This window comes from Streptomyces ferrugineus (assembly GCF_015160855.1).
GTDB lineage: Bacteria > Actinomycetota > Actinomycetes > Streptomycetales > Streptomycetaceae > Streptomyces > Streptomyces ferrugineus.
Window position 1 is genome coordinate 5,302,995 of record NZ_CP063373.1, and the last position, 57,671, is coordinate 5,360,665.

48 protein-coding genes and 1 pseudogene (3 of these 49 running past the window's edge) are annotated in these 57,671 nt (G+C 69.1%); 24 read left to right on the forward strand and 25 right to left on the reverse strand.

Translation table 11 applies throughout. The features are described from left to right. Window positions 1-2: pseudogene (locus IM697_RS24020) on the reverse strand (transposase); its annotated part reaches 466 nt to the left of the window's first position; the annotation flags it as partial. After that, window positions 1-466, reverse strand: partial view of a hypothetical protein gene (locus IM697_RS24025; protein WP_228044137.1) — the 5' portion only. The gene continues 2 nt to the left of window position 1, outside the view; 466 of the gene's 468 nt are visible here — the first part of the coding sequence; its start codon is at window positions 464-466; only part of the stop codon is in view: it crosses the left edge, with 1 base visible at window position 1. The gene IM697_RS24025 and the pseudogene IM697_RS24020, both read right to left, overlap by 4 nt. A 419-nt stretch (window positions 467-885) precedes the next feature. Between IM697_RS24025 and IM697_RS24030 the strand changes: the two genes are divergently transcribed. From IM697_RS24030 to IM697_RS24040, 3 genes are all read left to right on the forward strand, one after another. Continuing rightward, window positions 886-1,326, forward strand: a complete 441-nt coding sequence (locus IM697_RS24030; protein WP_194038145.1) for a VOC family protein — start codon at window positions 886-888, stop codon at window positions 1,324-1,326. 52 nt (window positions 1,327-1,378) lie between these two features. Continuing rightward, window positions 1,379-1,537 carry a hypothetical protein gene (locus IM697_RS24035; RefSeq protein WP_194038147.1) on the forward strand — a complete coding sequence of 53 codons (159 nt, stop codon included), beginning with the start codon at window positions 1,379-1,381 and terminating at the stop codon, window positions 1,535-1,537. A 244-nt stretch (window positions 1,538-1,781) separates the two neighbouring features. Beyond that, window positions 1,782-2,150 carry a hypothetical protein gene (locus IM697_RS24040; protein ID WP_194038149.1) on the forward strand — a complete coding sequence of 123 codons (369 nt, stop codon included), beginning with the start codon at window positions 1,782-1,784 and terminating at the stop codon, window positions 2,148-2,150. A gap of 541 nt (window positions 2,151-2,691) precedes the next feature. On the opposite strand, the gene IM697_RS24045 is transcribed toward IM697_RS24040, so the two are convergent. After that, window positions 2,692-3,147: a hypothetical protein gene (locus IM697_RS24045; RefSeq protein WP_194038151.1), complete on the reverse strand. Its 456-nt coding sequence runs from the start codon at window positions 3,145-3,147 to the stop codon at window positions 2,692-2,694. 111 nt (window positions 3,148-3,258) lie between these two features. Continuing rightward, entirely contained in the window at window positions 3,259-5,412 is a 2,154-nt protein-coding gene (locus IM697_RS24050; RefSeq protein ID WP_194038153.1) for a hypothetical protein, read from the reverse strand. Between the two features lie 102 nt (window positions 5,413-5,514). Between IM697_RS24050 and IM697_RS24055 the strand changes: the two genes are divergently transcribed. The 6 genes from IM697_RS24055 to IM697_RS24080 all read left to right on the forward strand — a co-directional run bounded on the left by IM697_RS24055 (window position 5,515) and on the right by IM697_RS24080 (window position 21,673). Then, the gene (locus tag IM697_RS24055; RefSeq protein WP_194038156.1) at window positions 5,515-6,963 is read left to right on the forward strand and encodes a hypothetical protein; all 1,449 of its coding nucleotides are present in this window, start codon (window positions 5,515-5,517) and stop codon (window positions 6,961-6,963) included. Between the two features lie 171 nt (window positions 6,964-7,134). Further along, window positions 7,135-8,217 (forward strand): hypothetical protein, encoded by a 1,083-nt coding sequence (locus IM697_RS24060; protein ID WP_194038158.1) that lies wholly within the window; start codon window positions 7,135-7,137, stop codon window positions 8,215-8,217. Window positions 8,218-9,551: 1,334 nt separating this feature from the next. Further along, window positions 9,552-11,066, forward strand: coding sequence for a 30S ribosomal protein S1 (rpsA, locus tag IM697_RS24065; RefSeq protein WP_407699659.1), 1,515 nt, complete (start codon window positions 9,552-9,554; stop codon window positions 11,064-11,066). A 1,548-nt stretch (window positions 11,067-12,614) separates the two neighbouring features. Then, window positions 12,615-19,628, forward strand: coding sequence for an NHL domain-containing protein (locus tag IM697_RS24070; RefSeq protein ID WP_194038160.1), 7,014 nt, complete (start codon window positions 12,615-12,617; stop codon window positions 19,626-19,628). A 186-nt stretch (window positions 19,629-19,814) separates the two neighbouring features. Next, entirely contained in the window at window positions 19,815-20,747 is a 933-nt protein-coding gene (locus IM697_RS24075) for an ADP-ribosylglycohydrolase family protein (RefSeq protein ID WP_194038163.1), read from the forward strand. Window positions 20,748-20,923: 176 nt separating this feature from the next. Continuing rightward, window positions 20,924-21,673, forward strand: a complete 750-nt coding sequence (locus IM697_RS24080) for a transposase family protein (RefSeq protein WP_194038166.1) — start codon at window positions 20,924-20,926, stop codon at window positions 21,671-21,673. Here IM697_RS24080 and IM697_RS24085 read toward each other — a convergent pair. Then, window positions 21,651-22,157, reverse strand: a complete 507-nt coding sequence (locus tag IM697_RS24085) for a hypothetical protein (RefSeq protein ID WP_194038169.1) — start codon at window positions 22,155-22,157, stop codon at window positions 21,651-21,653. The genes IM697_RS24080 and IM697_RS24085 overlap by 23 nt on opposite strands. A gap of 402 nt (window positions 22,158-22,559) precedes the next feature. Further along, the gene (locus IM697_RS24090; RefSeq protein ID WP_194049841.1) at window positions 22,560-23,132 is read right to left on the reverse strand and encodes a GNAT family N-acetyltransferase; all 573 of its coding nucleotides are present in this window, start codon (window positions 23,130-23,132) and stop codon (window positions 22,560-22,562) included. A 186-nt stretch (window positions 23,133-23,318) separates the two neighbouring features. On the opposite strand from IM697_RS24090, the gene IM697_RS45500 reads away from it, so the two are divergent. Continuing rightward, window positions 23,319-23,450 (forward strand): hypothetical protein, encoded by a 132-nt coding sequence (locus IM697_RS45500; protein ID WP_265582665.1) that lies wholly within the window; start codon window positions 23,319-23,321, stop codon window positions 23,448-23,450. Between the two features lie 405 nt (window positions 23,451-23,855). After that, entirely contained in the window at window positions 23,856-23,981 is a 126-nt protein-coding gene (locus IM697_RS45980) for a helix-turn-helix domain-containing protein (protein WP_407699548.1), read from the forward strand. 412 nt (window positions 23,982-24,393) lie between these two features. Here IM697_RS45980 and IM697_RS24100 read toward each other — a convergent pair whose 3' ends face one another. Together IM697_RS24100 and IM697_RS24105 are read right to left on the reverse strand one after the other, a co-directional pair. Continuing rightward, on the reverse strand, window positions 24,394-25,461 hold the full coding sequence (locus tag IM697_RS24100; RefSeq protein WP_228044138.1) for a pentapeptide repeat-containing protein: 1,068 nt from the start codon (window positions 25,459-25,461) through the stop codon (window positions 24,394-24,396). A gap of 165 nt (window positions 25,462-25,626) precedes the next feature. Then, complete coding sequence (locus tag IM697_RS24105) at window positions 25,627-26,709, reverse strand: ArsR/SmtB family transcription factor (RefSeq protein ID WP_322734529.1); 1,083 nt, start codon at window positions 26,707-26,709, stop codon at window positions 25,627-25,629. 180 nt (window positions 26,710-26,889) lie between these two features. Between IM697_RS24105 and IM697_RS44905 the strand changes: the two genes are divergently transcribed. After that, window positions 26,890-28,743 (forward strand): helix-turn-helix domain-containing protein, encoded by a 1,854-nt coding sequence (locus IM697_RS44905; protein WP_228044139.1) that lies wholly within the window; start codon window positions 26,890-26,892, stop codon window positions 28,741-28,743. Window positions 28,744-28,809: 66 nt separating this feature from the next. On the opposite strand, the gene IM697_RS24115 is transcribed toward IM697_RS44905, so the two are convergent. The 3 genes from IM697_RS24115 to IM697_RS24125 all read right to left on the reverse strand — a co-directional run bounded on the left by IM697_RS24115 (window position 28,810) and on the right by IM697_RS24125 (window position 30,514). Continuing rightward, complete coding sequence (locus tag IM697_RS24115) at window positions 28,810-29,334, reverse strand: NUDIX hydrolase (protein ID WP_194038174.1); 525 nt, start codon at window positions 29,332-29,334, stop codon at window positions 28,810-28,812. 455 nt (window positions 29,335-29,789) lie between these two features. Further along, window positions 29,790-30,347: a hypothetical protein gene (locus IM697_RS24120; RefSeq protein WP_228044140.1), complete on the reverse strand. Its 558-nt coding sequence runs from the start codon at window positions 30,345-30,347 to the stop codon at window positions 29,790-29,792. A 5-nt stretch (window positions 30,348-30,352) separates the two neighbouring features. Next, window positions 30,353-30,514 carry a hypothetical protein gene (locus tag IM697_RS24125; protein WP_194038179.1) on the reverse strand — a complete coding sequence of 54 codons (162 nt, stop codon included), beginning with the start codon at window positions 30,512-30,514 and terminating at the stop codon, window positions 30,353-30,355. 104 nt (window positions 30,515-30,618) lie between these two features. On the opposite strand from IM697_RS24125, the gene IM697_RS24130 reads away from it, so the two are divergent. Then, on the forward strand, window positions 30,619-31,194 hold the full coding sequence (locus IM697_RS24130) for a TetR/AcrR family transcriptional regulator (RefSeq protein ID WP_194038181.1): 576 nt from the start codon (window positions 30,619-30,621) through the stop codon (window positions 31,192-31,194). 470 nt (window positions 31,195-31,664) lie between these two features. Beyond that, window positions 31,665-32,555: a hypothetical protein gene (locus tag IM697_RS24135; protein WP_228044141.1), complete on the forward strand. Its 891-nt coding sequence runs from the start codon at window positions 31,665-31,667 to the stop codon at window positions 32,553-32,555. Between the two features lie 67 nt (window positions 32,556-32,622). On the opposite strand, the gene IM697_RS24140 is transcribed toward IM697_RS24135, so the two are convergent. After that, window positions 32,623-33,249, reverse strand: a complete 627-nt coding sequence (locus IM697_RS24140) for a GyrI-like domain-containing protein (RefSeq protein ID WP_194038184.1) — start codon at window positions 33,247-33,249, stop codon at window positions 32,623-32,625. Window positions 33,250-33,615: 366 nt separating this feature from the next. On the opposite strand from IM697_RS24140, the gene IM697_RS24145 reads away from it, so the two are divergent. Further along, entirely contained in the window at window positions 33,616-35,112 is a 1,497-nt protein-coding gene (locus IM697_RS24145; protein ID WP_228044142.1) for a vanadium-dependent haloperoxidase, read from the forward strand. A gap of 135 nt (window positions 35,113-35,247) precedes the next feature. Here the strand turns inward: IM697_RS24145 and IM697_RS24150 are convergent, their stop codons facing one another. From IM697_RS24150 to IM697_RS24160, 3 genes are all read right to left on the reverse strand, one after another. After that, complete coding sequence (locus IM697_RS24150) at window positions 35,248-35,811, reverse strand: dihydrofolate reductase family protein (RefSeq protein ID WP_194038187.1); 564 nt, start codon at window positions 35,809-35,811, stop codon at window positions 35,248-35,250. A 57-nt stretch (window positions 35,812-35,868) separates the two neighbouring features. Then, window positions 35,869-36,807 (reverse strand): sigma-70 family RNA polymerase sigma factor, encoded by a 939-nt coding sequence (locus tag IM697_RS24155; protein WP_265582666.1) that lies wholly within the window; start codon window positions 36,805-36,807, stop codon window positions 35,869-35,871. A 160-nt stretch (window positions 36,808-36,967) separates the two neighbouring features. Further along, window positions 36,968-37,720 (reverse strand): SDR family NAD(P)-dependent oxidoreductase, encoded by a 753-nt coding sequence (locus IM697_RS24160; protein ID WP_194038192.1) that lies wholly within the window; start codon window positions 37,718-37,720, stop codon window positions 36,968-36,970. Window positions 37,721-37,952: 232 nt separating this feature from the next. On the opposite strand from IM697_RS24160, the gene IM697_RS24165 reads away from it, so the two are divergent. The 3 genes from IM697_RS24165 (at window position 37,953) to IM697_RS24175 (ending at window position 40,596) form a co-directional block, all read left to right on the forward strand. After that, window positions 37,953-39,143, forward strand: coding sequence for an IS110 family RNA-guided transposase (locus tag IM697_RS24165; protein ID WP_456115000.1), 1,191 nt, complete (start codon window positions 37,953-37,955; stop codon window positions 39,141-39,143). 128 nt (window positions 39,144-39,271) lie between these two features. After that, window positions 39,272-39,862, forward strand: a complete 591-nt coding sequence (locus IM697_RS24170; RefSeq protein WP_194038194.1) for a TetR/AcrR family transcriptional regulator — start codon at window positions 39,272-39,274, stop codon at window positions 39,860-39,862. A gap of 305 nt (window positions 39,863-40,167) precedes the next feature. Continuing rightward, the gene (locus IM697_RS24175; RefSeq protein WP_194038196.1) at window positions 40,168-40,596 is read left to right on the forward strand and encodes a VOC family protein; all 429 of its coding nucleotides are present in this window, start codon (window positions 40,168-40,170) and stop codon (window positions 40,594-40,596) included. 130 nt (window positions 40,597-40,726) lie between these two features. Here IM697_RS24175 and IM697_RS24180 read toward each other — a convergent pair whose 3' ends face one another. Both IM697_RS24180 and IM697_RS24185 read right to left on the reverse strand, forming a co-directional pair. Next, the gene (locus IM697_RS24180; RefSeq protein WP_194038197.1) at window positions 40,727-41,638 is read right to left on the reverse strand and encodes a hypothetical protein; all 912 of its coding nucleotides are present in this window, start codon (window positions 41,636-41,638) and stop codon (window positions 40,727-40,729) included. A gap of 5 nt (window positions 41,639-41,643) precedes the next feature. Continuing rightward, a complete protein-coding gene (locus IM697_RS24185) occupies window positions 41,644-41,988 on the reverse strand; it encodes a hypothetical protein (RefSeq protein ID WP_228044143.1) in 345 nt (114 codons plus the stop codon). 41 nt (window positions 41,989-42,029) lie between these two features. Between IM697_RS24185 and IM697_RS24190 the strand changes: the two genes are divergently transcribed. After that, window positions 42,030-45,746: a CHAT domain-containing tetratricopeptide repeat protein gene (locus tag IM697_RS24190; protein ID WP_194038199.1), complete on the forward strand. Its 3,717-nt coding sequence runs from the start codon at window positions 42,030-42,032 to the stop codon at window positions 45,744-45,746. A 145-nt stretch (window positions 45,747-45,891) separates the two neighbouring features. Here the strand turns inward: IM697_RS24190 and IM697_RS24195 are convergent, their stop codons facing one another. Continuing rightward, complete coding sequence (locus tag IM697_RS24195) at window positions 45,892-47,436, reverse strand: fused MFS/spermidine synthase (RefSeq protein WP_194038201.1); 1,545 nt, start codon at window positions 47,434-47,436, stop codon at window positions 45,892-45,894. 141 nt (window positions 47,437-47,577) lie between these two features. Between IM697_RS24195 and IM697_RS24200 the strand changes: the two genes are divergently transcribed. After that, window positions 47,578-48,861 carry a cytochrome P450 gene (locus tag IM697_RS24200; protein ID WP_194038203.1) on the forward strand — a complete coding sequence of 428 codons (1,284 nt, stop codon included), beginning with the start codon at window positions 47,578-47,580 and terminating at the stop codon, window positions 48,859-48,861. A 219-nt stretch (window positions 48,862-49,080) separates the two neighbouring features. Beyond that, window positions 49,081-50,286 (forward strand): MFS transporter, encoded by a 1,206-nt coding sequence (locus IM697_RS24205; RefSeq protein WP_194038205.1) that lies wholly within the window; start codon window positions 49,081-49,083, stop codon window positions 50,284-50,286. Here IM697_RS24205 and IM697_RS24210 read toward each other — a convergent pair. From IM697_RS24210 to IM697_RS24240, 7 genes are all read right to left on the reverse strand, one after another. After that, window positions 50,213-50,938 carry a response regulator gene (locus IM697_RS24210; protein WP_194038207.1) on the reverse strand — a complete coding sequence of 242 codons (726 nt, stop codon included), beginning with the start codon at window positions 50,936-50,938 and terminating at the stop codon, window positions 50,213-50,215. The genes IM697_RS24205 and IM697_RS24210 overlap by 74 nt on opposite strands. Before the next feature lie 247 nt (window positions 50,939-51,185). Beyond that, window positions 51,186-51,950 (reverse strand): DUF899 family protein, encoded by a 765-nt coding sequence (locus tag IM697_RS24215; RefSeq protein ID WP_194038209.1) that lies wholly within the window; start codon window positions 51,948-51,950, stop codon window positions 51,186-51,188. Between the two features lie 87 nt (window positions 51,951-52,037). After that, the gene (locus tag IM697_RS24220) at window positions 52,038-52,334 is read right to left on the reverse strand and encodes a thioredoxin domain-containing protein (RefSeq protein ID WP_194038210.1); all 297 of its coding nucleotides are present in this window, start codon (window positions 52,332-52,334) and stop codon (window positions 52,038-52,040) included. Window positions 52,335-52,363: 29 nt separating this feature from the next. Continuing rightward, window positions 52,364-53,086: a Crp/Fnr family transcriptional regulator gene (locus IM697_RS24225; protein WP_228044145.1), complete on the reverse strand. Its 723-nt coding sequence runs from the start codon at window positions 53,084-53,086 to the stop codon at window positions 52,364-52,366. Between the two features lie 188 nt (window positions 53,087-53,274). Beyond that, on the reverse strand, window positions 53,275-53,760 hold the full coding sequence (locus tag IM697_RS24230) for a hypothetical protein (protein WP_194038212.1): 486 nt from the start codon (window positions 53,758-53,760) through the stop codon (window positions 53,275-53,277). A gap of 293 nt (window positions 53,761-54,053) precedes the next feature. Continuing rightward, window positions 54,054-54,497, reverse strand: coding sequence for an SRPBCC family protein (locus tag IM697_RS24235; RefSeq protein ID WP_228044146.1), 444 nt, complete (start codon window positions 54,495-54,497; stop codon window positions 54,054-54,056). Next, window positions 54,494-54,799 carry a DUF427 domain-containing protein gene (locus IM697_RS24240; RefSeq protein ID WP_194038213.1) on the reverse strand — a complete coding sequence of 102 codons (306 nt, stop codon included), beginning with the start codon at window positions 54,797-54,799 and terminating at the stop codon, window positions 54,494-54,496. Before IM697_RS24240 ends, IM697_RS24235 begins: the two co-directional genes overlap by 4 nt. A 286-nt stretch (window positions 54,800-55,085) precedes the next feature. Between IM697_RS24240 and IM697_RS24245 the strand changes: the two genes are divergently transcribed. The 3 genes from IM697_RS24245 to IM697_RS24255 all read left to right on the forward strand — a co-directional run. Continuing rightward, complete coding sequence (locus tag IM697_RS24245; protein ID WP_194038214.1) at window positions 55,086-56,138, forward strand: ABC transporter substrate-binding protein; 1,053 nt, start codon at window positions 55,086-55,088, stop codon at window positions 56,136-56,138. 103 nt (window positions 56,139-56,241) lie between these two features. Then, the gene (locus IM697_RS24250; protein WP_194038215.1) at window positions 56,242-56,871 is read left to right on the forward strand and encodes a hypothetical protein; all 630 of its coding nucleotides are present in this window, start codon (window positions 56,242-56,244) and stop codon (window positions 56,869-56,871) included. 11 nt (window positions 56,872-56,882) lie between these two features. Further along, a protein-coding gene (locus IM697_RS24255; RefSeq protein WP_194038216.1) for an SDR family oxidoreductase crosses the window boundary here: on the forward strand, window positions 56,883-57,671 show its 5' portion. It continues 135 nt past the right edge of the window; the window shows 789 of its 924 coding nt (coding positions 1-789); the start codon lies at window positions 56,883-56,885; its stop codon lies off the right edge, out of view.

Consider the following 57,671-nt stretch of genomic DNA (forward strand, 5'->3'; position numbering starts at 1 on the left):
AGGGCGCGGGCCGCCTTGTCGCGGCGGCGGAGCAGTTGCCCGAGGCGGGCGACAGGTCGAGCAGGGCGGCGCGAGCGGCGGTGCCGTCCAGAGGGTGCCGGGCAAGGCGTGGCGGACGCTCGCGGAGGCGGGCAGGGCGCGGGAGACGACGGGGCATGGGTCGATACCGCGGGCCCAATCGGCGGACGGCGCGCCCGGCCAGCAGTCGCTGCACGGTGGCGGGTGGAATGGCGGCGAGCACGCCGACGCACGTGATGCCGCAGTCGGTGAGCAGTGCGGCCTGGCGGGGGCGGATGCCCTGCGGGGCGTGGACCGGCAGCGGCCCACGCCATGGGCTGGCCTCGCCGGGTTCGACGGCCAGGACGCCGCCGGGCGGCGGGACTTGAGCGGAGACGGTGGCCACGCCCCTGATCGAGGAGCCCGATGCCGACACGGACGTCGGCCCCAGGCGGGGAAGGGTGCGCACGCGCAGGATCTCGCCCAGGTGGCGGGTGTTGGTGCCGTGGCAGCGCAGCGTGCCTTCAGCTCCACCAAGGCCGCCGTGGGCGGCAATGCCTGTACGACGGGCGAGAGGCCGGCCAGCAGTTCCGGGCCTGCCGGTAGGTCTCCTCCGGCAGACCGCCCGGGCAGCACACATGCATCACCGTCGGCACGTGACCTGCCGCGCCATCCGCGGCCATGACTCCCATCTCCCACACCACACGCTATCGAACATTAAATCGAACCATCCTGCGCCCCAAACCTTGAGCGTGTGCCAGCGAAATTTGAGCGGTGCAGGCCGCTCGCCGAGATTCGTGGCGGAGGATGTCGAGAACGTGCCATCGCCTCCGTCCCAGGGACAGCAGCGGCTACCACCGGCCGTACGAAGAAGAAGGAGAAACCAGCATGGCGATTCAGCGGATGGACAACGTCGGCATCGTCGTCGAGGACATGGATGCCGCCATCGCGTTCTTCGTGGAACTCGGTATGGAGCTGGAGGGCAGGGCGGAGGTCGAGGGCCCCGTGGCCGACCAGTGCACCGGTCTCGACGGCGTGCGCTGTGACATCGCGATGGTCCGGACCCCGGATGGTCACAGCCGGCTCGAGCTGGCGAAGTACCGCAGCCCCACGGCGATCAGCGCCGGGCCGCGCAACCGGCCGCACAACATTCTGGGCACACACCGCGTCATGTTCGCCGTCGACGACATCGAGGACACCATTGCCCGCCTGCGCGCCCACGGCGCCGAACTCGTCGGCGAGCTGGCACAGTACGAGGACAGCTACCGGCTCTGCTACGTCCGCGGCCCCGAGGGCATCATCGTCGGACTGGCCGAACAGCTCAGCTGAAGGCTGGCGAGGGGGCCGACCAGCACCTTTGGCATGGCGGGAGTCCGGCCTCGTGGCTGCGACGGACATCGCTGAGTTGCAGACCACGATCGAACCTCTCCAGCAGCGCAATGCGGAGCTGACACAGCACCTGATGGAGCGGCAGGCCGAACTCGATGCCGCGCGGGTCGCGAACCGCGATCTGAACCCAGCCCTGAACCAGCGTGGCTGACGAGTGACTCCGTCGAGCTCGACTGCTGCCGCGCTCCTGCAACCACGTCACCGCCGGTCCGCCTGTGCCGACTCCAACCCCAACTGCCGCGAACTGCACAAGCGCCGGATCCTGCCGGTCATCTCATGCAAGGCTCTTCTACGGGCACGACGACGCGTACATCGGCTGTCCCGGCAAGCGTGTCACCGTCACGTTTCTGCGGGAGGGTCCGGGGCCTGGTGGTTTGGGCGGCCATGGAGAAGACGTGTCGTCGCGGGCAGCGGTGGCACGGCGGCGGCCACGACCGCGACCTCTTCAAGCACTGGAAACGGGCGCGGACCCCAACGACGGCTGCGGTACCCGCGAAGAGCTGTTGATCGCCGAGGCGGCGAAGGTGCCCGAACAGGGCAGCGACTGCCGTCTGTCGGGCGGGCGACGGCTGTCGTACTACGACGAGATCACGGTCACCGACCTGCCCGAGTTGGACGTCGACCACATGGTGCCGCTCAAGGAGAGTTGGTCGTCCGGGGCCTGGAAGTGGACGGACGGCCGGCGCGAGGCCGTCACCAACCACCTCCCGCCTACCCTTCCCTGGTCGCGGTCACAGCCCGGACCAACCGGTCCAAGGGGGTGAAGGACCCGGCCGACTGGCTGCCGCCAGCCGAATCCGTGCCGTGCACATACGCGTCGGAATCGGCGGCGACGAAGCTCCGCTGGGCGCCGACCGCCGCCCAGGCTGAGCGACGGCCGGCGGGTGAGTCGACGAGGCGCCGCGCGGCGCGGCTCACCGGATCCATCGAGGCGGGGGTCAGCCTCATGACGGGCTCGTGCCGGGCCGGCGCCGACACACTGCCGGTCTTCGGGGTGCGCCGGTCCAGGGACTGTCCGAAGGCCTCGTCGAAGTCGGGCAGCGAGGAGAGGGGTTGGGTGATGGTCTGCCACCGGGTGGGGTCGTTGCCGCACAGATCCAGCAGAGCGTCGGCGGCCGCCTGGGCGGGCAGCTGGTGCAGCAGCGCGGTGGTGCGGTGACGGGATTCGAGGATCGCATGAGCGTTCCTGGGCCTGTCCCCCGTCTCTGCGAGAGTGTCGGATCAGAGGGAGGCTCACTGCACCGTCCATGTCCGGCTATCGGCGCGGGCCGAGGTCGGGGCACCTTGCACCGGGCTGATACCGCCTCAGGCGGACGCATCGCGGTCGTCCCGGGAGTCGTCCCGGGGAAGCTGGAGGCGGACCTCAGTGCGACGGGTCGTTGCCGAGGGGCGGCTGTGGCCTTCTGAGTGCAGGGCTTGGCAGACGTCTTCCACCAATTCGACTATGTCCTCCGTGCCGTTCTCGACCTGCCCTTTGAGTGTGATGATCTCAGTGCGGATCTGGCGCAGATTGGTGCTGGCCAACTGGTCCCCGGTGACCGCCTTGCGTCCTTCCTGTGCCTCGGCGACAGCTGCCAGCAGATGGTCCAGTTCGCTTCGAGCGGTGCGGCATCTGTGGCGCAAGGGATTGAGGTCAGTGTCAATGGTTGAGGACCTACGGGCCTTGCGCAGCTCTTGCTCCAGTGCTCCGCAGAGTTGATGGAGAATTTGTGCGGCGGCCTGCAGCCTCTGGAGCTGCTCGACGTAGTTGGCCGCCCTCATCGCATTCTGGGAGGCTTGCAGGTGCTTACTCGTCGTTCTCTGCCAGTTCTCCAGGAACGCGGCTAGTGCGACGCTGTCTCTGCTCACAGTGCGGCCGGGGCCGGGAGCTGCTCAGTCGACTTCGTCCGGCCAGAGCTCGTGACCGTAGCCGCGCAATCGTTGTCCGGCCGTTCGCAGCAGCTGGAGGATTTCCGCAGGCGGAGTGGTGGAGTCGAATTGGGACATCAGCTCTCCGCTCTCCGCGAGCTGGTTGCGCAGCAGTGTGGTGTCCAGGCCGGTCAGTGAGTTCGCAAGGCTGGCAGCTCTTTCGCAGAGCCGTTGGCCGAGAAAGGCCAATCGGGGGCCGCTCGCATCTGCGGGCAGGCGATCGATGGCACGCAGAAGTGAGGCCAGTTCGACAGCTGCGCCGCTCGTCCGTGGCGTAACGGGGAAGTGGAGCACTTGGGCTATGGAGGGCTCTCCTCGTTCCGATGGCGATGCGTCGCTGTCCTGGCCGGCATACACGGGCAACTCCTCCTTGGCGTCCCCGACGGGGGTAGCGGCAGGCTCGGTGAGGCTGCGCGGATCATCGCCTTCAGCGGGCGCGGGGGCAACAGCGGTCGGCTGCGTCTGGTGCTGCCCGGCCGCCGAGTCGCGGATGCTTGGCTGCGGCTCTGACTCTGTAGGCGTAGCACCGCGATCGGGAGAATCAAGAAGACCGGTCAATGCGGCGACGAAGGAACTGCGGGCTGTCGTCTTCGCTGCCTGGTCGTCGCTCCGATCGTGAGCTGCTTGCAGGGCTTCGGCGGCTTGGAGCACCTTTGTGCACTGGTGATGGAAGGTGACGGCGGCGTCGGTGCGGTCACTGTGCTGTGCCAGGGTTGCCAGCCTGGCGCACCGATTGACGACGATGCGCAGGTTGTCGGCGAGCATGTTGTCGAAACGCGGGTCGGCGCAGCGTGTGCGCAGGTGCTGCAATCGCCGCCGGTGGCGGGCCAGTTCGGCGCGCAGTGCCGAAGGCAGCTCGTTGACGGCTTCGTCGGGAGCGGCAGGTTGAGCCGTGGTCTGGCCGTCAGGCGGCGCCTGTGCAGGGGGGTGGTCGGTGAGCGGTTCTGCGATGGACTGGAACGCTGCGCAGGCGCGGGCTGCCAGGCGCAGAAACCACAGTTGTTCATCTGCCTCGGCGCGGCGGGTGAGGAACATCAGCGCGCAGGCCTGCAGGGCCAGGAGGTACTGCGGTTGCCAGTCGGGGTGGGCGTAGTCGCGTTCCAGGCGCCAGGGGTCGGTGGCGGAGCGCAGGCGTTGGAGGGTGAAGAGCAGGCCGCTCGACACATAGCTCTCGGTGAGGCTGGTGGTGCCCCCGTCCGAGTCCAATAGGAGGGTCGCCAACTCGTCGCGTGCTTGCTCGCCCAGTCCGGTGAGGTGGTCGCAGACCAGGCACAGCATCAGGTGCACCGGGTCGCGCAGGAGCAGCCCTTTTTCCGTGAAACGTGACAGGTCGATGAGGCGGAAGGAATCGGGCACGAGCTCCGGCTTCTCAGCCACCATGATGTTGCCGGGATGCAGGTCGTAGTGCGCGCGGCCCAGGGCCACCGTGGGTGGTCTCAGACGGGCCAGCGGGGGACGGTCGGCGAAGGGGGTGGGGTTGGGCAGTGGGGTGGGCCATCCGGGCAGTTGCACAGTGGAGTTGCGCACGGCGGAGCCAAGGAGCTGTGTGCTGGTGCGGGCCAGTTGGCTGTCAGGAGCGGCCCGGTGGCCCAGAGCCTCTTCGAGAAAGGCCTGAGCCGGCATCGTGTGGTTGGCACGCTCATCGGGATTCCACTCCTCGAAGATGGAGCGGATCACGGCGGCTGCCACTCGGGCTTTCCCCTCACCGGACGGGACGGCGCTCAGCGGGCTCAGGGGGTGCAGGCCACGCTCGTCGAGAGCAACTCGCAGGAACATCAGCCAGGTGCTGCCGACTCGGAGCGGCGGATAGACCTGACGGATCAGGCGGCGTCGAGGAAAATCAAAAGCGGGCCCGCCCCGGTGGTAGTCCGGGCCCGACAGCCATGCGTTTTCGAGGTCAAGGGGTTCGGTGGCGGCCCCTTCATCGTCGGCGCAGAGCTTGAGCAGCAGCTTGTGCTGCCGGTGATCATCGTCGCCTTGGTGGTAGACGAAAGCGAGGCGGGCTCCGCTGCCACCGCCGGGAAGCTCTTTGGCGAAGGTGATCGTGCGTCGGCTGTTTTGCCACTGCTCCAGCTCAGCGGCAGCCACCTCGCCGAAGCACCTCAAGAACTCGCTCATGTCCACAGTCTGTCCGAATAGAGGCCAAGGCGGCGCCAGTTGTGGTGCGATGCTGCGGAAGGTGAGCACCAGGGGGATGCGGGGATGGCATGGACAGGGGCGATGCGCCGGGTGCAGCGCGCTGCGGCGCGGGGCAGACCCATCAGCGCGCAGGCTCTTCAGCAGGCGGTAGCCGAGCACGATCCGGGCTTGGGACCGTGCCGCATCCAAGGTGCGCGCGTGGTCGGGCCGGTGGAACTATCCCACCGCCAGCTGGAGTTCGGACTGGAGCTTGTTCGATGCCGGTTTCTCGGCCCGGTTGATCTGCGTGGACTGTCCGCGACCTCACTCGATCTGAGCGGCTCAACTGTGCCTGCGCTGCTGGCGGATGGACTCGCCGTGGACGGGGATGTCCGCCTGTCGGGATGTGTCGTCGGCACGAGGCCTGGTGAGCCCATGGCGTTGGGCACCGAGGCGGCTGTCGTACGCGACGCTGCGCAGGGCCCGCACCGGGTGGCAGAGCCGTCCGCCGAGGCGCCACTGCGCCTGGCGGACGCCCGGATTGCGGGCAGTCTTGCGGCAGAGGGACTGCGGCTGCACTCCAGCGGACTGTGGTCCGTGTTCGCTCCCCGCCTGCGGGTCGACGGCGCAGTGCAAGGGCGTGGGCTTGAGGCCACCGGCGCGGTGTATCTGCGCGATGCCCGAATAGCGCACGCGGTGTACTTCAATGCGGCGCAGGTGGGCGGGATCGACGCCACCGGCCTCTCTTGCGGTCGCGGGTTCTATGCCGACTGGGGTTTCCACTCCCGCGGCCAGATCCTGTTGCGAGGAGCAGTGGTCGAATCGGTGGTGACGTTTCACGACGCCACCCTTGCCGGGCCGCGCGGGGAGCTGATCCTGAGCCGACTGATGACGCCGCGGCTGCGTCTTGACCTGCGGGACGCCCCGTCGGGCCGCGTCGTGCTGCGGGACGCGACGGTGGGGGCTCTGGTCGACGACGCCTCCACTTGGCCCGCAGCGGGCCGACTGGACATCGAGGGACTGGTCTACAGGCGTCTGGGCTCCATCGCACCGCTGTCCGTGAAGGACCGGCTGGCCTGGCTCGCCCTGGACCGGGAGGCCGGAGTGAGCGTCTTCGAGCAGCTGGCCGCCTCCTACCAGACCGCGGGTGACGAGCGGGCGGTCAGAACCGTGCGGCATGCCCGCGAGCGGCATCTGCGGCGGGGGGATCGGTTCACCGGCCGGATCTGGGGTGCGGTGCAGGATGTCCTGTTCGGCTATGGGTACGCCCCCCGGCGGGCGTTGCTGTGGTTGCTGGCGCTGGTGGCGGCCGGTTCGGGCTGGTTCTCGGTACATGCGCCGGCGCCGGTGGGCGGGTTGGGGCAGCGGGCTTTCGATCCGGTGCTGTACTGCTTGGATTTGCTGATACCGGTCGTTTCGCTGGGCTATCGCTCGGCCTTTGACCCGGTCGGCTGGGACAAGGCGGTCGCCGTGTTTTTGATCGTGTCGGGATGGGTGTTGGCCACCGCGGTCATCTCGGGGGCCAGCCGAGCGTTGGGGCGCGGGCCATAGTTGGGGCGAGGGCCATAGGGGGCGCGCGTGAATCGGTAGCGCGCCCCGTTGCGCGCCCTTTTCTGCTGCAGTGCGCCCTCTTTTTTTGTCGCCCTGCGGGGCGAAACCGGTCCGGTGCACGGCAGCGTTGTGTGTTCCATACGCAACGCACGGGGCGCCTACGGAAAGCTGGTGGACGAGCAGTTGAGCTTTTCGGGCCGTAGTCGGCACCCGAACCAACCAGAGGTACGGATGAGCGAGAGCGACGACGAGTACTGGGTCGACCTGGTCCAGGACGACGACCTGCTGGGGGGCGCCTTCCTGGTCACCCGCTACTACGCGATGACGCTCACCGACTGTGTCGCCTCGCTCGAGGTGGGCGACCCCGTGGTGCTGCGCATGGTCGACGAAGCCGGCACCGACGTGCGCGGTGAGATCGTCGACCTGCAGCCCGAAGCCGGTCTCGCGCTGATCTCTGTCATCGCCCACCCCGGCCAGTGCCTTCCCACCCCGCGCATGGACCACGCGACCAAGGGCGATGACTGGCGCGCCCCGTACACGCCTCCCCGCGTGCGCCGGCCGCTGCGAGGGACGGTCGACGACGTCGTGCACGACCATCCGCAGGAGGGCCCGTGCCGCATCGCCATTCATCTCGCCACCGATACGCGGGTGCGCAACCATGCCGCCTTCGGCGGCGGACCCGTCGAACGGATCATCGACGAAACGGAGGGGGCTCCCCTGGTCGGCGTGCTGATGTCGCCCGCCTCACCACGGTTCTCGCACAGTCCGCCCCACGGGGTGATCGCCACGTCGATCGACAGTGCGATGGAGGCCTTCCCCGGCCTGTCCGCCCTGGGACTGGCCACCAGCCTGATCGCCGGCGAGTCCCCGTCGTGCCCGCCCGACACGGCGTTGGTCCCGGCACACAGCGCCGCGCTGGCGCAGAAAGAGACGGTGCCCGAGACGGCCGTGCACACCGGGATGCATCTTGAGCCCCCGCCCGAACACCGCGAAGGAGATTCCAACGCCGCCGTGCTGGACATATCACCCACGGCAGAACTCTCCACGTGGTCACCGCAAGAGATCAGAGACCCGGTGCTGAACGCACTGTGCGCCCGAACAGAAGACTATCTGCGTTTTCTCGACCATCTCAGCGACACAGAACTGGTCGAATCACTCGACCTGGATCCATTCCGCGTACGGTCGGTAGGCGACCTCACAGACGCGCTACGCGCCCTCCAACTGCCCGCCGGCGACGAAGGAGGTGAAGCATGATCAATTCATACGAAGACGCCGTGGCACACGCCGAAGAGGCCCTGCGTGAGACCCGCAGCACCGCTGTGCCCGACTCGCTGAAGATGTTCACCGACCGGTGCGCCGCCGGAGACATGCCCGTCTCCGACACCAATCTCACCTTCGTCTTGAGACTGGCATGGCTTCTGTATCAGATGGGACTGCACACCGCCTCGCACTCCCTGGTTCGGCGTCTGGTCACCGATCCCCCGCAGGGCTATCCCCCCGGCGGCGATCCCAACCGCTGCGCGGTGCTGCTCACCTGCCTTGGCCACCCTGACGAGGCACAGCGTCTACTGACCGGCAAGCACGATACGGACACGGCCCGGGACGCCGAGCCGGGCGCGGGCAGCGCTGCCACCCAAGCACACACGTCGCCGGCAGACACACCCCACACCGCTGCGAAGCCCACCGACCCCGGTCAACCGGACTGGGACGCCGTGCGGACCCTGGCCAACCTCGCCGCCATCAGTGCCGGCACGCGGCTGCCGCAGCGAGCGGCACACTGGCTGGCTCGGACCGACCGCCTCCTCGACACAGCCGACACCCTGCCCGTCGACATCCGCCAACTCCTGGCCGGCGTACGTGTCTTCCTGGCCCGCAGCACCCCATCCGGCCCGCCGCGTGACGCGGCCGCGACCGAGTTCAACCGTGCGTCACTGGCCGCCATCGCAGCGCTGGATCCCCGCGACCCGCAGGGTTACCTGCTCGTGGCCCAGCTCGCGCTGGCCGCCATCGAAGACGCCCGCGACAGCCAGGCCAGCGACCGCCTCGAGCACGCAGCGGGCGTACTGGAAGCAGCCAGTCAGCGGCTGTCCGCCATGCTCGGCGCCGACCATCCGCGGGCCCTGGTGGTGCAGGGCAAACTCGCCGCAGTCCACGTCGAATGCGCGCGGGCGGCCCAATCGCCGCTCCGGCTGCGCAAGGCCACCGCCCACCTGGCCTTCATCAGCACACGCCTCAACCGGCACGTGGGCGCGCGCCACCCCCAGGCACTCGCCGCGGCCGGCAACCTCGCCGTCGCCCGGCTCGAATGCGCACGCTCCGGCCACGACCGGACACAGGCCGACAACATCCTGCAGGACCTGTATCTGCAATGGCGCAGCCTGGCGACGCTGGTGGGAGACGACCACCCCGTCGTGCAATTGGCCCAGGCCTCGTACCAGGTCTGCCAGACCCTGACGGAGAAGATCACCGCGGGCCGGGCCGGTCTCGCCCTCTCCTCCCCTGCCGGATACACGCCCACCACCCGCGCAGCACTTCTCGCCCCCTCAGCCACCGCATCCTGGCCCGTCACCACCCCCTCACGCACTGCGCTGACCGCCTCGAGCGCCGCCACCCAGTTGCATCAGACCCCCACCCTGGCACCGCAGGTAGCGGTCAACGACATCGGTAACGAGGAAGCTTTCCTCGCCGCGATCGACGAGACGATCAAGTACTTCAACGACGGCGACATCGTCGACGGCGTCATCGTGAAGGTCGACCGGGACGAGGTCCTGCTCGACATCGGTTACAAGACCGAAGGTGTCATCCCGAGCCGCGAGCTCTCGATCAAGCACGACGTCGACCCGAACGAGGTCGTCGCCGTCGGTGACGAGATCGAGGCCCTGGTCCTCCAGAAGGAGGACAAGGAAGGCCGCCTGATCCTCTCGAAGAAGCGCGCCCAGTACGAGCGTGCCTGGGGCACCATCGAGAAGATCAAGGAAGAGGACGGCATCGTCACCGGTACCGTCATCGAGGTCGTCAAGGGTGGTCTCATCCTCGACATCGGCCTCCGTGGCTTCCTGCCGGCCTCCCTGGTGGAGATGCGCCGCGTCCGCGACCTCCAGCCCTATGTGGGCAAGGAGCTCGAGGCGAAGATCATCGAGCTGGACAAGAACCGCAACAACGTGGTCCTGTCCCGCCGTGCCTGGCTGGAGCAGACCCAGTCCGAGGTCCGCCAGACGTTCCTCACCACCCTGCAGAAGGGTCAGGTCCGCTCCGGCGTGGTCTCCTCGATCGTCAACTTCGGTGCCTTCGTGGACCTGGGTGGCGTCGACGGTCTGGTCCACGTCTCCGAGCTGTCCTGGAAGCACATCGACCACCCCTCCGAGGTGGTCGAGGTGGGCCAGGAGGTCACCGTCGAGGTCCTGGACGTCGACATGGACCGCGAGCGTGTCTCCCTGTCGCTGAAGGCGACCCAGGAAGACCCGTGGCAGCAGTTCGCCCGCACCCACCAGATCGGCCAGGTCGTGCCCGGCAAGGTCACCAAGCTGGTGCCGTTCGGTGCGTTCGTCCGCGTCGACGAGGGCATCGAGGGTCTGGTGCACATCTCCGAGCTGGCCGAGCGCCACGTGGAGATCCCGGAGCAGGTCGTCCAGGTCAACGACGAGATCTTCGTCAAGGTCATCGACATCGACCTCGAGCGCCGTCGTATCAGCCTCTCGCTGAAGCAGGCCAACGAGTCCTTCGGTGCCGACCCGGCCTCGGTCGAGTTCGACCCGACCCTGTACGGCATGGCCGCGTCGTACGACGACCAGGGCAACTACATCTACCCCGAGGGCTTCGACCCCGAGACCAACGACTGGCTCGAGGGCTACGAGAAGCAGCGCGAGGAGTGGGAGCGCCAGTACGCCGAGGCGCAGCAGCGCTTCGAGCAGCACCAGCAGCAGGTCATCAAGTCCCGCGAGGCCGACGCGGCGGCTGCCGCCGAGGGCGGCGACACCGCGGGTGCGGCTCCGGCCGCGGGTGGCGGTTCGTACTCCTCCGAGGGCGCCGACCAGTTCGGCGCGCTGGCCTCGGACGAGGCGCTTGCCGCGCTGCGCGAGAAGCTCGCCGGCGGCCAACGGTGAACTGCCACAACACTGCCCGATCTTGGCGGCTCATCCCAACTGCCGTGCTACGCGACGGAGTTGGAGTTCGGCGCGGTGGCCATGGTTGGGGCGGTCGAGGAGATGGCCGTTCCACCAGGCGTTGAGTCGGATGTGGTTGAGGGCGCCGGCGGTGTGGTCGAGGTGGGTCTTCGCGAGGCCGCGGTAGCGGGCTCGGGGCAGGCCGGTGGTGTGCGTGGCCTGGCGCTTGGTGCCCTCGGCGCCTGCGCGGAGCGCACAGTCGCGCGCTGCCGGGTCCCGTCCTGTCGCCGGGCGCAGGCTGTGCGGATGAGTCCAAGGCGGCGAAGGCGACGACGGTCCTTGGCTACGGCCTCCCGGACGACGTCGTTCCAGGTGGCGCTGATCTTCTCGGCCGGACAGACGACTCGCTCGCGATGCCAGTCGCTTCCGGCAGGAGGCTCCGGCTCCTGCCCCCTTCGGAGACCAGGTCCTGCACGTTGAGGAAGTCGGCCTGGCATTCGCACACTGCTTGCGAGTTCGACTCCGGCATGTCTGGAGCGGGCAGGTGAGTGTCCCGGTTCGGAGAGTGGTCCAGGAAGGCAACAGCAACGGCGGCGCAAGCGAGGCTGGTGATCAGCCTGACGGCGCGGTGCGGATGGTTTCCTCAGTCCGGACCTCCGACACCAGCTTGGCTGTTCAACGTGAGCAGGCGGAGGGGGTGATGCGGTTGCCGCCCCCCACCTCGACGTCCGAGGTCACCTCGCGCAGCCAGTCCGCCGCGCTCAGAGACTCCCCTATCAAACGGCCCCGGATACACCGCACCGGTACGCTCTCCGGCGATCCACAGCCGGTGCAGCCGCGAGGTCCGAGACCGGGCCGACGGTGTCACCAGCGGAACGCCATGACCGGCGAATACATCCCGCACGTCCCCCACCCGGATGCCCCCGGATGCCCCCTGCTCTGCCTGCGCCCACAGCCTCCGCAGACGCTGTCGTGCCCGGGCACTCACCGATCCGATCCGGATCCGCTCACCCCGGGCCGCGTCGGCATACTCCCGCTGCAGGTACTGACGCCGCTTCAACCGACTGCCACCCAGACCAGCTGCCAGTGCTACGACGACCCGTACCCGCTCAACGCAGTAGCCGAAGACCAGCGCCTGGCGGATCACCTCCTCGGCGACCGTCGCCCCGCCGTCATCACAAAGTAGTCGTGCTGCCGTACCCAATGGACTGTTCCCCGGCGCCTGCGAATCGGACGCCGCCGAACCTCGGACTCCTCCGAATCCAAGATCGAGCTCGCCGGCGACAGCAGCGACGCCTCCCCGCTCTCCACCAGGCCCTGATCGACGAGATCAGCCCCATTGACCGGCTCACACGCACCATTGATCAGCAGCAGAATGCGCACCCAACTCCCCTGCCGGCAACAGCACTTGCGCTCGACTGCCTGCTGAAAGGAGCGCGCTTGAGTGAGTGCTCCCGGCTACGTCATTCGGCGTGTTGCGGCCACATACCGCGCGGCGGGAGGCTGCCCCACACGCACGCCACGCAGTGCCTGGCGGAGGGGAGCGCTGTGAGTTACCAACTGAGCGGGCGTATCGAGGCATTACTGGGCCCGGACTGCCGTGAGGCGCCGCCCAGGACCACCGTACGGTTCTTCACGCCCAGACCGGGTGCGACCACGGCCTTCACCGTCCTGTCCAAGGCACAGGCTCAAGCACGTAAGCCCCGCTGGCTGGCCGATGCCGAGATCGACCACGATGGCCGCTTCACCGTCGACCTGCGCGCCGACGGCCGCCCCTACGAGGGAGGTCCGCTCGAGGTGGGCCTCCAGGTGACCGGCACGAAGCAGGGCCGTGGGAAGCCCCGCACGGTCGACTGCGCCCTGCTGGCCGTCACCCCTGACTGGCGCCCCGGCAACGTCGAGGGCGTTCAGGTGTGCGATTGGCAGTACGCTCTCCCGGCCCCTGCCTGGGCTCAGATACGCCAGCATCTCGGCGCCTACGTCCTCGTCGGCCTGCTCAGCACGCGCGACGGCATAGCCCCTCTGACCGGGGTGAGGGTGGCTGCCTTCGACGCCGACCTGGCCCAGGACGACCCCCTCGGCCAAGGGCACACGGATGCTGACGGCTGGTTCCGCATCGACTACCCGGCCGACGCCATGCGCCGTACCCCCCTCCCGGGAGCCTCACGCGAAGACGGCAGTGCAGATGTCTACTTCACCGCCGACCACAACGGCCGCCGCCTCCTGGATGAACCGCGCACCGCGGGCCGCCACCGCGATCGCCGCAACGTCGGTCCCGTTTTCTGCACCCGGCTGCGCAGCGACGCCGCCCCTCTCACGCTCAGCATCGACACCCCGAAGCCCGGCAAGATCACCAACCAGCCGCGCCTGACCGTCACGGGCCACGCCGGCGAACCCTGCCGGCTCACCCTCAACGACGAGCCCGTCACCGTTGACGCCAACAACCAGTTCACCACCCAGGTCTCGCTCACCGAGGGCGACAACGCCTTGGTCCTCACAGGCACGGCCACCGGCACCGGGGCACGGGTCCGCCGCTCGCTCTCGGTCATCCTCGACACCACCGCACCCGCGCCGCCCGACCTCGCCCTCGTCAGCGCCCACCTCGACGATGTGGGCCACGCAAGCCTGCAGGGCACCACTGCGGCAGTGGAGCCCGCCGCGGCCATCGAGGCCACCAACATCCGCACCGGCAACCACGCCGAGGCCGAAGCAGACGCTGAGGGAGCCTTCACTCTCACCATCCCCGCCACAACGGGCGACACCCTCACCCTCACGGCCCGCGACAGCGCAGGCAACACCAGCAACCCTGTACAGCTGACCTTGTCCGGCACCCTCCCGCCCGACCCCGCCCACGTCGCGCCGCCCCTTCCGACCACCACCATCACCCCCTTGGCCGAGGCCACCGCCTTCCTCTACACAGGCCCCAACCCCATCCAGACCGGCACCGGACCGGACACCTTCCAGCCGCACCGCGTCGCCGTCCTCCGCGGCCGCGTCACCACCCCCACCGGCAACGCCCTGCCCGGCGCCACCGTCACCATCCACGACCACCCCGAATACGGGCAGACCCGCACCCGCGCCGACGGCCACTTCGACCTTGCCGTCAACGGCGGCACCCAGCTGACCCTCAACTACACCAAGGACGGCCACCACCGGGCCCAGCGGCCCGTGACCGTTCCCTGGCAGGACTACCTCGCCGTGCCCGACGTCGTCCTCACCCGCGCCGATCCCGCCGTGACCACCATCACCCTGACCGCCACCAGCCCCGCCCAGCTCGTCCGCGCCAGCACCGTCACCGACCACGACGGCACCCGCCGCGCCACCCTGTTCATCCCGGCCGGTACCACGGCCACGATGCGGCTCCCCGACGGCACCAGCCAACCGCTGGAACAGGCCCACATCCGCATCACCGAATACACCGTCGGCGACAGCGGACTGGCCGCCATGCCCGCCGACCTCCCTCCGGCATCCGCCTACACCTACGCCGTCGAATGCACCGCTGACGAAGCCGTCGCGGCCGGAGCCGACACGGTCCGCTTCAGCCGGCCCGTCGTGCTGTACGTCGAGAACTTCCTCGGCTTCCCCGTCGGCGGCACCGTCCCCCTGGGCTCCTACGACCACACGGCCAGCCGCTGGCAGGCGGAGCCCGACGGCCGCGTCCTCGCAGTGCTGTCGATCACCAGCGGCACAGCCGATCTCGACCTCACCGGCGAGGGCCGGCCAGCTGGCCCCGACGCCCTCGCAGCCCTGGGCATCAGCGACGAAGAGCGCGCTCACCTTGCCGCCTACCCGCCAGGTCGACAACTGTGGCGCGTACCCCTCGAGCACTTCTCCCCGGAAGACTGCAACTGGACTGCTCAGCCCGAGGACCCGAAGGCCACCCCTCCCGACCAGAAGGTCCCCGCCAAGACCGCCTCCACACAACCTGCGTGCCACATGTCGGGATCCATCATCGATGTCGACAACCAGATCCTCCAGGAACACCGCCCGCTCGCATGCACCGGCCTGAGCCTCTGTTACTGCAGCGACCGCGCTGAGGGCTTCAGCGAGAACCACCGCCTGCGCATTCCGCTCACCTCCGAGCAGCCGCCCAGCTCGCTACGGCGCATCGAACTCGACATCGCCTGCGAAGGACGCACGCTCCACCACACCTACGCACCCGAGCCGTCCCTCGCCCACACCTTCGTCTGGGACGGCAAAGACGCCGCCGGACGGCGCACACAGGGCGCCCGCCCCGTCACCATCACCATCGGATACGTCTACAGGGCCGTCTACACCACACCCGCCAACTTCGAACGATCCTTCGGCCTCATCGCCGGAGCCAGCAGGCCCGGCGGAGCGAGCAGCCGGCCGCGCCCCCTCACCGACAGCGCACGCCAGGAGATCACCCTGCGCCAGCGCTACACCACCACGATCGGCGCATGGACCACGCCCCGCGAAGCCGGCCTCGGCGGCTGGTCACTCAACCTCCACCACACCTACGACCCCGTCGCCCAGACGCTCTACCTCGGTGACGGCCGCCAACGCCAAGCCGAACCCTTCAGCCCCGTCATCACCACCATCGCCGGCACCGGACAGGCCGGCGACGACGGCGACGCAGGCCCCGCCACCAAAGCCCGCGTCCAGGGCATCATCCGCGGCATGGCCGTCGCTGCCGACGGCACCCTCTACTTCTCCGACACCTGGAACAACCGCGTCCGCAAAATCACCCCGGACGGCACCATCACCACCTTCGCCGGCGCCCCCGGACCACCCCAAGCCCTCGGAGACGGAGGCCCAGCAACCGCCGCACGCGTCGGCCAACCCACCGGCCTCGCCATCGCCCACGACAACACCCTCTACATCGTCTCCGACCGACGCCTGCGAAAAGTCGCCCCCGACGGCACCATCACCACCGTCGCCGTCCTGGAAGGCATCACCAGCCAGCCACTCCACGGCCTCGCCCTGGGCCCCGACGGCAGCCTCTACGTCGCCGAGACCGGCCGCCGCATCTTCCGCGTCACACCCGACGGCGACCTCACCGTCTACGCCGGAGACGGCGACGCCTTCCGCGACAACGTGCCCGCCACCGAGACCAAGCTCGATCCGTTCGACATGGTCATCGCCCCCGACAGCAGCCTCTACGTCGCCGACTACCGGCAAGCCCGCATCCGCCGCATCACCCCTGATGGCACCATCACCACGTTCGCCGGCACCCACCCCGGCATCCACGGCGACGGCGGCCCGGCCACCCAAGCCCAACTCAGCGCAGTCGGCCTCGCCCTCCACCCAGACGGCACCCTCTACATCACCGACCGAGACCACGCCTCCATCCGCGCCATCACCCCGGACGGCACCATCACCACCATCGCCGGTACCGGCCACCGCGGAACCGAAGGAGACGGCCAACGCGCCATCAGCGCCCAGCTCCGCGACCCCGAGCACATCGCCCTCGCCCCCGACGGCACCCTCTACATCAGCGACGCCCTCACCCACCGCATCCGCAAGATCGCCTCCCCCTACCCCGGATTCACGGCCGGTGAAATGGCCATCCCCTCAGAGGACGGCCACGAGATCCACATCCTCGACTCACGCCGGCACCACACCCGCACCATCAACGCGTACACCGGCGCCACCATCACCGCCTTCCATTACGACGACCACGACCGCCTCACCGGCATCACCCACGGCAACCCGGCCGAGGACAACACCGTCACCATCACCCGCAATCCCGACGGCCACCCCACCGCCATCACCGGCCCCGACGGTCAGCGGACCCAACTCACCCTGAATACCGACGGATACCTCGCCCAGATCGCCGACCCCGCCGGTGCCCGAACGGCGTTCAGCTACCACCCCGGTGGACTCCTCGCCACCCTCACCAACCCACTCGGGCACAAGCACAGCTACACCTACGAGACCGACGCGCGGCTGCACAGCGATACCAACCCTTCGGGCACCACCACCCTCGCCGCCAAGCGCACCCTCGACGGCCACACCGTCACAGCACTCACCACCGAAGGAAGAGAGTCCGCCTTCACCGAAGAACGCCTGCCAACCCGAGCCACACGTCGCACGGTTCACTGCTGCGGAGAACACGCCACTGTCACCACCTCCGCAGCTGACGGCAGCCGCACGACCACCACGGCCGACGGCACCGTCCACACAGTGAAGACCGGCTCAGACCCTCGCTGGGGCACGCAAGCACCCCTCATGACCGAGAGTTCCACCACCACACCCGCCGGACTCCGCCGGACCACCACCATCGAGCAGACCGCCGACCTGGCCGACCCGACGAACCCCCTCAGCCTGATACGTCTGACCCGACGCGCCACCACTGACGGTCGCGCCTACACCACGACATACGACGCCGCTACCCGCACCTGGACCTACACCCCGCCCAACGGCCCCGCCACAACGGTCACCACAGACGACACAGGACGGCTGATCCGCGCCCAAACCGGCGCACTCGCCCCTCTCGGCGTGACCTACGACAACCGCGGCCGCCTTGCCACGCTGACCCGGGGTGCCGGAACGACAGCGCGCACCTGGACCTGCCACTACTCGGCGGCAGGCGACCTCGCACAAATCACCAATCCGCTCGGACAGACCACCGAGCTCGCCCGCGATGTCGTCGGCCGTCCGACCACCATCACCGCACCGGACGACAACAGCCTCCGCATCGGACATGACACGGTGGGCAACGTCGTAGCCCTCACTCCCGCTGGACATCCACCGCACACCTTTGCATACGACGGGGCAGGCAACCTGACGGCCTACAAGCCACCACCCATTCCCGCCGGCGCGGAACCGACGCTGTACACCTACGACGCTGACCACCTCCTCACGGGCATCACTCGCCCCGGCAACCGGAATACGGTCCTGCTTTATGACGCAGCAGGCCGCTTGGAACAAATCAGCAACGGCAGCCAAAGCACCAAATGGACCTACATCGACGGAACCCGACGGCCGGCCACTATCACCAGCTCAGGCGGCTCGATTCTCACTCGCACCTTCGATGGCCCCCTCCTCACCGGCGAAGCGTGGCAAGGACCAGTCACCGGAACCGTCCGCTTCACCTACGACAACCGATTCCTTCGCGCCTCACAGCAGATCGGCACCGAAAGTCCGATCCTCCTGACCCGCGACGCCGACGGGCGGATTACCAATGTGGGCGATTTGCAGATCCACACCGACCCCGAGACCGGACTGCGCACGGCAATTTCTCTGGGAACCGTCACCGAAACATGGACGCATAATTCCTTCGGAGAACCAATCGAGCACCGCGTTAAGCACCGCAATACCGAAATCTACGCCGTCACGTACGACCGGGACCAACTCGGCCGGATAACCGAGAAACACGAAACCGTCGACGGAAACACCGAGCACGCCCTCTACACCTACGACGAACGCGGACGCCTGGCATCCACCACTATTGATGGGACCACCACGAGCTATACCTACGACAGCAATGGCAATCGCACCGCTGTCCGCACCAACGGAGCTACGCTTACCGCTACGTACAACGACCAGGATCAGCTTATGACGCTCGGGAGCCAGACACTGAACTATGGTCCGGACGGCGAGTTGGAGAAGAAGACGGATCCGCTCCTGGGCGCAACCAGTTTCCGATACGACAATTTCATGAATCTGATCACCGTCGACCTCCCGAATGGATCCGAGATCCAATATGTTCTAGATGCGGCAGACCGCCCAGTCACCCGCATTGTCGACAGCAACCATAGTCGCACCTACCTGTACGACAATTTTCGGCGCCCCATTGCCGAACTCGGCACCGACGGACAGATCAACACTGAGTTCGTATTCGACACCCTCGACTCCGCACCCGCTTACCTTCGTAAATCAGGACAGATCTACCGCATAGTTACCGACCATCTCGGCAGTCCTCGCCTCGTCATTAACACGGCGACCGGTAAAGTGGCTCAGCGGCTCGACTACGGACCGTGGGGAGATGTCGTCCACGATACCCAGCCAGGTTTTCAGCCTTTTGGCTTTGCGGGCGGGCACTATGATCCCGGAACGGAATTGATTCGGTACGGCGTGCGATACTACGACCCGCCATCCGGCCGCTGGACAACGAAAGACCCCATGGGGATCGTCGGCGAATCCGTCAATCGCTATCTCTATTGCGCAAATAACCCGGTCAATCGAATCGACCCGAACGGAACATTGGACAAGGCAATCGGCATAGAAATAGACTTCTCTGCCGTTGCACCATGGTTTTCTGGAGGCGGTGGAAAGTTTGGAGTAAACCTGCAATGGGTGATAGGTAAGTGGATTGACGTATACTGGGTGACCCCCACGGACAAACCATCCAGCGGATTCTCGATTGGCCTCAGTTGCGAAGTCAATTTCGCCTCGGGGCAGGGAGATTGGAAAGGGATTGCCGAGTCACGTGGCGGTAATGTCGGACCCTTCAGCGGTTCTCAGTTCAACGGCGTCTACAATCCGGCATCATATGAAGTGCCGTGGGCAGGAATAAGCCTTGGCGTAAGCGGAGGGCCAAGCCTGGGTTTCTATGAGACTGAAACCAGCTATAACCCTTGGTTCGGAAATAAATAGCCCACCCGAAGGTGCTGCCCAAGCCGTTCGAGGCCGACGGCGGCAGGCCGCGCCTTCCCTTACCGATGTCTCACACCCCGGAAGTCTCAGGCACCGCTGAGACACGATGCGCTCACCACCGATGGTTCGGGAGCCGACAGAGTAATAGGGCCGCGGCCGTCTGCGCGGCACAGATAACCTGCGCCAATGAAGCGGATTCAGCGGGTCGCCGGCGTGATCGTCGGCTCAGCGGTGGGTGACGCGCTGGGTGCCCCCTTCGAGTTCGGTCCCCAGGGAGCGTTCTCCGCGCGGTTTCCCGCGCCCGGTGCCGGTGATGACGAGATGTGCGGAGGCGGTGGCTGGGACCCCGGCGAGGCAACCGACGACACGCAGATGGCCATCCTGGTCGCGGAGTCGCTGCTGGAGCGGGGCGGACTGGATTTGCCGGACATCTTCGCCCGCTTCCAGCGGTGGGCGGCGTCAGAGCCGAAGGACATCGGCTTGCAGACCGACGACGTCCTGACCAACGGCATGCCCTGGGACCTCGCCGCCGCGATCCATTTCCAGGTCAACCAGCGAGCCGCGGGAAACGGCTCCTTGATGCGGGCATCGACCTCCGCGGTCCACTTCGCTGCCACCGGCCAGGAAGGCACCATGGACGCGGCCCGCCGGATCGCTGCCCTGACCCACGGTGACCGCGCGGCCTGGGAAGGCACCGCGATCTTCCACGAACTCGTCCGCGTCATGTTCGAGAACACCGACCCCCTCGCCGCGCTCCCGGACATCCTGGCTCATGTCCACCCCGACCACCGCGGCCGTTACGCCACCGTCCTCGCGCCTGACTGGCACCCCGATCAGGCGACCGAGTTCAACGGCGCCGTCTGGCCCTGCTTGGGCTCCGCCGTCTGGGCCCTTCGCACCACCGCCAGCTTCGAAGACGCGATACGTGCGGCGATCGACCTCGGCGGTGACACGGACACCGTCGCCGCAGTGACCGGAGGCCTCGCGGGGGCGTACTACGGGCTGGATGCAATCCCCGCGCGCTGGACCCAGCCGCTCCATGTCCCTCTCCCAGGATTCGACGGGCGAGTGCTGCACCTAGCGGATCTGCTCCACCTTGCACACCGCCTCGGAGGCTGAACCGGGCGCTGCTCCGCACTCTCCGCGAACTCCGGCCCTCAGCCGCAGTCACCTGACCAGTGAGCTTCTTCGAGTTGGCCTCCGATCAGGCGACCGCCGACGAAGCGCAACGAGCGAGGCCCCCGAGCTGTTGATCGAGATGTCTGACGTCTCAACCACGCTGCTCGGGGGCCTCGTTGGTCATCTATCCTGCCGCACTCGACCTGCCCCATGCACTCGTGGAGTGGGTGACCATGCTCGTCGTCACCCGTGAGGGCGACCGGCGATGCAAGCTCCGTCCGTCCCAGCGCGCGATGGTGGCACTGGTGTACCTGCGCGAACACACCACCCTGGCAAAGATCGCTGCCGGGTTCGGGATCAGCGAGTCCACCGCCCACGCCTACACCAGCTCGGTCATCCACCTGCTCGCCGAACGCGCACCGGGTCTGCTGAAAGTCCTGCGCGAGACCGATGCGGACTTCGTCCTGCTGGACGGCACGCTCGCCGAGTGCGACCGCGTCGGCGACGGACGAGCTGACTACTCCCACAAGCACCGCCGGCACGGAGTGAACGTGCAGGTGGTCACCGATCCGGGCGGTCGGCTGCTATGGCTCTCACCCGCACTGCCCGGCCGAGCCCACGACCTGACCGCTGCCCGCACCCACCGCATCATCCGCATCTGCGAGCGCCAAGGCGTCCCTGTCCTCGCCGACCTCGCCTACCAGGGCGGCGGCCCCTGGGTGACCACGGGCATCAAGCGCAGGCCACTGCGGGAACTCACTCTCACCGAGAAGACCATCAACCGGGCCCTGGCCGCGGCACGTGCACCGGTCGAACGCGGCGTCGCACGCCTCAAAGCCTGGCGCATCTTCCGCAGATCCCGATGCAGTCCGAACCGCATGACGTCAATCGCCAAAGCCATCCTCACCCTGGAGCGGCAACGCTGAAGAAGCTCAGTGGCTCCGCAAGGAGGACGACTCGATCAGCTTCGACATCGAATCCGAGCACCGGATGACCATGGGCACCCTCCGGACGCATCAGCACCGGCTTGCCCAACCGCCGCCCGATCTCCCGCAAGAAACCGCAGAACACATCAAGTCGCTCCTGCCCCTGCAACTCGCGCAGATCAACGTCGAAATCGATCTCCTCGTCTGAGTAGAAGCGGAAGATCGCCAGCACATCAGCTCTCAGCCAGACACGCAGGCTCGGGCACTCAGCATCCGCTGGTCGAGACAGCGCAGCCTCCGCCCGAGGCAGGGGAAGCACTCTTTCTCCTTCGGAGTACTGGCACTTCCAGCCCGTCTCCACGACGAGATCCAGTACGTCCTGCCAGTTGTGCCCCGAGGCATCAGGGACACTAACGTCTGGTAGCGATCCCATCAGGTCCGGATCGAAGAAGCACTTCACGTCATCCCACAGCAGATCAGCCACACCGTCATACTCCCCGGCGCCCGGCCTGGGAGGCAGCCCTGTTTCCCTGATCACGAGTTAGCAGCCCCCGCGGGAGTAGAGGCGCGGCAGTCATTCCGGCGGCAGGCAGCATTCAAGGCGTCACGGGGCCGCGCGCCTCCCGTTGTTGGGCCGCCTGTTGAGAACGCAGCGTTCCGGTCGGTCTTCTTGAGGCGGGCGATGTCCGCCGTCAAAGCGTCCGTCTGTGGGCGGGGCGCGTCCGGTGTCCGGAGCAGTCCGGTGATGGTCCTGGTCCGTCCAGGTTCCCGTGCGGCGGGCGCTGGAGCGGGACGAGGAAGCGATCGGCGTATGGAAGACGGAGGTGTGGCCGCAGGTAGAAGGACCACGGCCCACCTGAGCGCCGGAAGCTGATGTAACGGCCTCTTAGCGGGCTGGGATCGGCACGTTCGATGGCCGCCACTCTCGCCTGATCAACCCGAACACCCACGAGTCGGACACCTCGCCGTTCACCACGCAGTCTTCCCGCAACGTCCCTTCCCGCGCGAATCCGATCTTCTCCAGGACCCGGGCAGATGCCACGTTGCGCGTATCGGTCTCGGCCTGAACTCGATTCAGGTCCAGTGTGTCGAATGCCCACTGCAGCAAGGCGTGCGCAGCCTCCGTCGCGTAGCCGCAGCCCCACATCGCATCGCCGAGGACGTAGCCCAACGACGCGCTGCGGTACTCCGGGTTCCATCCGGTCAGACCGCACCAGCCGACGAACTCCCCGTCAGAAGCACGCTCGATGACCACCCGCGCCCCGGTGCCTTCGTCCTCCATCTTCCGGCACATCGCGATGAAGCGCTCCGCGCGCGCCCGGTCGTTCCACGGCGCGGAGTCCCAGTAGCGCAGCACGTGGGCGCTGCTGAGCAACGCGAAGAGGGAGTCCGTGTCGGCGTCGGTGAAGGGGCGCAGTCGCAGGCGAGCGGTGTGCAGTATGGGAGTGGCCAAAGTCATGCGCACCATGTTGCGTCCTCATAGGGCGGGCAGGACACCGAATATCTGCCAGGCTCACGCTGCCGCGATCACCAGCTGGGTGCCCCCATCCACGATGACCTGACCCTATGAGGGCCGGGGCTCATCAGGCGGGTGGTCCGGCGGGACGATGGGCTCGGGGAGCCGGGTCGAAGGGGAGGCCCCGAGATGCTGCCCGTCGGCAGGCCGGTTGCCTTCGAGGCGGCCCTCGGCTGGGGCCCGCTGCTCGACCTGCTCCAGGACCACGGGTTCGAACTGCATTTGGCCCACCTCCTGCGGGCGGACCTGTTTCCGGAGTGAGGTGTGGATTGCCCCGCCCCATGTCCACCAGCAGCGGACAATCCGGCGCCACCGCTTCCAGTTGGTGCGGTTGCGCACGCTGCTGGTGTGCTCAAGGCCGTGAATGGATGGGCATGCGCTGCCGCTGCCGGCGGCCGAGCACACGGTGGTCGCTGACTTACAGCGCCTTCAGTACCGAACCCCGGACGGGAGTTGAATAGGAAAGGCCCGCAAGGGTCTCCTCAGATCTCATCTGCAACGATTCGCAACGGTCACGACAGCCCCAGAGATGCGTGGAAGAACCCCAGCTCACACGAACAGCGCGGCGTCACACCACACTCACGGAAGCTGACCGACCAGGAGGGACAGTAGCTGCAGCAGATCGTGCGCCGGGGCGGTACCAGCTCGGTGCACTATCGCCGGGCGGTGATCGCGCGGCTGGTTCAGCACGACGAGGACACGGTGCGGGAGGTGATCCACCGGTTCGACGAGATCGGCCTGGCGGGTCCGGCCCTCTATGGGCAGGAGCCGCCCCCGCCTACTCAGACCTGACGACGAGGATTTCGTCATCCCGACGGCCACCACCCCACCCACAAACCCGCCACCTACCAGCGCCGCGTGCACGGACGTGTGATCCGTATCGGCCGCGAGGCCTTACGGTGTCTGCTCCTGCGATGAGTTCGTGCCCCTGGGGATCCGCAGGCTATCCCGATCGAGGCGCACTTCGGGCCGCTGCGGCAGTTCGCCCTGGCCAACTCCCACGACAGCGGCCACTCGGCGCAGACCCAGGCCCTCCAGCGCTACCTTCACTGGCGCACCGCCATCGCCCGCCACCCCGACGTACTCGCCGCCCAACGCAAAGGAACGCGCCCTCATCCGCAGCGAGAAGGGCATCCGCTGGGGCGGACGGCGCCTCGGCTCGGTGGCCTGATCGCTCAACTCGCTGAAACTGCCAGACCAGGCATCAGGCCGACTGCAGAGGCGGGGCCTGCCTTGTGATCGCGGCGGCAGGGAGCAGATGGTCCGGTTCGGCGCCAGGGTCGGCGGCGACGACGACGCCAGCCGTTTGAGCGTCGAAACCATTCGGCCAGATCGTGAGGTCGCTCGACAGCGCACGTTCCAGTTTGGCCTGTCGCAAGTCTGCGCCGCTGAGGTCGCAGCCTCGCAGGTCGGCCATTCGCAGGTCCGCACCGACGAACACGGCGTCATTGGCACGCGCCTTGCGCAGGTTCGCTTCTCGCAGGTCTGCACGGGAGAAGTCCGCCTCCCGCAAGTCGGCCTTGACCAGGCGCGCACCACGCAGATCGGCTTCGATACAGCGAACCTGGTGGAGAATCGAGGTTCCGAACTCGGCATGCCGCAGATTGGCCGCTATCAGTGATGCCTTGCTCAAGTTGACCTGGAAGACGCTTGCCGCCTCCAGGCACGCGCCATCGAGGTTGGCTCCGTGCAGCCACAGCCCGTCGCAGTCGGCTCTTCGCAGGTCGGTCAGGCTGACGTTGAGCCACTCCGGGCGTGGCTCCCGACGTAGGACCCCGAGGCAGGTCAGCGCAGTCTGAGCATCTGCGGCGCGGGTCTCCAACGGCTGCACCGAGTTGATCGACGCATCCGCTGGCGGAACTCCGGGCTCCTGCGGCGGCCAGGGCAGGTGTGTCCGGAGATACGCCGCCATGATGGAGACGACCGCCTCGTGATCGCGGACGGAATGGTCAGCGATCCGCCACAGTGCGTAAATGCCACCGATCCGTACGTCCAACTTGTCACTTCCGAGTTGGTCTACGGCCCGGCTGAAGCGATCGGTGATGTTGCCCTCGCGGGTCGCGTTCAATCCGTCCTGGCTGACGCGCAACTGCCGCCATGTGGCGTAGGCACCGAACAGCACCACCGCGCCGCCCACCGCCTGCAGAAGCGTGGTACGCACGTTGTTCACTGCTTTCAACCGGTCCGCCGCAGCAAGGTGGCCACCAGCGAGATCGTGGTCGACTACCAGGCCCGGAAGAATCAGGAGCACAACGCCCAGTACGGCAAGCACGGCCAGTGCGGCCAGCGCGGCCGATGCGATGGCAGCGGTCCGAGTCGGACGCGAGTGGTCACGAACAGATCCCCCCATAGGCAATGGATCTTAGGGCAGGGCTGAACCCGGTCAACCTATGCGGTCACGGCACTGGACGTGAGGTACAAGGCGGGGGTCGGGCGGTCAACAACCCTGTGTGCGGAAGCGGTTGGCCGGTGCGGATGGCTCGCTCGGTGCCTGGGAGGGGCTGCCGTCGAGGAGGGCGAGGCCTACAGGAGTGAGCGAGTGGCGTACCGCGTTGCGCTGCCGGGTGCTGGAGACCAGACCGGCGCCGCGCAGGACCGCGGCGTGCTCGCTGGCCGAGGAGATGGACACCCCGGCGCGCCGGGCCAGCTCACTGGTGGTGCAGTCGCCGCCGAGAGCCTGAAGGACCGCGGCCCTGGTGTGCCCGAGGAGGTGCGCGAGATGCGTGCCCACGGCATCCGTCGTCGCTGGCGCCCCCGTCGCCGGAGACCGCACCGGATGGCCCGGCGAGACCGGATAGACGAGCGTCGGCGGCAGGGTCGGGTCGGCCAGCGCGACCGGCGTACGGCGGCAGAAGTACGACGGGATCAGCAGCAGCCCGCGACCGTCCAGACAGATGTCCCGGTCCACCGGATAGTCGGCCTCCAGTACGGGCGGACACCAGCGGATACCGGGACCGAAGGTGCGGAGCATGGCGTCCGTACCGCTGCACCACTGGACGCGGGCGCGCCAGGTGCGGTCGGACTCGGCCCGCGCGCGGATACGCTGCCACGACGGGCCGAGTGCGATGTCCTGGTAGTCGCGCAGGGCTTCACCGAGTTGCCGGAGCGCGGGTGCCCTGCCCTCGGCGACAGAGCGGACCCAGCCGCCAAGGGGCGGACCGCTCGTCGCCAACCGGCCGATCTGGTCTCGCAGTTCGCGCCGCGGTGTGGACAGCAGGGCGTCCAGGCCGGCTTCGACGCCCTCGGCGCTCGCCGCGGGAGTGAGGAAGTCAGGGAAGTAGCCGCGGGCTGGAACAAGCGGCAACAGCAGGCGAAGCGACGCTCGCCCGTTCTGGACGACGCGCCTGCGCCAGCCGGTCAGGTCGGGCTCAGGGCGCCTCTCCCACACCTTGTGCAGGCTCAGTACGGATTCCCAGAACGGATCCGGCCCGTCTGCGACCCGTGTACGCGCGACGTCCCCCGCGGTGAAGTGCATGCGCAGCATGATGCTGCCCTCCGATGTGCCGAGCGCGTGCGACACCGCTCCCCCGTTACCCGAGTGGTGTCCTTGTGACCTTGCGTTCCCGGCTGATTCGGTGGCAAGAAGAAACGGTGAGATGGGACAGTGGTACGACCGTACGGGCACCACCTGCGGCTTCTCGCGGCAGTGGGACGGTCGGTACACGCATCCCGCACATCGGGGGCGGGGGAAAGGGGTGCGATGTCATCCGACGGCACGACGACGGGACAGTCGGGACCATCGGAACTGGCGGAACTGCTGGAGGAACTGAAGCGGCGCAGCGGGCGCAGCTATACAGCGCTGGCCCACCGCACGGGACTCAGCCGTTCCACTCTCCACCGCTACTGCCAGGGCACCACCGTCCCGGGATCGTTCGGCACGGTCGAACGCGTGGCACGCGTGAGCGGGGCAAGCCCCGCGGAGCTGGACCGGCTCTACCGCGCGTGGTGGCGGGAGACCGCCGGGAACGCGGGGCAACAGGACGTGCGGCCACCGGAGGCGGCGGAGACGCTGGAGACGCTGGAGGCGGTGGCGGCGGTGGAAACGGTGGCGGCGGCGGGGAAGATGACGGCGGTGGAATCGCCGCAACACGCGCTCCCGACGGAGGCCCGCCGCGACGACGCCGGCAGGGGCGGCAGGCGTGAGCCCGGCGACCGGCGGCGGCCGTTATGGCTGCGTACTTGGCTGCGCCCGGCGGCGCTGCTGGTCGCCCTCGTCATCGCATCGTCCGGAAGTACCGCCTTGTACGAGGGCGGCGGGGGCCGCGATGACGCTGAAGGAGTCGGCAGCACCGGCACAGCGCACACGGGCGGAGACGGAGCCGCTGGCACCGGCGGCGGCGAGCAGCGTCCCAAGGGGCCGACGTGGAGCGAGGCCCCACGCCCGATAGCGCCCGAGTTCATCGGCATGACGATCAACAGCGACACGGGCCGTATGCCCGGCTTCCGTACCGGTTCCGTACGGCTGTGGAACAGCGAGACCCGCTGGGGCACCATCGAAGCCTCCCCGGGCAAGTACGACTGGACGACCCTGGACCGTCTGGTCGAGGCCGCCGAGCGGGACCGGCTGCCGGTCCTCTTCACCATCGGCGGCACGCCCTGGTGGGCCGCCCCGAAGGGCAGGAAGTCCGGCTTCGCCGACTCCTCGGCCTCGCCCCCGGACGACCTGAGGGTCTGGGACCGCTTTGTGGAGGACCTCGCCACGCGCTACCGCGACCGCATCGAGTCGTACGAGCTGTGGGACTACCCCAGCCACCCGCTGATGTACGCGGGGAGCCTCGACACCCTCGCCGAAATGGTGGAGCGCGCCTCGCGGATCATCGAGCGCGTCGACCCGGAGGCGCGGGTGGCCTGCCCGTCCTTCGGGTCGTTGTGGACGAGGAAAGGCCGGGCGCTGCTGCGGGAGTTCGCCCGGACGGGAGCGTACGCATACTGCCATGCGGCCGCGCTGAAGATGCCGCCGCGCAAGGGGAACGGTCCGCCGGAGGAGATCATCGAGCTCTCCCGGAGCATGCGGAACCTCCTCCACGAGGAGAACGTGCACGACGTGGAGCTGTGGAACACCGGCCCGGAGTGGAACATCAACTCGACGCCGCCGCTCGATGCGCGCCACGCCCGCGACTACGCGGTGCGCTTCTATCTCGCGGGGCTCTACGCGAGGCACTACGGCTTGCGGCGGATGTACTTCTACATCTGGGGCAGCACCAATGTGCCGATCATCGTCCAACTGGTGGGCGGACCGCCGGCGGAGCCCGGGAAGCGCGTCGGACGGCTGGCGGCGTGGCTGGACGGTGCCAGGATCAGCGCCTGCGGGCACGGCGCGCGGATGGGCCTGCCGCCGGGCATGTACTCCTGTCGCTTCGAGCGGGACGGACGAAGCGGGTGGGACGGCCAACCGTTCACCGTGCACTGGTCCGCTCGCGGTCGGGCCGAGGTGCCACTGGAAGAGGGCGCGTACCGCGTGCGTCACATGGACGGCAGTACGGAACGCGCCCGGCCCGGCGACCGGATCAGCATCGGCGAGGAACCAGTGCTGATCGAGCACCGTACGGAGTGAACGCCCAGGAGATCGACAGCTGTTGACCCACTGGTTCGGGCCCGGCAGCGACTGGTCGGCTGATGGTCAGAGGTCGTGGGTGTTGGAGAGGGAGAGGGAGATGGCGGCCTCGGCGAAGAGTCGGCGGTAGAAGGGGCCAAGGCCGTCGGGGATGGTCAGGGACCGGAACGCCTCGTCGGCCGGCACGAGACGGCGGTGGGCCATCTCGAAGCGCGGCTCCCAGGGTGCCAGACGCACTTCTGCTCGCCACATCGACCGGATCAGCACCAGGCCTTCCTGCGGACCTCGCACGCACACGCCGCGGCTGAACCCGAGGAGCCGGCAGTCCGTCACCTCGGCGCAGGCTTCCTCACGGACCTCTCGACGCATCGTGTCGACCCACTGCTCCTGCCGCTCCGGGCGACCGGCGGGCATGCCCCACCGCTGTCCGTCCGGGCTCACGACGACGATCCGATCGCCGACCACGCACACCGCCTCCGCGCCATGTGGTGTACCCGCCGGTGGGTCAAGAGGCGGATACCACGCGACATGCCATTGCTGGCCGTTGATGGCGGCGCTGAAGTCGGCGCCGGTCTCAGCGATGTCGTTCACGGTTTCCCTTCAGCGAAAGGTCAGCGGCGGCCCCGCCCAAATGAGGCCGCCCAGGGCAGCGGTCCGGCTTCCAATCTAGGTGCTGCGGCCCGGTGTGCTGGCGGCGTGCGCATGTGGCTGCGCCGGCGGCCCGCCTGAGCCACCTGGGCGTATGGCAGCGGTGGCGGCCGGCCCCCCTCGCACGGGCCATCGCCGTAGCCTCCCCCGCGGCTGTGCTCCGTGCCGCCCCCGCGCCGAAGCCGACGGCCCTGACGACATCCGTGCCGACCGACCCGGCCGGTGCGCCACGCTGTTCCAAGGCATCGTCGGTGACGCCGTCCCTGCACTTCGCCGACAGCTCGGTGCGCCACTTCGCGGTGCGCGGCGCGCTTGCCTCAGCGTGGACCGGCTGTTCCTCGCGTTGTCGACATTCGTGGCCGCGGCGACCGGGCGGAGCTGAGCCGGGGTCTGTCTGATCAAACCCGGGCGGGGGCCGTCGTGTCCGCGGTCTCTCCGTCGGCCCGTTGGTTCCGCTGTGCTCGCTGTACCCGCCATCCATACCGGGTGATGCCGCGTGGCTTGTAGACGGACAGGGCCGTCGCCGTGAGCAGCACGGCGACGCCGGCGGCGGCGTCGAACACGAGCTGCGTCCGCATCCCGTCGAGCTGGGAGCCGGAGAGGTCCATCTGCGCGGCCGTCTCCGCCACGTGGTCGACCACCCGCATGTGCACAAGGAGGAGGACGGTGGCCACGGCGGTCAGACCGAGCTTGACCAGTACCCAGTAGTGGCGCAGCAGGCCCCACGTCGTTCCCAGGGACTGGACCAACCCGGTCAGCAGGGAGGCGAAGGCCAGCGGGACGATCACGTACCAGCCGGTGACCTGCATGGCGAGATACGCGCCCCGCACGCGCTGGGCGTCCTCGCCGGTCAGCCCGACGACCGCGAGCGCCAGGAAGGCTGCCACCGACCCGAGCCAGCCGACCGAGGAGGCGATGTGCGCGGTCAGGGCGACCTTGCGGAGGCCGGACGGCATCACCATCAGTGGCCGCCGTGCATGCCGGGGCCCGTGCTGCCGGTGAGGTGCAGGACGAGGAACACCGCGACCACGGCCAGTGCCACGGTGCCGGAAAGCTTCACCCAGCGTGGGGTGGCGGGGGCTGAGCCGTCACCGGGTGCGGATTCGGACGCCGAGTCGTTCATACGGGTCTCCTCAGGCTGTTCTTTCACACCAGGAACTCTTATCGAGACACTATGTCTACGTCAAGCCATAGTGTCTTGGTGGTGGCGTTGCGTACACTGCTCTGGTGCCGAAGTTGTGGAACGAGACCATCGAGGAGCACCGCCGCGCTGTTCGCGACGCGGTGCTGGAGACCACGGCGGCGCTCGTGGCCGAGCATGGGCTGCGCGGCGTGACCATGTCACGGATTGCCGAGAAGAGCGGTATCGGCCGGGCCACGCTGTACAAGTACTTCCCGGACATCGAGTCGATCATGATGGCGTGGCATGAACGCCGGATCGCCGCCCACCTCGACGAACTCGCCGAGCTCCGGGACCGTCCCGGCGCGCCTGGTGAGCGTCTCGAAGCGGTGCTGGAACGCTATGCGTTCATCCAGCAGCAGCGCGGCGGCCATGGCGGGGAACTCTCCGCCGTCCTGCACCGGGGGGACCATGTCGTGCACGCCGAGCAGCATCTGCGCCACTTCGTCCGTGGGCTGCTCGAGGAGGGGGTCCGGGCGGGCGAGGTCCGCAGCGATGTCGCGCCGGACGAACTGACCGGGTACTGCCTGCATGCTCTCGCCGGAGCCGGCGGCCTGACATCCAAGGCCGCGGTACGGCGGCTCGTCACGGTCACGTTGGCCGGGTTGCGGCCTCCCGGCTGACCGACGTCCCACGGCCGCGCGTCCTCCGGAGCGTCGTGGAACGGCTCCCTCGTCGACGAGATCGTCCGGGAGGGCGTCCGGGAGGGCGTCCGGGAGGGCGTCCGGCGAATGCTCGCGACGGCCCTGGAAGCCGAAGTCAACGCGTCCAACGCGGTGTTGGCCGACCAACAGGACGAGGCCGGCCTACGGCTGTGGTCCGCAGCGGCCATCACGAGCCCAAGAAAGTCACCACGTGCTCGCGGTCGGCGACGGTTCCCTGGGCTTCTGGAAGGCGCTCTGACCGAGGCGTTCCCCGCCGGGCGCGATGGTCTCCGCGCTCGTCGAGTCCGCACAGGCGGCCTGCCGGATAATCGCTCGTCATGCCGAAACCCATCCGGCGATACTCCCTACCCATGAGGCGTGAAGATCCCCATCGGGAAATCCCGGCCAACCCAGCACTGCGACGAGTCCTGGGACGCTATCCGGAGCTGGTGGACCTGCTGACCGACGGTATGTCCGGCAGCGACCTGACCACGCTGCTGCTCGAGGTGTTCCGGGGCCGAGCGGACCGGCTCTCGCCGGCGGAGGTCATGCGGCGCTACCGCAGCGATCGGTTCGTAGCACCGGCACCGATCAGCTTCACCGCCCTGCGCCGCACCGAAGACGCCCTGGTATCCGCACTGCCCGACGACTTCGAAATGCTCGTGCTTGCCCCAGTCCTACCTCTGGCGGCCCACTCGGCCGTCGCGACCGTCGATCCCCGCAAGGTGATCGCGACGGTTCGCGGCAGCGAGGTCGCCGCCGACCCGACGAACGCATTGGCCCTGGAGGCGTCCCTGCGACGTTCCCTGGCCCTGGCCGCGGATCCTCGTTCCACCACGCCGGTCCGGCTGGCGGCCAGTCAGCGAGTGACTCGTGCACAGCACTTCAACGGCCCCGGGATGCTCGCCCACTTCCAGATATTCGGCCTGGTGACCGCCGGTCGGGACACCGGCAACCGATCCTTCGAGCACCAGCAGCTGGCCGAACATCTGGGGTTCGCCGCCCGGTCGCTCGCCGCCGCCGGGGCCCGGCGTACACGGATCCAGCTCACCTGCCTCGAGGACGCGAGCCGCCCGATCATCGAGCGGCTGGGTGGTGACCTCACCGGGCTTCCAGGCGTTGCCGTGCTCGAGGACCCCGACCGGACAACCGGACGCGGCTACTACACGGACGTCTGCTTCAAGATCTATGCCGGTGTTGAGGACCAGTACCTGGAAGTCGCCGACGGCGGCTTCGTCGAGTGGAGCCAACTCCTCACCGGCAACCGTAAGGAACGCCTTTTGATCAGCGGCTTCGGCGTCGACCGACTCGCTGAAACCCTGGCACTGTCCCCCACCTGATTCCCGGCCCGGTCGGTCTGGAGTTCCCGCTCGCAGGCGTCGGGCTCCGCCGGCAGGCCGGCGTCCCTCAACCGGATTGCGCTTCTACGGGTTGCCGCAGAACTGTCCTGAGCTTGGCAGGGTCAGTCCTGCGGGGGTCGCTGAGGTAGATCTCGTGGTGCAATCCCCTCTCCCGCAAATTGTTGGCGGGGAGGTACTCGTGGTGCAGCCTGGTCAGGATCGGTGTCTCATCGTCGTAAGGACCGATGTGGAGGACCTGGACGCTGGTGCCCTCGTGCAGCGTCTCTGACCGAACGTCCTCAATGGCCGGAAGCTTCTTCTTGGTCCGGGCGGTGTCCTTGGCGTCCTCGATCATGCCGCCGGTGATCCAGTCGGGGACACTGATGAGCAGTCTCCATCGCCAATTGTCCTTGAGCCTGGCCAGGAAATCGTCCATGTCGTCCGCCCACCACAGCCCCTCAAGTGGGCCCACGACGAAGTCTCTGCCCAGGTCGCCTTTGCTCGCGAACTTGGCGGAATAGGCGACCGCGTAGAGCGCCTCGACCGCGTGGCGGTACGCGACGCTGGTGTTCGGGTCGCCATGCCCGTCGATGGCGAGGAAGTGGAGCTCGGGGATGTCGACGAGTTCCCAGTCGGTGTTCTTGGGCGAGTAGCACTTCTTGAACTGGCGTTTGACGTCGTACTTGGTGGCCATTCCGAGGAACCTTCCTGTGGGTGGGCCGTTGCCTGCTTGTCGGCACGGTAGAGCTGGACGTATCCGTAATCGCAGCAGATCAGTCCGGTCGCTGTCCCGTCGACCATCGATGGGGGTGTCGATCAGGCGGTCGGCGTCTTCGGCGAGTGGCGAGGAGCGCGGGTCGGTGAGGACGCTGTCTGTGGTTGCGTACTCCCGGACGCTCGCCGAGCTGACCGCCAGGCCCCTACGAGGAATCCCGACCGTCATTTGTGCAGATGTCGCCGATTGTCGTTTTTCGCACAACCATTCCGAGATACCTGGTGTCTCATGACATGAGTGCGATGTCACGCACAACTCATGGGGGAACACGGGGGTATTCGCAAAATGAGTGATCGTCGCTTTGCCGCGCGCGACGCGCGCGTCCGGGCCGCCGAGGCGGAGTTCCAGCGCCACGTGCCGGTCCACGCCTCGAACGGGGAAGAGACCGACCACCCCTTCGTCGCGAGCTACTCCAAGGGGCTGCCGCACGACAAGTTCGGAGAGGTCGCCCCGGCCGCGTACCACCTGCTGCGCCGGGCGCTGGCCACGGGCAGCTACGAGGACTTCGAACGGATCCCGCTCGCGGACACCCGCAAACTGGTCAACCCGCAGGCCGGGCTGGCCTTCGACCCGCAGGGCCCGGACGCCCAGGCGCTGTCCATGCCGCCCGCGCCGCGCATCGACAGTGCGCAGAACTCCGCCGAGGCCGTCGAGCTGTACTGGATGGCGCTGTGCCGTGATGTGCTGTTCACCAGGTTCGCCGAGAGTGACCTGGTCGCCGAGGCGGCCGGTGAACTGAGCGGGCTGGAGGACTTCCGGGCACCGAAGCTGGACGGTCAGGTCACCGCGCAGACCATCTTCCGGGGGGACACCCGGGGCGATCTGGCCGGGCCGTACCTGTCGCAGTTCCTGCTCAAGGACATCCCGTACGGCACGCTGCTGATCGACCAGCGGCAGGACACCCTCGTCCGCCCCGTCGACCATCTGACCACCTGGGGCGACTGGCTGGAGGTGCAGAACGGCTCCGAACCCGAGCCGGACGAGCGGGACTTCGCCACCCGGCGCTACATCCAGACCCCGCGCGATCTGGCTCACTACGTCCACTTCGACGCACTGTACGAGGCGTACCTCAACGCCGCGCTCATCCTGCTGGGCAGCAACGCGCCGGTGGACGCGGGCAATCCGTACAACTTCTCCCGCAACCAGATCGGCTTCGGGACGTACGGCGGACCGCACCTCCTCTCGCTGGTGACCGAGGTGGCCACCCGCGCGCTGAAGGCGGTGTGGTTCCAGAAGTGGTACGTGCACCGGCGCCTGCGGCCGGAGGAGTTCGGTGGCCGGGTCCACCAGCAGCTGCGCGGGCAGCGCGAGTACCCGATCGACTCCGGCGTGCTGGACTCCGTCGCCGTGAAGCGGGTCTTCGAGAAGCACGGCAGCTACCTGCTGCCGCAGGCCTTCCCGGAGGGCAGCCCGACCCATCCCTCGTACGGATCCGGACACGCCACGGTCGCAGGGGCGTGCGTGACCATCCTCAAGGCATGGTTCGACGAGTCACACATCCTGGCCGACCCGGTCGTCCCCTCCACGGACGGCACCGCCCTGGAGCCGTACACCGGCCCTGACGCCGACCGGCTCACCGTCGGCGGCGAGCTCAACAAGGTCGCCGGCAACATCGCCACCGGCCGCAACATGGCCGGCGTGCACTGGCGCACCGACTACACCCAGGCCGTCCACCTTGGTGAGGAGATCGCCATCGGTGTCCTGCGCGAGGCCAAGGAGGCCACGCTGGAGGACGCGGTCTTCACTCTGAGCCGCTTCGACGGCACCACTCTCGCCATCTGACCGCCTCCGGACCTGCCGGCCTGGTGCCGCCGAGTTCCCCGGCGGCACCAGGCCGGTCAGCGCGGTGCGCGGAGAGCGGTGAGGATCATGCCGCGGAGTCCGCGGGTGTCCCGTACAGGGCGATGAACCGGACGGTCATCGGGCGGCCCTGCGGTAGCGGGTGAGGACGGCGGCACCTGCCTGCTCGGCCGCCAGGCACTCCAGTTCGGCGTGGGGGCCGTCGGCCGGGAAGAGCCGCCGGCCGGTGCCGAGGACGGTGGGGAAGGTCAGCAGCCGGTACTCGTCGACCATGTCCGCGGCCCTCAGCCGGTCGACGACGCTCAGGCTTCCGGCGACAACCACGTCCCGCCGCTCGCGTTTGACGGCGTCCGCCGGGTCGCCGTCCAGAACCTGGGAGTTCGCCCACGCCGCCGTGTCGGTGTGGGTCAGGGTGCGGGAGGCGACCAACTTCGGCACGGCGTTCATCCGCGTGGCGAACGGGTCGTCGCGGCCGGGCCAGATACGCGAGAACAGCTGCCAGGTGGTGCGCCCGAGGAGCAGCACCCCCTCGTCCAGCGTGTGGCCGAGCCGGAACTTGTCCCCGGCGACCGCCTCCGGGCAGTGCCGGAACGCCCAGCCGCCCAGCGGCGTGCCGACGGACCCGTCCGGGTCGGACACGATTCCGTCCAGGGTGACGAACTCGATGACGATGACACTCACGATGAGTTTCCCTTCGGTTCGGTGCTCACCGGTACGTACCGGCCGCACCGCCCGGACTCATCGCTCGCTGCGGAACTCGCCCGCGGGAATGTCGCGCGGCAGCTCGAAGGGGTCGAAGACGCGTGGATCGGCGAACACGACGTTGTGGGCGATGCGGCGGTCGATGACGGTGAAGACCTGCAGGGTGTGCAGACGGTGCCCGCCTCCGGGCTCCGGCGCGTACGCGGCGAGCGCGGGCTGCCCGTTGGCGGTCAGCGCCCGCATGCCCCAGCCCGTGCCCCGCATGTCGAAAACCCGCTCCATGAACCGTCCGTAGTCCCGACTGCCTCGGAACCACAGCGGCACCGGCGGCATCTCCATCACCACGTCGTCGGCCAGCAGTCGCACCAACGCGGGGACATCCGCCGCCTCGAACGCCCGCATGTACCGCTGGACGACCGCCCGCACCTCTGGATCATCCGGCTCGGTCACGGCACCGGCATCCCCCACGCCCGCGAGGGCGGCACGGGCGCGCTGCAGCGCGCCGTTGACCGCCGCGACCGTGGTCCCCAACTGCTCGGCGACCTCAGCGGCGGTGAACCCCAGCACCTCGCGCAACACCAGCACCGCCCGTTGCCGCGCCGGCAGGACCTGCACCGCCGCCACCCAGGCGAGCCGCAGATCGGCCCTGACCTCCACGTCGAACCTCGGGTCGGGGAACGGCTCCAGCCAGGGCACGTCGAGCGCCGGCACCAGCGGCGCCCCGGGATCGTCGCTCGGCACCCCCAACCCGGACGGCAAGGGACGCCGGCCGCGTCCCTCCAGCGCGGTCAGGCACGCATTGGTCGCGATCCGGTACAGCCAGGTCCGCACAGAGGCGCGCGCCGGGTCGTACCGGTCGCGGGCCTTCCAAGCGCGCAGCAGCGTCTCCTGCACCAGGTCCTCGGCCTCGTGGAACGAGCCCAGCATCCGATAGCAGAACGCCACCAGTTCACCCCGGTACGGCTCGAAGTCCATCGGATCATCATGCCGCACACTGGTCCTACGTCCCCGAGGTCCGTGAGCGCGTCACCCTGCCGACGATTGCGCGGCATGGCACAAGGCACGGCACAAGAAGGACACCCCGTCGTACGCCGGGGCGGGAAGTGGCCGCGCCCTGTCACAGGGAGGGCATCGCTCAGACCTGGAGCTGTCCCCCGTCCACGAAGTATTCGGCGCCGGTGACGAATGAACTCTCCGGTCCGGCGAGGAAGGCGGCCACTGCGGCGACTTCCTCTGGCCGGCCCATCCGCCGCAACGGAAGCTGGGACGCCAGCATGCCGTGGAAGTCGGCCGTGCTCATGCCGTTGAGTTCTGCCAGGTTCTCGATGCCCGGGGTGGCGACGGGGCCGGGCGTGATGACGTTGACGCGAATCTGCCGGGCAGCCAGCTCGGCCGCCCAGGCGCGGCCCAGGTTGCGAATTGCGGCCTTGGACGCGGCGTACAGGCCCATGCCCGCGACTCCCTGGTGGCTGGTCGTGGAGCTGAGGAGGATGACCGAGGCCCCCTCCGTCAGCAGCGGCAGGGCCTTCTGTACGGTCAGCAGGGTTCCCTTGGTGTTCACGCCGAAGACGTGGTCGTACTGCTCTTCCGTGGCATCCGCGAGGCTGGTCAGGACAGCGAGGCCGGCGTTGGCCACGACAGCGTCCAGCTGCCGTCCGTCTCCGCGGATGACATCGATGACATGGTCGAGGTCGGCTGCTCGCGCAACGTCGCACCGCACGGCGATGGCGGCGGGACCGATCTGCGCCGCGGCCGCCTCGAGTTCGTCCTTGCGACGCCCGGTCAGGTAGACGCGGGCACCGTCCTCCGCGAAGCGCCGCGCGATCGCCTTCCCGATGCCGCTGGAAGCGCCGGTGATGAGAGCTGTTTTCCCGTTCAGGGAAGTCATCGGAGTCCTACCTTTCAAGGGGGTCAGAACTGGTCATTCGTAAGATCGGTGGGCCCAGGGGCTGCGGGTATGGCTGTCATCGGAGAGCCGTTGGATGGCTCAAGGAACTTGGCCGCCCGGAGCTCCGCGACGACTCGACCGCCAATTGGGAGATGCGACTCGATCGCTGTGTAGGACCACGCCGGCGAGGTCGTCTGCGGGATTGATCGACGACGAGCTGGCGGAGGTGACCGTGCCCCAGATCTGGGCCGGAGTGGACATCGGCAAGACGCATCACCACTGCGTGGTGATCAACACGAATGGTGAACGGCTGCTGTCCCGCCGCGTCCAGAACGACGAGTCCGACCTGCTTCAGCTGATCGGCGACGTGCTGGCGATATCCCCGGACGCGCTGTGGGCCGTCGACCTCAACCACGGCGGGGCCGCGCTGCTGCTCGGCTTGCTGGTCAACCACGGCCAGCCGGTGGCCTATCTGACCGGCTTCGCGGTTCATCGCGCGTCGGGCACCTACCGGGGCGAGGGGAAGACGGACGCCAAAGACGCCTTCGTCATCGCCGACCAGGCACGCGTCCGGCGTGACCTCGGCCTGCTTCGGCCGGGCGACGACATCGCCGTCGACCTGCGCACCCTGACCGCCCGTCGCCTGGATGTGGTCTTCGACCGAACCCGGCAGATCAACCGGCTGCGAGCCCAGCTCCTGGAAATCTTTCCCGGCCTGGAGCGGGCGCTGGACCTGACCCTCAAGGGGCCAGTCATGCTGCTGACCGGCTACCAGAGCCCGGCCGCCATCCGTCGCGCGGGTGTTCGGCGCATCGAGACCTGGCTGAAGAACCGTAAGGTCCGCGGCGCCGCAACGCTCGCCCGCACGGCCGTGGAGACCGCCCAGGGGCAACTGACCGCGTTGCCCGGGGAGAAGCTGGCTGCCGCCATGGTGGCCCGCCTCGCGAAGGCGGTCATGGACCTCGATGCAGAGATCGCGGAGCTGGAGACTCTCATCGAGGCGACATTTCGTCAGCACCCGCACGCTGAGGTGATCCGCAGTCTGCCTGGCATGGGTCCCAGGCTCGGAGCGGAGTTCATCGCCGCTACCGGCGGCGACTTGGCTGTCTTCGGCAGCTCCGACCGCCTGGCCGGATTCGCCGGACTGGCTCCACAGCCACGCGATTCCGGTCGGGTCAGTGGAAACCTGCGCCGGCCTAAGCGATATCACCGTGGACTGCTGCGGACGCTGTATTTGTCGGCGATGGTCAGCCTGCAGTGCTGTCCGGCCTCGAAGGCCTACTACGACCGGAAGCGGCGGGAGGGCAAGGGACACAAGCAAGCACTGCTGGCTCTCGCTCGCCGCCGGGTCAACGTGCTGTGGGCGATGATCCGTGACGGAGAGTGCTACCACGAGACACCTCCCGTCACACTCGCGGCTTGACATCACGATTGGGAAGTTCCTTTCCATGGCGTGTAGCCGTCTTTCGTGGAAAGCGGAGTTCTTGACCGCTCCGTCCAGAACCTAATCCTTTCTGGACGGTACGGTCAAGAACTGGGTATGGTGGAGGCATGGCACGACCCCGAAAGTTCGACGAGGCCCAAGTACTGCAGCTTGTTCGAGACCGGTTCTGGTCCTGCGGATACGCGGCGACCAGCGTGGATGACATCCTCAAGGACACCGGCCTGGGCAAGGGCAGCCTCTACGGCGCTTTCGGTGACAAGCGAAAACTGTTCCTGCGTACCTTCGACGAGTACTGCGCGGAACTGGTCGACGACGTGCGCAGCCGCCTCGACGGACCGGACGAGGGTGCGCTTGCCCGCCTGAGCGCTCTGGTGCTGGCCATCGCCGAAGCAACGGTGGGCGACACTTCCTTGCGAGGCTGTCTCCTCGCCCGGGGCACTGCGGAGCTGTCAGGTCTCGACCCCGAGATCCGTGCGATCGCACAACGCACCTTTGCCGTCTTGGAGGGGCTTGTGGCCGACTCCATCGCAGCCGCTCAGCGCTCGGGCGGCATCAGCGCCGATGCTGACCCGGGCGGGCTCGGGGCCCTCGTGCTGGCCGTGCTCCGCGGCATCGAAGCACTCGGCAAGGGAGGCAGCAGCCCGGAGACGCTGCGCAGCGCCGCTGAGACCGCTCTGGCGCTGCTCCCTCGTCCCTAGAAGCGGGAAGCTGCGGCACCAACTCTTCGACAGGTCGCCTCGCCGGGTGGCTCTCACTCCGGCGGGCCATGCCTTCCTGCCACGGTCCCGGCGTCCGGCCGGTATGTTGCCCCCCGCCTGTGACAGTCACTAAGGTCGCTCGGGTGACTGCCGGGTCGGCCATGGGCCACGCACGAGTGAGGTTCCCGGCCTCGGCGTGAGCACGAGGCGGGCAAGAGGCCCGCCCCCTTCTCCGCGTCTTAGCTCCCGGCGCCCGCATACGGCGCCCCATTCCAGCGGATCCCAAGACCGGAGACACACCACTGATGTCCCATGACCAGCAGCACCCACATGAATCCGAACTGCCGGCGGCAGGCGTCCAACTGAACCACACCGCCATCTACGCAAGCGACCGGCACCTGTCTGCCGAGTTCCTCGCCGCGGTCCTGGGCTTGAGGGTCGGCGCCCCCTTCGGGCCGTTCCTGCCCGTCGACCTCGGCAACGGCGTGACGCTCGACTACTACGAGAAGAGGGACGAGCCGATCCAGTCGCAGCACTACGCCTTCCTCGTCCCCGACGAGCAGTTCGACGCCGTCATCACCCGCCTGGAGGCGGTCGGGGTCACCTACTACGCCGACCCCAGCCACACCCAACCCGGCCGGATCAACCGTCTATTCGGTGGTCGCGGCGCCTACTTCGACGACCCGGACGGTCACAACATGGAGGTCATGACTCGGCCTTACGTCCGCCCTTAGACCGCGACAGGCTGTGATCAAGGGATGACTCGGGTGAGGTCGCCGGGGGCGCAGGAGGGCGGCTTCCAGCCGGAGCCGTCACCGACGCCGGACGCATCGTCGCCGGTCACGCTCGGGATCGGCTCGCGCCCTAGCGGCCCTTGCGCACAAGGTCGGTGATGCGTTCGCCCTCGCCGATCGTGAGCGGACCGGTCTCCTCCGTGGGATCGCCGACTCCCAGCGCGGCCCCCAGCGTACGGCCGTGCAGGTCGAGGACGGCCTCGGTCAGGGTGGTGAGATCGGCCATGGCGGCGCGGGCGCGGACCCAGCCGGTCAGGCCGATGCCCGCGGCGACCAGCACGGCAGGCCACCACACCGCGGTGAGCAGAAGGTAGGGCACGGCCCAGGTACCAGTGGCGACCGCGGCGGCGAACGCCGAGTGCGCGGCGGTGAGTTCGGCACGTGCCGGGTCGGGGAGAACCAGCCAGAGCCTCGACCAGCCATAGGCCAGGTCGAGTCCGTAGCGGTGGTACGCGATCGACTCCACCGCGTGGATACGGTCGCCCATCCAGGTCGGCCTGCCCGGTTCAGCCATGGCCAGTCGGGTGATGCGCTCGGCCACGGTGTCGATCTGGTCCTGCTGCTCGCGGGTGCGTGTGCCCGGGGTCGCGCGTTCGAGTGTCCGGCGTTCCTCGACGAGTTGGTGCCACCGCGCACGCCGGCGCGCCGTCCGCGCCACCGCGACCGGGTCGAGGGGGCGGGGCCACTGCCCCAGCCAGACGCGCCGGGTGACTCCGGCCAGCGCCTGTACGACGAAGCCCACACCAGCGGCGGCCGCCAGCACGGCCACGACGAGCAGCGCCTGTGCCCCGGCCGGCAGGTCCGCGACCGTGGCGGCGGCGTCCTCGGTCCGCCGGGTCAACAGCGGGACGTTCCACGCCTCTGCATGGCCAAGCCCGACGGACAGCCACGCCGTGCCGAGGAAGAACGCACCGGGCAGTACCAGCAGGCTGACCCACCGATCGGCCAAGGTCTTGGCCAACTGGTCTAAGAAACCGCCCACTTGCGCTACCCCCGCTCCATGAGCCGGCCCAGGACGGCGCAGCGCGGGACCGCTCCCGCAGGGGGCGGCACGGCCGTTCGGTCGCAGGCGCCGTCCGGGCAGCGGAAGGTCTCCTGACGGGCGGTGCCCGGCCCGGCTCCCGGCAGTCCCGTCGCGAGCGTCCGCAGGGTGGTCTCACGATCGGTGTTGAGCAACTGACCCAGCAAGGCGAGCAACGGGCGCCGGGCCCGCGCCTCGATCACGATCCGTTCCAGCAGTTCCTGACGTTCCGTGGAGTGGAGCCTGGTCTCGCCGATCAGCTCGTCGAACTCCTGGCACAGCGTGGTCAGGGCCGATCGTTCGGCGTCCACCCGCTCCCCCTTCCCTCGGTCGGCCGATAGTCTCACGGGCGATGTCCTCCGACCACCGGCCCGATCCGGAACTCCTGAACCAGCAGGCGGTCGACCTGTTGAACCGGGCCACCCAGTTGGGTGACGCGGCCGTGCTGGGCACCTGCATCTCGTTGTTCCAGGGCATCGTCGCCATGACGCCTCCCCACCATCCCCACCGCGCCACCCGCCTGTACAACCTCGCCGAATCCCACCGGGCGCGGTACGCGTTGACGGGCCGACAGGACGACGCCGACCAGTCGATCGGCATCGGGCATCAGGCCGTCGCCGCCCTGCACGACGGTGACCCGAACTCCGCGCTGGTCCTGTCCAACCTCAGCGTCACTCATCTCCTGCGGTTCCAGCGGGCCGGGCACCCGAACGACCTGGACGGGGTCATCCAGTTCGGGGAACGGGCGATCGTCGCGACCGGCGCCGCCCAGAACATCGCGGTGTACCTGTCCAATCTCGCCGCGGGCTACCTGCTGCGGTTCGAAGAGACCGGGCATCTCGCGGACCTGGCCCGCGCCATCGACCACGGCGAGCGCGCGACGGCCGCCACTGACGCCCACGCCCCTCACCGGACGACAACCCTGACCAACCTCGGCGCCGCCTACTGGGCCCGGTTCGGACGTGCGGGCCATCCGGCGGACCTGGACCGCGCCATCGCCATCGGGGAACAGGCCGCCGCCGACACCGGCCACCCGAACCGGGCGACCGTCCTGTCCAACCTCGCCGCCGGCTACCACGACCGCTTCGAGCGGACCGGGAGCCTGGCCGACCTGGACCGGGCCATCGCGCACCAGGAACACGCGGTGGCCGCCGCCCCGGACGACGCTCCCGAGGGTGCGACCTACCTGTCCAACCTCGGCATGGCGTACCGGGCGCGGTTCGACCGGCTGGGGGCTGTGGCCGACCTGGACCGGGCCATCGACCACCTCGGCCGTGCGGTCGCCGCGACGCCCCACGGTCACCGCCAGTTCGCGACGTTCCGGTCCAACCTCGGTGTCGCGCACAGCGATCGGTTCGACCGGCTGGGGCACGTGGCCGACCTGGACCGGGCCGTCGCGCACCACGAACAGGCGGTGGCCGCCACGCCCGCCGGTCACCCGGACCTCGCACTCCGCCTGTGCAACCTCGGCACCGCGTACGACGCGCGGTTCGACCGGAACGGGAACCCCGTCGACGTGCACCGGGCCGTCGAGACCCTCGAACGCGCGGTCATCGTCATGCCCGCCGACCACCCGAGCCGGGCGACCGTTCTGTCCAACCTCGCGGCGGCCCTGCGCGGACGGTTCGACGGGCTGGGGGACGTGGCCGACCTGGACCGGGCCGTCGCGCACCACGAACAGGCGGTGGCCGCCACGCCTGGCGACCACCCGGACCTCGCCCACCGCCTGTCGAACCTCAGCCTCGCCCGCTGGTCCCGGTTCACCCGTGCCGGAGAGACGTCCGACCTGGACGCGGCCATCGACGCAGGGAGACGCGCGGTGGCCGCCACTCCGGACGACCACCCGAACCGTGCGCTGTACCTGAGCAACCTCGGCACCTCCCTCCAGCAACGGTTCGAGCACATCGGCAGCCTCCACGACCTGGACCGGGCCATCGGTCACAAGGAGCGTGCCGTGGCCGCCACGCCCCCCGACCACCCGAGCCGGGCGACGTACCTCTCCAACCTCGCGGTCGCCTACCAGACGCGGGCCCGGCGGAGCGGCGCCGAGACCGACTTCGACCGCGCCGTCGACCTCGGGCTCCTGGCGCTCGCGGCCACCCCCGCGAACCATCCCGACCGGGTACTGCGCCTGTACAACCTCACGCGGGCCCATCAGACGCGGTACGAGCACTCGGGCGACCCGGCCGACCTGGACCGCTCTGTCGACCTGGCGCAGGAGACGGCCGCCGCAGTCCCTTTCGACCATCCGGACCGCGCGCGATACCTGTTCAACGTCGGCAACGCCTACCGGTCGAGGTTCCAGCGGACCGGCGCCGCGTCCGACCTCGACCGCGCCGTGGACGCCGCGGAACGGGCGGTCGCGGCCACCCCCGACGACCATCCCAACCGGGCCACACGTATCTACCTCCTCGGGGTCTGTTACAGAAGGCGCTGGAACACCGACGGCGCACTCGACCGGTCGCGGATCGCCCGGCTCGCGGAGGGCGCGCTCGCGGCCACGACGTCGCCGCCCTTCGACCGGCTCCGCGCCTGCTGGGCAGCCGCCCGACTCGCCTACGTACTGGACGAACTGCACACCGCCCGGCTGCTGTTCGACACGGCGGTGAAGTTGCTGCCGTTGGTCGCGGCGCGGGAGACCTCGTCGGCGGACCACGAGCACCGTCTCGGCGCGAACCGCGGGCTGGTCGGCGAGACGATCGCCGTGCACTGCGCCCTCGACGATCCGGGCGGCGCGGTCCAGGCCGGTGAGCTGGGCCGGGCGGTCCTGCTGGCGGCCCGGCTGGACCTGCGGACACCGCTCGCCGACCTCGACGCCGCACACCCCGCACTGGCCCACCGTCTGCGCCGGGTCCGCGCCGCCCTCAACGCCCCTGATCCCCCGGCCATGGCGACGCCCGGCGGCCAGGACGTCGACCACGTCGACCGGCGCACATGGCTGTGGGCGGAGCACGACGCCGTACTGGCGGAGATCCGCCGACTGCCGGGCCTGGACCGGTTCCTGCTGCCGCCGACGTGGAACGAACTGCGACCGACCACCACCGGCGGGGCAGTCGTCCTGCTCAACGCCGGCCTGCAGCGGTGCGACGGCATCGTCGTCACCGCCGACGGGCCCCCGCTGCTGGTGCCGCTACCCGAACTGCGGCTGGCCGACGTCGAGGGGTGGGCCACCGAGCTGACCGAAGCGACGCACGACGCCGGCTCGTACACCGGCGAGCTGCGTCGGCAACGGGTGCTGACTGAGCTGCTCGGCCGGCTGTGGGACAAGGCGGTCGAGCCCGTCCTCGACGCGGTCGAACGCCGGCTCCGTCCGGACGACGGAGTACTGCCCCGCGTGTGGTGGATACCGACCGGACCGCTCGGGCTGCTGCCGCTGCACGCTGCCGGGCATCCCGGTCGGCCCGGTGCGCTCGACCGGGTGATCTCGTCGTACACGCCCACCCTGCGCGCCCTCGCCCGTGCTCGCGAACGCCCGGCCGCGACAGCTCTGCGCCGGCTCACCGTCGCCCTCGACCGGACCCCGGGTCTGCCGGACCTGCCGGCCACCGCCGCTGAGGCAGCGAGCTTGCACGCCGCCCATCCGGACATGCCCCTGCTCACCAACGAGCAGGCCACCGCCGCCCGCGTGACCGGCGCACTCCCCGAGGCAAGCTGGGCACACTTCGCCTGCCACGCCGGCACCGACCCCGACGCGCCGTCCGAGGGCGGGCTTCACCTCCACGACGGTGTGCTGTCCGTCGCGGAGATCGGCCGCCGCAACCTCCACGAGGCCGAACTCGCCTACCTGTCCGCGTGCTCCTCCGGACATGTCGGCCGACGGCACGCGGACGAGTCCATCCATCTCGCCTCCGCGTTCCAACTGGCCGGGTTCCGGCACGTCGTCGCGAGTCTGTGGCCACTGGACGACCACGTCGCGGCCGGCGCGGCCGACCACTTCTACCGGTTGATGCCGGACACGCCGTCCGCCGAGGACGCGCCGTTCGCGCTCCACCGGGTCATCCAGCGGCTGCGCACCAAGCACATCGGCCGACCTCACCTGTGGGCGTCACTGATCCACAGCGGGCCGTGATCCGCGCAGCAACCGTGTCGGTCGATCCGAGAACCTGTACCGGAACCGAGGTGATGAACGACAGCGCCCGGTGCCCGGCGAGGTGGTCGGCGAGCCACGATTCACGCACACGAGTCGTAGCGCGCCGGGGATCTCCTGGGTCGTGTCATCGGCTGCTTCGCGGGCTGTAGGGCTGGAGGAGCTGGTCGACGGGTGCGTAGTCGTCTGTGAGTGGTTGGGCGTCGCCGGTCCAGGAGGTGAGGTCGTCACCCGTGGTGATCTTCCAGCCGGTCTGCCGGGCGTCCAGCGCTTCCCGGATCGCGCGTAGGTCGACCGGCCGGTCGGAGGCGAGCGCCACCAGATTGCCTCCCTCGGGGGTGGCGGTCGGGTCGAGGCCGATGTCGGTGGGTTCGCCGACGACGGCGACGTACTCGAAGGTCTCGCTGAGGGTGGCTACTTCGGCGCGTGCGAAGGCCAGCTCACCGTGATCGATGAGGTTGACGACGTACAGGCCGTCCTCGTTGAGCACCCGCCGTATGTCAGTCATCGCTTCCACCGTAGTGAGGTGCCACGGCACGCTGACGCCCCCGAAGGCGTCGCCGACGACGAGGTCACGACTGGCGGCGTCCAGCCGCCGCAGGCCGAGCCTGCCGTCCTCGGTGCGGACGTCGATACCGGCCTGTGATCCCAGACCGAGTTGGTCGCGGTTGAGGCGCACGACCCCGCTGTCGATCTCGGATACAAGGCTGCGTGTCCCGGGCCGCGTGGCCGCGAGGTAGCGGGGAACGGTGAGCCCGCCGCCGCCCAGGTGGTAGGCAGTGAGCGGCTTACGTTCGGGAAAGGCGGTGTCGACCACCGACGCGATGGCGCGTACGTACTCGAACTCCAGGAAGGTCGGGTCGTCGATGTCGACGTAGGAGTGCCGCAAGCCGTCCAGAACGAGTGTGCGTCCGCCGCCCCTGTCGGGGTCTGCGACGACCCGTGCGCAGTGGTACTTGGTCTCCGTGTCGCAGCCGCCGGGCGCGACCGTGGACGCGAGGCCGCCGGCGACGACCACGAGTGTCAGGGCAGGGGTGCCGCGCCACCCGCGCGTTCGCCACTCGACCAGCGCCGAGCCGGCCAACAGCAGTGTTCCGAGGCCGATCAGTATGCCGCTGACCGGCAACCGCGACACGAGGACGAAGCCGGTGAGCACGGTGCCGGCGATGGCGCCGACGGTGCCGACACCGGACAGTCGGCCGACAACCGTTCCGGTCTCGGCGAGGCTGGTCAGACGCAACTTGGTCACGATCGGCGTCACCGCGGAGAGCAGCGCGCCCGGCACGAGGATGGTGCACGACGCGATCAACAACAGCATCGCCGGTGCCCACTCCGCAGTGGTGCGCAGCACGGCAGGGGTGAGCGCCACGACCGCTCCCGACACCCCGAGCGAGGGGCCGATGAGCCGGCGGGGATTGACATGGTCGGCGATGCGTCCGCCCAACCAGGAGCCGAGAGCGATCGCGGTGAGGGCGATGCCGATCACCAAGGTGCTGGTCTCGAGGGTGAGGCCGAGGTAGGGAGCCAGCAGCCGTAAGGCGACGATCTCGACCACCAACACCGCGGCCGAAGACCCGAACACAAGCACGACAGCGGCACGGGGACCCAGGCCGTGGTTGCCAGTCCTGCCCTCGGCGACAGGCGAGGAAGACGATCCGGTCACGGGCGACATCCTTGCATGCGACTCACGGTCCACATGCCTCTGCTGCGTCTCCCCGGACTCCGCTTCGCTCATCTTCCGACCCTTTCCATCATCTGGATGAAGAGCGTCGACGACGCCCCTGGGCTCCAGCTCAACCACTAACATCCGACAATGCGCACATCCCCATCACTGCTGCGGGCGTTTCGTCCCCAAGTCCAAGAGCGTCTCTACGACTTCTACGAGGAGCTGCGGAGCGCCGACGACCTCTTCTGGGACCGCCACCTGGACGCCTGGGTCGCGACCGGGCACGCAGTGGTCAGCAACGCCGCGGCGGACCCGAGGTTGTCCTCGGTGCGCTATCCCGACATCGCAGCCGTCTCCGCGGAACTGCGCCCGCTGGCCCGCGTACTGAGCCGGCAGATGCTCTACAACGACGCCCCCGACCACCCCCGGCTGCGAGCCCTGATCAGCAAGGCCTTCACCCCCAGGGCAGTAGCGACGCTCCGCACCCGGATCACCGAAGCCGTCGACCGCATCATCGCCCACGCCGCGCCGACCGGCCGGATGGACATCGTCGCGGACCTGGCCCGCCCCCTGCCGCTCACCATCATCTGCGACCTGCTCGACGTGCCCCAGCGGGACCGCCCCGCCCTCGCCGCCTGGTCCGAACCGATCGCCGAAGCCATCGGCAACTCCCGGCTCGACGCCGACGGCAACCGCGCGGCCTCGCAGAGCATGGCCCATCTGCTCACCTGCCTCCGCGAACTCCTCACCCGCCACGACACTCCGCCCGCCCCCCACAGCCTGCGCGCAATGGTGACCGCACAGGCGCAGAACACCGACCAGGACCTCGACGAACTCCTCGCCAACTGCGCCCTGCTCCTGATCGCCGGCCACGAGACCACCACCCACTTCATCGGCAACGCGACGCTCGCCCTGCTACGCCACCCGCACGCGGCCGATCAACTGCGCCGTCGGCCCGATCTGATGCCCGCCGCGGTCGAGGAACTCCTGCGCTACGACGCCCCGGTGCAGCTGATGCTGCGCCGGGCCCGGCAGGACCTCGACCTGGCGGGCCGCACCATCGCCGAAGGCCAGGCAGTGCTCCTCGTGTGCGGTGCCGCCAACCGGGATCCGGCCGTGTTTCCCGATCCCCACGTTCTGGACTTCGAGCGGTCCGGCGGACGGCACATGGCTTTCGGGCACGGACCGCACTTCTGCCTCGGCGCGGCCCTGGCCCGACTGGAAGGCGCGATAGCCCTGGAAGCACTCCTCACTCGGCTCCCCGGCCTGCGCCTCGACGGCGACTCGCCGCAGTGGCAGCGCAGCCTCAACTTCCGTGGACTCACCCGTCTGGACGTCGCTTTCACTCCCCACCCTGCCGACCCCAACCGCACGACGCATGCCGGCGAGTGCCCCGCCCAGACGGTGCCCGGCAGCGTCGGAGGCGCTTGACCGCGGCCGCGGCGGAGTGGCACTGGGCGGCCGGACCGGCAGCGATCAGCCGCTCGCTGCTGCCAGGTTGCTCGGTGTCCTCCACAAGAAGGGGAGGACATCCCCCGTACTCCTCAGCGTGGTGTGTACGCGAAATCGCGCGATACGGCCCATGAACTCCCATGACCCGCGTGGATAGAGTCACCGCCGACCCAGCCGCTGTGGTCGGGAGGAGCGTCCGTGGGCATCAACCCGGGCCATGCGAGCCGGACGCACACCCGGCCCGGCCTGGCGGAGATCGGTGAGCGCCGTGTCATCGCTCTCGTCTATCTGGCGGGGGTGTCGGCGGCCGTCGCGCTGGGGCGGTTCGTCCCGCTGGAGACGGGGGTCAGAGATGGCTTCGGGCTCTCGCTCTCGGCTTTCGGCTGGCTGGTCTCGGGGATCACCGTTGTCGCGGCCTGTCTGGCCATGCCGGCGGGGCTCTGGGTCGCGCGACACGATGTGGGCCGGGTCCTGTCCGCAGGGCTGGGCGTCATGCTGCTGGGCGGGGTGCTCGAGGTCATGGCCCCTGCGGCCGTCGTGCTGTACGGCGCCCGGGTGCTGGAGGGGGTGGGGTATCTGGCGGTCGTGGTCACGGGTCCGCTGGTGCTGTCCGCCCGCTGCGGGCCCGCGACACGGCACCGGGCACTCGCGCTGTGGAGCACCTTCGTCCCGGTGGGCATGGCGGTCGCCTCGGCCGTCGGAGCGCTCGGCGGCACGGTGGGCTGGCGAGTCGCCGGCGCGCTGACGCTGGTCCCTGGGCTGGCCGCCCTCGCCGGCGCTTCGGGACGGCTGACCGGCATACGGGGCGAGGCGGGCGACCGTCGTGTCCGTCACGGCGGGGGCATCGGTCCCGTGCTCCGGCTCTCCCTCTCCTTCGCCCTCATCGCGCTGCTCGGCGTCACAGCGGTGGCCCTGCTGCCGAGCCTCGCCACGGACCGGAGCGTGGGCTCGACGGTCGGCGGAGTGACCGCAGCCGTGGTGTCGCTGGCCGGCGTGCCCGGCGGGCTGCTGGCGGGGCTGCTGCTGGGCCGGGGAGTCCGGCCGCGCGCGCTCTCCGCGGCCGTGCTCGTCCTGCCGTGCGCCGCGGTGGTGACATACCAGGTCACGCCCTGGGCGGCCGTCATCGCAGGCGCGGCCGTGCTGCAGTTCACGGGCGGGCTGGTGCTCGCCGTGCTGTACGCCGGCGTGCCCTCCGTCGCGCGTACGCCGTACGAACTCGGGCGTGGCTACGGCCTGTTGAATCAGGCGGGCAGCGTCGGCACGCTCCTGGGCCCGCCGGCCTTCGGGTTCGCGGTCACCCGCGCCGGCTGGACCTCGGCGACCGTCCTGGTCACCGCGGTCGCTCTGACCGGTCTGGCGCTCTTCCTGGCGGCGACCAGGCGTCCGGAACCGTCGGCACCGTGAACCCGGACTGGTAGGCGAAGGCGACGAGTTGGGCGCGGTCACGCAGGCCGAGCTTCTCGCGCAGGTGGTACACGTGCGAGCGTACGGTCGCCTCTTGAAGCGTCAGTTTGGCGGCGATGTCCGCATCCGTCAGGCCTGCCGCCACCAGGAGCAGGATCTCGCGTTCGCGTGGGGTGAGGGTGCGCAGGCCCTGCTGTGCCGCGGCGACGGGCTGGGCGTTGCGCCAGTAGAGCCAGCCGATCAGGCGCCTTGTGACCGGGCCACTGGTCGCGGCCTCGCCCGCGGCCAGGGCGCGCACCGCGCGGATCAGCTCCTCGGACGGAGCGTCCTTGACCAGGTACCCGTACGCACCCGCCTCCAGCGCCTTCATGACGATCGCGTCGTCGGTGCGTGCGCTGAACACGAGCACTTCGGGGCGTGGTGCCGGCCATGCCGGGCCGGTCACCTCGGCGGCGACCTCCAGGCCCGAGCGCCGTGCCAGGCCGATGTCGGTGATCAGGACGTGGGGTGCGTGGTGCCGTGTCAGGTCGAGGGCTTCCGCCCCGTCTCCGGTGGCCGCGACGACGGTGATGTCCGGGTCGCGGGCCAGTGTGCCGGCGAGGCCGTCGCGCACCACGGGCAGTTCGTCGCAGATCAGAACGCGGATTGTCACTCGCCAACGGTAAGGGTGCTCGTCGAGCGTGAGGCCGAGCGGCTTCATACGGCGGATGCCCATCAGGTGGTGAGCGCCGTCGGCCTCGCGTAGAGGCGGAAGCCGCCCTGAGGGCGGGCGGAGGGAGGTGACGGGGCTGGTCTCCTCGTAGTGCCGGATGGTGCGCGGCGACAGCTCCGTCCCTGCCGCGGCCGCGCGCGGCCGCCGCGTGCTTCGGTCACTGCGCCGCGACGGCCGTCGTCCCTGGTTACGAGCAGCAGCCTGAGCCACCCGTGTCCGCGCTGGGCTGTCGGCCGTGGAGGTCGTCGTCGTGGCCGGCGGCGATTCGTGCCCATTGGGCGGTCGGCCGTCCGTCCTTGCGGAACTGCTGGCCGAGCGTCTCGTACGGCTGCGGCCAGCCCGATGGGGAGTCCTCCCAGGTCTCCTGCCGTCCGTGGACCGTCATGTCAAGGATGCCGTAGGACGGTGCCATGGGTTCGACGCCACGACCGGTGGTCCAGTACGTCTCGTAGACGCGGTCCCCGTCGCGGAGATAGCAGGCCTTCATCCCGAAGTGGCGGTCGGCCAGGAGTCGTTCGAGCGACTCGGCGGGTACGGAGTACCAGGGCATCTCCCAGCCCATGAAGCGGCGGTAGCGGTCGGACTCCTCGTAGGGGCCCTGGCAGAAGACGGCGAAGGTGACGTCACGCTGGTGCAGGTAGGACAGTTCGCGGACCTGGCCGGTGAAGAACGTGCAGCCCTCGCACTGGTCGGCGGCGGTGTGGCCGTCGTGCCACATGTGGTACGACACGAACAGCTGGGTGCGGCCCTCGAAGACGTCGATCAGGGGAACGTGCCCCTTGCCCCCGACGAGCGGGGTCCACGGGTCCACCTCGGTCATGGGCAGCCTTCGCCGGGCGGCGGCGATCGCGTCGCCCTCGCGGGTGTGCGCCTTCTCCCGGACGCGCAGGGTGTCGATGGCGGCCAGCCACTCCCGGCGGGAGACGACCGGCGGCTTGTTCACATCAGTCATGGCCGTACTGACCGGGCGACTGGCAGCAATTCATCGGTGGCGCCCGTGGCGGGCGCCGCTAACCGAACCGAGCTTCCGGAATCTCGCTCAGCCCGCGCCGCCGCCGCGTGCCTCGGCGAGGAGCGCACGCAACTGCTCCACCGTGGGCAACGGGCCGACTCGACAGGACAGGCTCGCTGGTTGCCCTGGCGGTGCCAGCGGGTCGGTGCCGTTGATCAGGAGGGTGGGTGAACCGTGCATGCCCAGACGCTCGGCGTCCGCGGTGTCGGTGATCTCGCGCCAGGTCACTGCGGCGTCTGCCGGTTCACCCAGGGCGAGGGACAGGCGTTCGCGCAGCAGTGGAGCGTGCGGGCATCTCGGTACGACCAGCACGGTCAGGTCCATCGGGGCCTCCTCCTCGAAGTGGCGCCGACCTATCCGGCGGCGGCGTTCAACCGCTCGGGGTCCAGGACGGTGATACGGCCGCGAGCCAAACGGAGCAGGCCGCGGCCGGCGAATTCGTGCAGGACCTTGGTGGTCGTCTCGCGTGAGGTGCCGGCCAGGGCGGCGAGTTGTTCGTGAGTGAGGGCGATCTGCGGGTGGCGTGCCATCGCCGGCAACCTGCCGGCGGGGGTGTCGGCGCGGGCGGCGAGGGTGGTCAAGGTGGCGGCGATGCGCTGGGGGACGGACTTGAAGACGCTGTCGGACAGGCGCTGCTCGAGATCGGCGACTCGGCGGCCGACGATCTCGGTGATCCGGGCAGCGATCCGCGCGTCCGACAGCAGGAACCTGTGCACGTCGGCGCGGCTCATCACGCACACCGTGACGTCGTCGAGGGCCTCGGCGAAGTTGTCGTACATCCGCTGGCCGAGCAGCGCCATCTCGCCGAAGATCGTGCCGGGGCTGATGATCGCGCAGGTCAGGGCGCGGCCGTCGGCGGAGACGCGGAAGATGCGGACCCGTCCGCGTTTGAGGATGAACAGCACCTCGTTGAGCTGCTGCGGGGAGTGGAGGATCTCCCCGGCGGAGTAGGTCTTCATGGGGGCCGCTTCGGCGATCGCCTCCATCTCCGGCTCGGACAGGTCGCGGAAGATGTCGACCTCGGACATGCACCAGGTGCGGTCCGGATCGTCGGCGGCATCGTCGCGTTCGATCATGTGCGTGGTCTCCTCGCGTCGCCCCGGCGCCCAGGGCGGTGGTGCGGTGCCCCACGGTGGGCCGGCCAGTGCGGCGGTGCTCTCGGCCAGACAGTAGGACACCGGGCCGCCGCCGGGGGTGCTGCCACGCTGGGCAGCACCCCGTGGCAGGGGCCCGGGGCCGCCCGGAGACGCGAGCGGTGCCGGCGTCATCGCCCGGCCGAGCTGGTCCGCCTGCCCATGGTCCGGGCGAGGCCGACGTAGGTCAGACCGGCGAGCAGCCCGAAGACCAGGTGGCCGCCGAGGCTGGAGCTGGTGACGTCGTTCCACTCGAAGACCGGCATGCCCAGGTTGGCGGGCATGATCCACAGGGCACCGAGGGTCCACCAGACGGCGCCGTAGACCAGTCCGAGGACGACGGCGGGCGCGAGTTTCTGGGCGAACTCGCCGAGCAGGACGCCGAAGCCGATGCCCGCGAAGAGGGCGATGGCCAGGTGGATCAGCCACCCGACGAAGGCGTTGGCGGAGCCGAGCAGCCCGGCCACCATGGTGATCATCGCGGTGTCCGCCATCGGCCGCGACACCGACATCCAGATGCCGAACCCGACCCCGCCGACCAGTCCCGCCGCAGCGCCGTAGAGCGCGTGGACCGGAATGACGGCGGTGGTGGGAGATACCCGCAAGGTGATGGTCATGGTGACGGCTCCTCTCCTGCCACGGCCCTTTCGCTGCCTCTTCCTTCTGTCGACTCCGACGCTAGGAGCCGTGCGGCGTGCAGGTATGTGAGGGCGCTTACGTACGGGCCGGTAGGCCATTGCGGTCAGCGGGGGGCCGACGAGGACCTTGCCGCAACCGTGGCCTCAGCCGGGCGAGGACCACGCGGGCGGCCTCCTGCGGCAGCCCAGGACGCAGCCGTACGACCTCCGCGGGAGGGTCGCCGGGGCGCTCGCCTTGCTCGGCGGCCGGCCGGACGGAGCCGTAGCGCCGCTCACCGCCCCGCCCGGCGCTCCGCCTCCTCCTTGACCGAGGCGAGCGTCGCCTCCCAGCGGGCGGCCACCAGCCCGCCCCACCGGGTCCCGGACCAGCCGGAAGTCGATCCGCTCGGGCCGGGGAAACGCACCGTGTCCACGGTCACCGCCGTCAGCCGCCCGCCCGCGAGTGGCGTGAAGTGCTCGGCCAGCACCTTCAGCCTCCCCCGCATCGCCCGCATCACCCGCGGGGTCCGCCCCAGATACGGCCCCGCCACCACGCCGAAGACCACCTCCCGGGGCGCCGCGACATCCACCATCCGCGGCCCCAGCGGCCGGATCCGCCGCCCCACACCCACATCGACGCACAACGCCCCGGTCACCAGCCCCAGATACACCGCGGCCAGCCCGCCACCCGCACCCACCGCCCACCCCGCCATCCGCACCGGCCGAGCACCCGTCACCGCCGGTCCTCCGGCACCGCTTCCTCGACCATGACGCCCTTCCCGAAGGCGACATGGTTCTTGATCCGCCTGGCGAACGGGGTGGGGTGCGGGTAGTACCAGGCCGCGTTCGGGTTGGTCTGCCCGTCAACAGTGACCGTGTAGTAGCGGGCGATCCCCTTCCAGAAGCACAGCGACCGCATTCGGCTCTCCGTGAAGTACCTGCGGTCGAGCGACTCGGGCGGGAAGTAGTGGTTGCCCTCCACCACGACCGTACGGTCCGCCTTGGCGAGTACCGCACCATGCCATACGGCGCGCATCATGAGCGTCCACCTCCAGGCGGGACGAGAATCCTGACGCCGCGACGTTAGAACGCCGGCTCCGCTCACCTCGGTGATCCCGCTTACAGTGTGGCGCCGTTGCCGGCAGCGTGAGGCGTCCGGTCAGACGGGCGTCCAGCCGGGCGCGACGCCCCGACCACCACCCTTTCCGATAGGCAGCAACTTAGGTTAGCCTTCCCTCATTTCACCTGTTGCTCCGTTGTTCCTTTCCCACCTGCATCTCGTCCCGTCCCTGTCCCTCCCCTGTGCGCCAGAGAGAAGCAAGCCCATGACCGCAACGACGTCCCGCTCGGACGCTTCGTCGGGCCCGTCCCGGCGTCGCCTGCTCGCAGCCGGCGGCGCGCTCGCCCTCGGCCCCCTGCTTGCCGCATGCGCCAACGACGACAAGGGCACGCCCGACTCATCGGCCGAGGCCACCGCGAGCAGCGGACCGTGGTCCTTCAAGGACGACCGCGGCCGCACGGCCACAACCGACAAGAAGCCCGAGAGGATCGTCGCGTTCGTCAGCACCGCCGCCGCCCTCTACGACTACGGCATCGAGTGCAAGGGCGTCTTCGGCCCCAGCGAACCGGTGAACGGCGAGCCCAACCCGCAGGCCGGTGACATGGACGTGTCCGAACTGACCAGCCTGGGCACCGCGTGGGGACAGTTCAGCGTCGAGAAGTACGCCGCCCTCCAGCCCGACCTGCTGATCAGCAACATGTTCCCGCCGCCGGGACTGTGGTACGTGCCGGAGGAGAGCAAGAACAAGGTCGAGTCCCTCGCACCGACCGTCGGGATCAGCGTCGCCCGGACCTCCCTGCTCAACCCGCTCAAGCGCACCGCCGAACTCGCCGAGTCCCTCGGCGCGGACCTGAGCGCCAAGAAGGTCACCGCCGCCAAGGCCCGTTTCGAGAAGGCGGTCGAGACGCTGCGTACGGCGGCGAAGGCCGGCGGCGGGCTGAAGGTCATGGCCGTCACCGGCGACAAGGACAACTTCTACGTCGCCGTTCCCGACTCCTACTGCGACCTGAATTACTTCAAGGACCTGGGAGTGGAGTTCGTCGAGGGCAAGAAGTCCGATGAATGGGGCTTCTGGGAGTTCCTCAGCTGGGAGAACGCCAACAAGTACCACGCCGACCTCATCATGGTCGACAACCGCTCCACCTCCATGTCCTTGGAGCAGCTGAACGAGAAGGCCACCTGGCGCCAACTGCCCGCGGTCAAGGCCGGCCAGACCACGTCCTGGTCGATGGAGGAGCGCTTCAGCTACGCGGGATGGGCCCCGGTGGTCGAACGCCTCGCCGCGGCCGTGGAGAAGTCGAAGAAGCTCGACGCGTAGCCCAGGAGGTGCCGTCCCACGCCCCGGCACCGGCCCCGCCCGAGCGGCGACCGAACTCGGCGACGTCCAGGAGACGTTGCTCATCCCGCTCTACGCATGTGCGGTGGAGATGGTCGACGCGATCGCATACGACTTCAGCCGGTTCGACGGTGCCAAGAGCCTGCTCGGCGCGAATCCGCGGACGCTGCGGTTCGACGCCTGGATCGCCGGCTTCCTCCGGCAGCACCCCTCGGGCACAGTCGTGGAGATCGGCACCGGCATCAGCACCCGGTTCGAACGGCTCGACAACGGCACGGTGCACTGGAGGCACATGCTCGCCGCCTCGGTCACCGACCCGGCCTGGATCGACGAGGCCCGGCGGAACTGGACCACCGGCACCCGGGCGTCCAGTTGGCCGACTCCCGCACCTCCCCCGCTGGCCCGCCCCCGTGGCAGGCCGGCTCAACCCGGCGTATCGCCTCACGCTGCGCACCGCGTCGGTACTGCGAGGTCTGGCTTGCTGAATCCCGGTCGGCCCGCGGTGCGGCGATCGGTCGACCAGAAACAGCGGCCCGCTGGTGCGGCGGTACGACGACTCCGGCGCTCAACTCGGCCCGCCGCCAACCAAGTTGTCGCCAAGCGCAACCTGGCAGACTCCCCGGTCTCGATCCGCAGCCGTGGCCCTGCGGCCGGGGCCGGCAGAGGCCACCCGGCGGGGTCCGGGCCAGGTGCAAGATCTCCGCTCACGCGTTGAAGGGTCTTGCCGTGGACAGGTTCGAGCAGAATGAGAAGGCGCCGGTAACCGGGGGCATCTGCCTGCTGACCGCCGTCAGCCCGCGCAGGGATGAAGGCAACAGCCCGACCGGGATCGTCGGCCGGTGCCTGGCACGACAACTCCTCGCCATGGGCCGGCATGTGCGGGTGATGGCCGAGACGGACCAGTGCGGTGGCTGGCCCGACACGGTCGAAGTCGTGGAAGCGTCCATCACCCGGCCGCTGGAGTGTGCCCGGGCCTTCGACGGTGTCGGGGCCGTGTTCCTCGCCGGTGCCCGTGCGTCGACGGTCCAGGACGCCCTCACTCTGGCGCGGGAAGCCTCCGTCGGCAAAGTCGTCTTGTTGTCGTCTCACGGGCCGGAGTACGAAGAGGCGAATCCGCCGGAGCACTCGGGTCTCGCCTGGACGCACATCCGGCCGTCGGCGGTGATGGGTGCCGTCCTCGAGGGCACCTACCCGGCGACAGGTTCGGACTGGCCTGACACCGTTCGCGCCGACGGGGTGGTCCGGGAGGCTTTCCTCAACCAGGGCCACTACCCCTTCATTCATGAGGAGGACCTCGCCGCTGTCGTGGCTGCGGCCCTGATCAGCGATGACTACACCGGGACGGTCGTCGAGGCCGTGGGCCCGCCGCTGAGCACACGCTCACGGGTACGGAGCATCGCCACCGCTCTCGGCCGCGACATCGACACGGTCGATCTGGCACCGGACCAGAGCCGGGCGATCTGGCGACGTCTTGGTTGGCCAGATGGTGCGATCGACGTGACGCTGTACGCACTC

Bases quoted from the DNA above. Each gene is read 5' to 3' on its own strand.
- IM697_RS24200 (WP_194038203.1), top strand. From the start codon at position 47,578: ATGCGCACATCCCCATCACTGCTGCGGGCGTTTCGTCCCCAAGTCCAA.
- IM697_RS24030 (WP_194038145.1), top strand. From the start codon at position 886: ATGGCGATTCAGCGGATGGACAACGTCGGCATCGTCGTCGAGGACATG.
- IM697_RS24195 (WP_194038201.1), bottom strand. From the start codon at position 47,436: ATGTCGCCCGTGACCGGATCGTCTTCCTCGCCTGTCGCCGAGGGCAGG.
- IM697_RS44905 (WP_228044139.1), top strand. From the start codon at position 26,890: ATGTCATCCGACGGCACGACGACGGGACAGTCGGGACCATCGGAACTG.
- IM697_RS24140 (WP_194038184.1), bottom strand. From the start codon at position 33,249: ATGGCCACCAAGTACGACGTCAAACGCCAGTTCAAGAAGTGCTACTCG.
- IM697_RS24220 (WP_194038210.1), bottom strand. From the start codon at position 52,334: ATGGACCTGACCGTGCTGGTCGTACCGAGATGCCCGCACGCTCCACTG.
- IM697_RS24190 (WP_194038199.1), top strand. From the start codon at position 42,030: ATGTCCTCCGACCACCGGCCCGATCCGGAACTCCTGAACCAGCAGGCG.
- IM697_RS24175 (WP_194038196.1), top strand. From the start codon at position 40,168: ATGTCCCATGACCAGCAGCACCCACATGAATCCGAACTGCCGGCGGCA.
- IM697_RS24230 (WP_194038212.1), bottom strand. From the start codon at position 53,760: ATGACCATCACCTTGCGGGTATCTCCCACCACCGCCGTCATTCCGGTC.
- IM697_RS24090 (WP_194049841.1), bottom strand. From the start codon at position 23,132: ATGACTTTGGCCACTCCCATACTGCACACCGCTCGCCTGCGACTGCGC.
- IM697_RS24170 (WP_194038194.1), top strand. From the start codon at position 39,272: ATGGCACGACCCCGAAAGTTCGACGAGGCCCAAGTACTGCAGCTTGTT.
- IM697_RS24055 (WP_194038156.1), top strand. From the start codon at position 5,515: ATGCGCCGGGTGCAGCGCGCTGCGGCGCGGGGCAGACCCATCAGCGCG.
- IM697_RS24120 (WP_228044140.1), bottom strand. From the start codon at position 30,347: ATGCCGTCCGGCCTCCGCAAGGTCGCCCTGACCGCGCACATCGCCTCC.
- IM697_RS24145 (WP_228044142.1), top strand. From the start codon at position 33,616: ATGAGTGATCGTCGCTTTGCCGCGCGCGACGCGCGCGTCCGGGCCGCC.
- IM697_RS24160 (WP_194038192.1), bottom strand. From the start codon at position 37,720: ATGACTTCCCTGAACGGGAAAACAGCTCTCATCACCGGCGCTTCCAGC.
- IM697_RS24245 (WP_194038214.1), top strand. From the start codon at position 55,086: ATGACCGCAACGACGTCCCGCTCGGACGCTTCGTCGGGCCCGTCCCGG.
- IM697_RS24075 (WP_194038163.1), top strand. From the start codon at position 19,815: ATGAAGCGGATTCAGCGGGTCGCCGGCGTGATCGTCGGCTCAGCGGTG.
- IM697_RS24045 (WP_194038151.1), bottom strand. From the start codon at position 3,147: ATGAGGGCGGCCAACTACGTCGAGCAGCTCCAGAGGCTGCAGGCCGCC.
- IM697_RS24215 (WP_194038209.1), bottom strand. From the start codon at position 51,950: ATGACTGATGTGAACAAGCCGCCGGTCGTCTCCCGCCGGGAGTGGCTG.
- IM697_RS24240 (WP_194038213.1), bottom strand. From the start codon at position 54,799: ATGATGCGCGCCGTATGGCATGGTGCGGTACTCGCCAAGGCGGACCGT.
- IM697_RS24125 (WP_194038179.1), bottom strand. From the start codon at position 30,514: ATGAACGACTCGGCGTCCGAATCCGCACCCGGTGACGGCTCAGCCCCC.
- IM697_RS24050 (WP_194038153.1), bottom strand. From the start codon at position 5,412: ATGAGCGAGTTCTTGAGGTGCTTCGGCGAGGTGGCTGCCGCTGAGCTG.
- IM697_RS24155 (WP_265582666.1), bottom strand. From the start codon at position 36,807: ATGGACTTCGAGCCGTACCGGGGTGAACTGGTGGCGTTCTGCTATCGG.
- IM697_RS45500 (WP_265582665.1), top strand. From the start codon at position 23,319: ATGCTGCCCGTCGGCAGGCCGGTTGCCTTCGAGGCGGCCCTCGGCTGG.
- IM697_RS24225 (WP_228044145.1), bottom strand. From the start codon at position 53,086: ATGATCGAACGCGACGATGCCGCCGACGATCCGGACCGCACCTGGTGC.